General features: G+C 58.3%; 34 protein-coding genes and 6 pseudogenes. 13 read left to right on the top strand and 27 right to left on the bottom strand.

Translation table 11 applies throughout. The features are described 5' to 3' along the window. Nucleotides 1-110, top strand: a pseudogene (locus EOA78_RS36450) (IS630 family transposase); the annotation flags it as partial. 1,372 nt (nucleotides 111-1,482) lie between these two features. Here EOA78_RS36450 and EOA78_RS18240 read toward each other — a convergent pair. From EOA78_RS18240 to EOA78_RS18275, 8 genes and pseudogenes are all read right to left on the bottom strand, one after another. Next, a pseudogene (locus tag EOA78_RS18240) lies at nucleotides 1,483-2,791 on the bottom strand (CapA family protein). Between the two features lie 164 nt (nucleotides 2,792-2,955). Next, the gene (locus EOA78_RS18245) at nucleotides 2,956-4,539 is read right to left on the bottom strand and encodes an ABC transporter substrate-binding protein (protein ID WP_127316333.1); all 1,584 of its coding nucleotides are present in this window, start codon (nucleotides 4,537-4,539) and stop codon (nucleotides 2,956-2,958) included. Between the two features lie 485 nt (nucleotides 4,540-5,024). Then, on the bottom strand, nucleotides 5,025-5,384 hold the full coding sequence (locus EOA78_RS18250; protein WP_127316334.1) for a hypothetical protein: 360 nt from the start codon (nucleotides 5,382-5,384) through the stop codon (nucleotides 5,025-5,027). 434 nt (nucleotides 5,385-5,818) lie between these two features. Further along, nucleotides 5,819-7,486: an ABC transporter ATP-binding protein gene (locus EOA78_RS18255; protein WP_127316335.1), complete on the bottom strand. Its 1,668-nt coding sequence runs from the start codon at nucleotides 7,484-7,486 to the stop codon at nucleotides 5,819-5,821. Further along, on the bottom strand, nucleotides 7,486-8,310 hold the full coding sequence (locus tag EOA78_RS18260; protein ID WP_127316336.1) for an ABC transporter permease: 825 nt from the start codon (nucleotides 8,308-8,310) through the stop codon (nucleotides 7,486-7,488). Before EOA78_RS18260 ends, EOA78_RS18255 begins: the two co-directional genes overlap by 1 nt. Nucleotides 8,311-8,317: 7 nt before the next feature. Continuing rightward, on the bottom strand, nucleotides 8,318-9,277 hold the full coding sequence (locus EOA78_RS18265; RefSeq protein ID WP_127316362.1) for an ABC transporter permease: 960 nt from the start codon (nucleotides 9,275-9,277) through the stop codon (nucleotides 8,318-8,320). A gap of 11 nt (nucleotides 9,278-9,288) precedes the next feature. After that, on the bottom strand, nucleotides 9,289-10,872 hold the full coding sequence (locus tag EOA78_RS18270) for an ABC transporter substrate-binding protein (RefSeq protein ID WP_127316337.1): 1,584 nt from the start codon (nucleotides 10,870-10,872) through the stop codon (nucleotides 9,289-9,291). A 560-nt stretch (nucleotides 10,873-11,432) separates the two neighbouring features. Beyond that, nucleotides 11,433-12,401 (bottom strand): succinylglutamate desuccinylase/aspartoacylase family protein, encoded by a 969-nt coding sequence (locus EOA78_RS18275; RefSeq protein ID WP_245467764.1) that lies wholly within the window; start codon nucleotides 12,399-12,401, stop codon nucleotides 11,433-11,435. Here EOA78_RS18275 and EOA78_RS37105 point away from each other — a divergent pair. Next, a complete protein-coding gene (locus tag EOA78_RS37105; RefSeq protein ID WP_245477575.1) occupies nucleotides 12,384-12,836 on the top strand; it encodes a hypothetical protein in 453 nt (150 codons plus the stop codon). The genes EOA78_RS18275 and EOA78_RS37105 overlap by 18 nt on opposite strands. 159 nt (nucleotides 12,837-12,995) lie before the next feature. Next, nucleotides 12,996-14,165, top strand: coding sequence for an IS110 family transposase (locus EOA78_RS18280; RefSeq protein WP_245477577.1), 1,170 nt, complete (start codon nucleotides 12,996-12,998; stop codon nucleotides 14,163-14,165). A 275-nt stretch (nucleotides 14,166-14,440) separates the two neighbouring features. On the opposite strand, the gene istB is transcribed toward EOA78_RS18280, so the two are convergent. Together istB and istA (EOA78_RS37110) are read right to left on the bottom strand one after the other, a co-directional pair. Continuing rightward, nucleotides 14,441-15,187: an IS21-like element helper ATPase IstB gene (gene istB, locus EOA78_RS18285; RefSeq protein WP_127316339.1), complete on the bottom strand. Its 747-nt coding sequence runs from the start codon at nucleotides 15,185-15,187 to the stop codon at nucleotides 14,441-14,443. After that, nucleotides 15,120-16,611, bottom strand: a pseudogene (gene istA / locus EOA78_RS37110) (IS21 family transposase); the annotation flags it as partial. The gene istB and the pseudogene istA (EOA78_RS37110), both read right to left, overlap by 68 nt. A 165-nt stretch (nucleotides 16,612-16,776) precedes the next feature. On the opposite strand from istA (EOA78_RS37110), the pseudogene istA (EOA78_RS18300) reads away from it, so the two are divergent. Both istA (EOA78_RS18300) and EOA78_RS18305 read left to right on the top strand, forming a co-directional pair. After that, nucleotides 16,777-18,262: pseudogene (istA, locus tag EOA78_RS18300) on the top strand (IS21 family transposase). Next, nucleotides 18,259-18,813 (top strand): annotated as a pseudogene (locus EOA78_RS18305) (ATP-binding protein); the annotation flags it as partial. The pseudogenes istA (EOA78_RS18300) and EOA78_RS18305, both read left to right, overlap by 4 nt. 171 nt (nucleotides 18,814-18,984) lie before the next feature. Here EOA78_RS18305 and EOA78_RS18310 read toward each other — a convergent pair. The 6 genes from EOA78_RS18310 to EOA78_RS18335 form a co-directional block, all read right to left on the bottom strand. Further along, nucleotides 18,985-20,055: a serine/threonine-protein kinase gene (locus EOA78_RS18310; RefSeq protein ID WP_127316343.1), complete on the bottom strand. Its 1,071-nt coding sequence runs from the start codon at nucleotides 20,053-20,055 to the stop codon at nucleotides 18,985-18,987. Continuing rightward, on the bottom strand, nucleotides 20,052-21,119 hold the full coding sequence (locus EOA78_RS18315) for a serine/threonine-protein kinase (RefSeq protein WP_127316344.1): 1,068 nt from the start codon (nucleotides 21,117-21,119) through the stop codon (nucleotides 20,052-20,054). The genes EOA78_RS18310 and EOA78_RS18315 overlap by 4 nt, the downstream gene beginning before the upstream one ends. Further along, complete coding sequence (locus tag EOA78_RS18320; RefSeq protein ID WP_127316345.1) at nucleotides 21,116-21,979, bottom strand: hypothetical protein; 864 nt, start codon at nucleotides 21,977-21,979, stop codon at nucleotides 21,116-21,118. Before EOA78_RS18320 ends, EOA78_RS18315 begins: the two co-directional genes overlap by 4 nt. 559 nt (nucleotides 21,980-22,538) lie before the next feature. After that, nucleotides 22,539-23,933: an MmgE/PrpD family protein gene (locus EOA78_RS18325; protein WP_127316346.1), complete on the bottom strand. Its 1,395-nt coding sequence runs from the start codon at nucleotides 23,931-23,933 to the stop codon at nucleotides 22,539-22,541. A gap of 52 nt (nucleotides 23,934-23,985) precedes the next feature. Next, nucleotides 23,986-25,380 carry an MmgE/PrpD family protein gene (locus EOA78_RS18330; RefSeq protein ID WP_127316347.1) on the bottom strand — a complete coding sequence of 465 codons (1,395 nt, stop codon included), beginning with the start codon at nucleotides 25,378-25,380 and terminating at the stop codon, nucleotides 23,986-23,988. A gap of 816 nt (nucleotides 25,381-26,196) precedes the next feature. After that, the gene (locus EOA78_RS18335; protein ID WP_126057703.1) at nucleotides 26,197-26,658 is read right to left on the bottom strand and encodes an Lrp/AsnC family transcriptional regulator; all 462 of its coding nucleotides are present in this window, start codon (nucleotides 26,656-26,658) and stop codon (nucleotides 26,197-26,199) included. Nucleotides 26,659-26,942: 284 nt separating this feature from the next. On the opposite strand from EOA78_RS18335, the gene EOA78_RS18340 reads away from it, so the two are divergent. The 3 genes from EOA78_RS18340 (at nucleotide 26,943) to purF (ending at nucleotide 31,063) form a co-directional block, all read left to right on the top strand. After that, nucleotides 26,943-28,133 carry an aminotransferase class V-fold PLP-dependent enzyme gene (locus tag EOA78_RS18340; protein WP_245477579.1) on the top strand — a complete coding sequence of 397 codons (1,191 nt, stop codon included), beginning with the start codon at nucleotides 26,943-26,945 and terminating at the stop codon, nucleotides 28,131-28,133. Between the two features lie 38 nt (nucleotides 28,134-28,171). Further along, a complete protein-coding gene (locus tag EOA78_RS18345) occupies nucleotides 28,172-29,317 on the top strand; it encodes a M20 family metallopeptidase (protein ID WP_127316348.1) in 1,146 nt (381 codons plus the stop codon). Between the two features lie 276 nt (nucleotides 29,318-29,593). Continuing rightward, nucleotides 29,594-31,063 (top strand): amidophosphoribosyltransferase, encoded by a 1,470-nt coding sequence (gene purF, locus EOA78_RS18350; RefSeq protein WP_127316349.1) that lies wholly within the window; start codon nucleotides 29,594-29,596, stop codon nucleotides 31,061-31,063. Nucleotides 31,064-31,333: 270 nt separating this feature from the next. On the opposite strand, the gene EOA78_RS18355 is transcribed toward purF, so the two are convergent. The 6 genes from EOA78_RS18355 to EOA78_RS18380 form a co-directional block, all read right to left on the bottom strand. Beyond that, nucleotides 31,334-32,794: an aspartate ammonia-lyase gene (locus EOA78_RS18355; RefSeq protein WP_127316350.1), complete on the bottom strand. Its 1,461-nt coding sequence runs from the start codon at nucleotides 32,792-32,794 to the stop codon at nucleotides 31,334-31,336. Nucleotides 32,795-33,000: 206 nt separating this feature from the next. Further along, nucleotides 33,001-35,475, bottom strand: a complete 2,475-nt coding sequence (locus EOA78_RS18360; RefSeq protein WP_127316351.1) for an FAD-dependent oxidoreductase — start codon at nucleotides 35,473-35,475, stop codon at nucleotides 33,001-33,003. Between the two features lie 1,265 nt (nucleotides 35,476-36,740). Further along, entirely contained in the window at nucleotides 36,741-37,922 is a 1,182-nt protein-coding gene (locus EOA78_RS18365) for a Xaa-Pro peptidase family protein (protein WP_127316352.1), read from the bottom strand. 746 nt (nucleotides 37,923-38,668) lie between these two features. Then, nucleotides 38,669-39,568 (bottom strand): succinate--CoA ligase subunit alpha, encoded by a 900-nt coding sequence (gene sucD / locus EOA78_RS18370; RefSeq protein ID WP_127316353.1) that lies wholly within the window; start codon nucleotides 39,566-39,568, stop codon nucleotides 38,669-38,671. Nucleotides 39,569-39,580: 12 nt separating this feature from the next. Continuing rightward, nucleotides 39,581-40,765, bottom strand: a complete 1,185-nt coding sequence (locus EOA78_RS18375) for a malate--CoA ligase subunit beta (RefSeq protein ID WP_127316354.1) — start codon at nucleotides 40,763-40,765, stop codon at nucleotides 39,581-39,583. Between the two features lie 18 nt (nucleotides 40,766-40,783). Continuing rightward, on the bottom strand, nucleotides 40,784-41,746 hold the full coding sequence (locus EOA78_RS18380) for a CoA ester lyase (protein ID WP_126057685.1): 963 nt from the start codon (nucleotides 41,744-41,746) through the stop codon (nucleotides 40,784-40,786). A 661-nt stretch (nucleotides 41,747-42,407) separates the two neighbouring features. Here EOA78_RS18380 and EOA78_RS18385 point away from each other — a divergent pair. The 5 genes from EOA78_RS18385 to EOA78_RS18405 all read left to right on the top strand — a co-directional run bounded on the left by EOA78_RS18385 (nucleotide 42,408) and on the right by EOA78_RS18405 (nucleotide 48,186). Continuing rightward, the gene (locus EOA78_RS18385) at nucleotides 42,408-43,886 is read left to right on the top strand and encodes an NAD-dependent succinate-semialdehyde dehydrogenase (RefSeq protein ID WP_127316355.1); all 1,479 of its coding nucleotides are present in this window, start codon (nucleotides 42,408-42,410) and stop codon (nucleotides 43,884-43,886) included. Between the two features lie 12 nt (nucleotides 43,887-43,898). Continuing rightward, nucleotides 43,899-45,296: an aspartate aminotransferase family protein gene (locus EOA78_RS18390; protein ID WP_127316356.1), complete on the top strand. Its 1,398-nt coding sequence runs from the start codon at nucleotides 43,899-43,901 to the stop codon at nucleotides 45,294-45,296. A 248-nt stretch (nucleotides 45,297-45,544) separates the two neighbouring features. Then, nucleotides 45,545-46,618 carry a GlxA family transcriptional regulator gene (locus tag EOA78_RS18395; protein ID WP_127316357.1) on the top strand — a complete coding sequence of 358 codons (1,074 nt, stop codon included), beginning with the start codon at nucleotides 45,545-45,547 and terminating at the stop codon, nucleotides 46,616-46,618. Between the two features lie 141 nt (nucleotides 46,619-46,759). Continuing rightward, nucleotides 46,760-47,938: a M24 family metallopeptidase gene (locus EOA78_RS18400; RefSeq protein WP_127316358.1), complete on the top strand. Its 1,179-nt coding sequence runs from the start codon at nucleotides 46,760-46,762 to the stop codon at nucleotides 47,936-47,938. A gap of 32 nt (nucleotides 47,939-47,970) precedes the next feature. After that, the gene (locus tag EOA78_RS18405; RefSeq protein WP_127316359.1) at nucleotides 47,971-48,186 is read left to right on the top strand and encodes a hypothetical protein; all 216 of its coding nucleotides are present in this window, start codon (nucleotides 47,971-47,973) and stop codon (nucleotides 48,184-48,186) included. A gap of 317 nt (nucleotides 48,187-48,503) precedes the next feature. On the opposite strand, the pseudogene EOA78_RS18410 reads toward EOA78_RS18405, so the two are convergent. The 5 genes and pseudogenes from EOA78_RS18410 to EOA78_RS18430 form a co-directional block, all read right to left on the bottom strand. Further along, nucleotides 48,504-48,845 (bottom strand): annotated as a pseudogene (locus EOA78_RS18410) (helix-turn-helix domain-containing protein); the annotation flags it as partial. 474 nt (nucleotides 48,846-49,319) lie between these two features. Continuing rightward, nucleotides 49,320-50,132 carry an ectoine/hydroxyectoine ABC transporter ATP-binding protein EhuA gene (gene ehuA, locus EOA78_RS18415; protein ID WP_127316360.1) on the bottom strand — a complete coding sequence of 271 codons (813 nt, stop codon included), beginning with the start codon at nucleotides 50,130-50,132 and terminating at the stop codon, nucleotides 49,320-49,322. A 1-nt stretch (nucleotide 50,133) separates the two neighbouring features. Further along, nucleotides 50,134-50,802: an ectoine/hydroxyectoine ABC transporter permease subunit EhuD gene (ehuD, locus tag EOA78_RS18420; RefSeq protein ID WP_126057679.1), complete on the bottom strand. Its 669-nt coding sequence runs from the start codon at nucleotides 50,800-50,802 to the stop codon at nucleotides 50,134-50,136. Further along, a complete protein-coding gene (ehuC, locus tag EOA78_RS18425) occupies nucleotides 50,799-51,464 on the bottom strand; it encodes an ectoine/hydroxyectoine ABC transporter permease subunit EhuC (protein ID WP_126057678.1) in 666 nt (221 codons plus the stop codon). Before ehuC ends, ehuD begins: the two co-directional genes overlap by 4 nt. An 845-nt stretch (nucleotides 51,465-52,309) precedes the next feature. Next, the coding region (locus tag EOA78_RS18430; protein WP_127316361.1) for an aldehyde dehydrogenase family protein at nucleotides 52,310-52,456 on the bottom strand (147 nt) is incomplete at its 5' end.

Below are 52,456 nucleotides of genomic sequence, written 5' to 3' on the forward strand. Positions count from 1 at the left end.
CCGAGAGAACCATCAAGGCGTTGTGGGACACGGTCGGCGCGGTCGTCGACCTCTTCACCACAGCCGAATGTGCCAACTACTTCAAAGCCGCAGGATATGAACCGGATTAAACAGGACGCGCTCTAGTGCCGACAATGCGGCCTGGTTCTTTTATACCAACTGAATGGTGCACCAGCGGACTAGCCACCTTACGCAAATTGTTCCTCTATCAACGCAGGAAATCGGCGTTTTTCTTATCCCTACGCGCATAAAGCCTGCCGCCTCGCATATCAGCCGGCGGCGCTGAACCTGTGCACAACCTTCTCGGGGATGGCGAATCCGGTCCTTCGAAGCCGTTTCGCCACAGCCTGCCGCAGAAAGTGATCGATCCTGCGGAAAACACTGCCCCTCACTTGGGTCTGTCGAGATAGACGATCTCGGCCCGCGACTGAGGCTCATCGGCCCAACCTTCCGAGACCATCGCCCTCGCTCGTGCCCGACGCTCAATAGCTTTGCCCACGCGAGGATATGCATATCGGAAGGATAGTGCCGCAAGCCGAGCCGCGCTTATCATTGATGCTGACGAAGCGTGGCCGCATCGTTAGGATGGGACAACGGCGAGAGGTGAGGGCGACGCCGCTTCCGTCTTAATGGAGGTTGTAGGTCGAGCCGCCATACTCCGGAGTTGCTGATCCGGATTGTACAAGTAGGCACCCCATTGGCGGATAGGCTCGTAGTCGGCGCGTCGGCCCCGCCGCGCCAGTCATTGGCGTAGGCCTAATAGGTGACCATCGGAGCAAGAAATGCGATTGGCGCGAAAGGCCGCCGGCGCTTTGGGAGGGCGTAGAAGGGCAGCCAGTCTTCGCCGTCACGATGGTCAGGTGAAACGCATAGGCGCCGCTGGGCATCCTCCGGGACGGTTCAGGTGAAATCAGGCTGCCATTCGCTATCATCGAGATCGCCGGCGTGGAAATGTTTGGCGGCGTAAACGCGCGGTGCGTTGCGCCAGCATACTTCGCGCCCGCTCCATTCGCGCCGATTTCCCGGGCCTCGGGCCGATCGAAAGAACGACGGCGTGGGCTCCCGCTACCTCGGCAACAGGGCAGCCGAGGGATCGATCACGCCCGGCCGGACCAGCAGCGTCCAGGTGCAAGCCGCTCGCGGATCCCTTGCGCGCCTGGTCTCAATGGTGCCGTAAGAACCGAGTCTGACCTCCTGCCGGCGCCCACCAAGGCTCTGATCGAGAAGATGCGACAAGTCCTCGAAGCGCATCCCTGGTCTGTGAGGATTCGGGTCGGCGCTTATAACGCGCAGCAGACGGGCGCGATATGGACCGGCTCGCGTAGGCTCACATGCCCAACGAATGTCTCGCCCGGGCGATGAGAGAAGCGATCGAGATAGCCGAGTGATCGGGATTTCGGTTGCGCACATGATTTCCTGCCTGCTGTTATGCTGGACGGGCTGTCGCTCGGGTGATTTTAAGTGTTCAAAGCGTCATTGTGGTCATCGCAGCGAGTTGGGCCGCAATCTGATCACACCGATGTCGTTCTCGATGGCGATCTCGGTCCCAAATGGCCTCGAGAGTTTCTGTAGACGCTCCAGAATGGTCTTCGCTTGCTCCTGATTTACGAGCCGTGGGCCGCCACGATTGGCAAACCTCTTCGAGTGACCGAGTTCAATCGGGTATAGTCGCAATTCGGCAAGCTGGTTCTGCTCGAACCGGCTGGCGGCGATGACGCTTTCCCAAAAAACCGTGTCTGAATGGCCTGCCATTTCGGCAACCTTCACCTCGGCATCCGTGTCGACCCGAGGGTCCTTGGCGTAGTCGCCGAATATGTCAGCACCCGGGGGGTCCCGAGGTCGTCCTGGAAGAAGTTTTCGAGGCTATAGCAGATCGGGCGGCCCTTGAAGATCTCGATGCCTCTCAATTGATGAGGTCCGTGCCCAATATAAGCGTCTGCCCCGGCATCGATTAGCCTATGAGCAAACGATTGTTCGTAGTCAGGCGGCTCCTGGCTCCAGTTCCCAGGCTCGTGACCATGGTTCGTGACGATGCAAAAACCGGAGAACTGCTTGCCCCGGTGAACATTCGTAAAATGTCGGCGACATCGCGCGCGTCTGTTTCGAAGCTGTATCCGACCTTGTCGCCCGCTTTATATGCCGTTCCGGCGAGCACGACCTTATTGGGATCTTCGGAGACAGGGATGTCGGTAGGCAAGGCAGAACTTATCAGCCTTACATGCTTGAGCATTTCGGGCGAAACCACGATGCTTTGCACCAAACGAAGGGCGTTCAGTCCTGGTCTGCCTGGGGCTTCACCGGCGGGGTCGCCCGCACGGGCCATCGGCTTGAATGTTGAAGCACATGACAGCAACGCCACGCGACCGCGTGCGGTCTCGAAGAAGCGCGCGGCGCTGGCTTGTGCGAGATTCTCGCCCACCCCCTGCATGGGTGATCCCGTTTTGATCGAGCACTCGGCTGGTCTCGCGCATGCCTTCAACGCCCGAGTCAAGCGAATGGTTGTTTGCGCGACCCAGGATGTTGAATCCCATCGCCTTTAAATCTGGGCCAACCTCCGGCAGGCTGAGGAGATATGCACCGCCGTACTCAGCCTGAGGACTTCCACAGAACGATCTGATATCGAAGATGTTGACTTCCAGGTTGCCAAACGTGACGCCAGCATCATGAAGGATCTTGACGACGCCACCGAAGCCAGGATCCTGAGATTTGGTCACCGACGTGACAGCATGAGGTCGCCAACTGCTACCATCGTGAAGCCATCTGCAATGTTCGTCGCAATCGAACCGACCACATCATGCCCAGCTGCAAGTCGGCCTGATGACCAACGTGCTCGTTTTCATAGATGCTCCTAGTCTAGCTTCTTCCTGCCGCACTCGGCATGTGATGGCGAACAGGAAGAGTTGCCCAGCGCAACGCGCTGGGCAACTAGCCCATTACGCCGAGTTCACACTATGTTCACGCTTCGAGCCAGCATTGCCTGAAGGCGTAGCCGTCCATCAGCGAACCGACCCGTCCGATGTAGCCGCCAACATTATCGGAGATCGCGTCAATGGATTGGTTGAACATGGGCACGATCGTTCCGCCCTCATCGCGAACGATGATTGCCATTTCTCGATAAAGGTTCTCCCGCTTGTCCTGGTCGAGTTCGCCGAGCGCCTCGATCAGCAGCTTATCGAACTTCTTATTGAAAAAGTGCGTATCGTTCCAGGGCGCCGTCGATAGATAGGCAGTCGAGTACATCATGCCCTGCGTCGCTCGCGCGCCCCAATTGGAGGCGCAGAAGGGCTGCTTGTTCCAGACATCCGACCAGTAGCCGTCTCCGGGAAGGCGTTTGACTTCGATTTGGATGCCTGCTTTAGCGGCGCTCGCCTGAAAGAGCTGCGCGGCGTCCACGGCGCCGGAAAAGCCAGCGTCTGACGTCCGGAGCAGAATTGGACCGCTGTGGCCCGACTTCTGATAATGGAACTCGGCCTTTTCAGGATCAAAGGTGCGCTGCTCGATACCCTCGGGGAAGAGGGGTTGGGACGCATTAACCGGAATGTCGTTGCCGACCGTTCCGTAGCCGCGGAGGACCTTGTCAACCATTTCCTGACGATCCACCGCGAGTTTGAGCGCCATCCTGAGATCGTTGTTGTTGAAGGGCGCAGTGTCGCAGAACATATTGAAAACGTATTGGCCGGAACCCGCCAGGGCCTCGATCTTCAGGTTGGGCACGCGCTTGACGAGATCGACGACCTTGGGTTCGACACGGTTAATCATCTGCACTTGGCCGCCCTGCAGCGCAGAGGCGCGGGCGGTGGAGTCATTGATAACGACGATCTCGACCTGATCGGCGAAGCCTTCCTTGTCTGACCTCCAGAAATTAGCGAAGCGCTCGCCGCCGTGGCGCACGCCTGGCTGGTTGACGGACACCTTATAGGGACCTGCGCCGATGCCTTCTGCCGGATGGTCCTTGCCGCCGTTGGGCTGGATGACGAGATGATAATCTGACATCAGGTAAGGGAACTCGGCATTTGGGTTCTTTAGGGTGATGACGACGTCGCGGCCATCGGCCTTGAGGTTCTCAATGCCGGCCAAGATACCCATTGCGCCGGAATGCGAGTCGTTACTGGAGTGGCGTTCCAGCGTTGCCACAACGTCTTCCGCTGTCACGGTCTTGCCATTGTGGAACTCGACGTCCTGACGGATCTTGAAGGTCCACACTTTGGCGTCTTTGGATGAACCGATTTCCTCGGCGATTCGATGCTCCAGACCGCCGTCCGACGTCTGCGCCACAAGATACTCGCCCCAGCATTTTGCGAAGTATGACATAACCTCGATGATTGTCGCGGGATCTAGATTGTCCGTCGCTTCCCCGCCGTTGAGGCCAGCTTTCAAAATCCCGCCTCTTTTCGGCGTCTGTGCCAGCGCGGCGCCGGCAAGAAGCGAGTTGGCGAAGGTGGCACTGACGCCGAGGGCCGTTGCACGGCCGAGAAATTCACGCCGGCTCAACCGCCCCACAGCAACGCGTCCGCTTAGATAGTCGAGTTCCTGTAACATTAACATGCTCCCTATTTTTGTTTTGTTCCCTCAGGACCGAGAATGCGACTTTTGATGTGCGCATCGTCTCGCCGATTGTTTGATGCGGGCAGCTTTGTGTCAAATTCAGTGTGTGTATCGTCACCATCTAGCAGCGAGATGGGCGGGACAATGCCGCAAAAAGAACGACTCGGCTTGAAGCGTGCGGACCGTGTCCCCCTCCGCGAAATTTGGCAGTGATTATGCATGCGATGCTGCGAATGAACTGGCTGTCCCACCCCCACGGAGGAATGCCCGCCGCTGTGGGATCCTGCACACGCTCGCCTACGACAATTTCCTCAGGCCATTCAACCGATGCGTTTTCGACAAGTGGCTGAGTTCATCCCCCGAAGCGGGAAGCCCCGCATCTTTTTAGAGCTTTCTGGAAATTGTCTTGATGGTTAGGTCATCGGTCGGCCGCCGGCGTCGATCACTCCGGATCATAAAGGGTGAGCTGTCTGGGGCCTCTACCTCGGCTTGTCGAGGCCAGCCTTTCTGTCGAGGCAGTATGTCAGGATCGGCAGCAGCAAGCCGATCGGGTTGTTGAAGTCGAGTAGCCGCTTCCAGCTTTCGATGGTGAGATTGATGGCAGCATAGAACACGGTTGGGGGCGATGCCGCCGCTGGGCTTGGTGGCGGATGGAGCACAGATCTTGCGGTCTGTCGGTTGTGCCCTGGCGACTCACGTAAACACGGCGTAATCAGTTGCAGAGCCTTGGCCAGGACGTTGCGCGGCAACTCCTGAGCGGGCGCATCCAGTCTTGCGGATTCGGGAACTGCGGCTCGGTGATCGCTGCCGTTACGAACGAACCGATCCAGCGCCGACATAGTCCGCACCAGGGGCGGGGGTTGACAGCCATGGAAGTGCGGCACCCACATGCTTAGCTCAAGGGCCACCCACGCGCGATCCACACAGACGCAAGTCATCTAGACGGTTTCGATTCCCAGACATCGAGCCACCCGCCCCCTCCACGATCGCGCATCGATGTACCGATGACACAGCTGAGCAAGAAGCACTTGGGTGATTCCAAGCGGGGAGCAACCGTAGGTGCCGATCCGCCCGGTGGACTACGGCCGGGAAGCGATCCAAGACAGTGTGTCGTAACCGTCCTTGCGTCGTGCTCATGCAGGGCGAAATGCCCGCCAGATAAAAGAGTCCACGAAACACTGGCGTTGCAGACCTACTGAAAAGATTGCGACCTTGTCCTCTTATTTTTGGCCGCGGACCAACCCCGGAATTTGTAAAGCCTCGGTTTAGGTGGTCAATTCCCCGCACTCTCCATGCGGCGCCCGTCGATCGCATGCTCCAGCCACCCGACTTCCATTTCAGGCACGGAAGATAGCAGGAGGTCGGTATACGCGTCGAACGGCGGTGTTAGCACCTGCGTCTTCGAGCCGTAGCGGACCACCTCTCCGCGATACATCACCGCGATCGAATCCGCGATCGCCTTCACAGTCGCGAGGTCGTGCGTGATGAAAAGGTAGGCGACGTCCTCAATCTTCTGCAGACGAAGCAACAGTTTTAGGATTCCGTCTGCCACCAGCGGGTCGAGAGCGCTCGTCACCTCGTCGCAGATGATGAGCTTCGGCTTGGCCGCCAGCGCGCGGGCGATGCAGACTCTCTGCTTTTGCCCGCCTGAAAGCTCAGCCGGATACCGGTCGATGAAGCCCTTGCCCATCTCGATCTCGTCGAGCAGTTCGGCGGTTCGGGCATCGCGCTCCTTTCCTCGCATGCCAAAATAGAATTCGAGCGGCCGGCCGATAATGGTACGAACCGTCTGGCGCGGATTCATCGCCACGTCCGCCATTTGATAGATCATCTGCAATTCGCGCAAATCGTCCTTCGAGCGGTCGGCAAGCCTGGGCGTGAGCGTGCGGTCGGCGAAGGTGATGCTGCCGGCGATCGGCGGCAGCAAGCCCGTGATGACGCGGGCGAGTGTGGATTTTCCGGAGCCCGACTCGCCAACTACAGCGAGCGTTTGGCCGTGATGGACATTAACCGAGACGTCCTGAAGAACCTTCACAGCACCGCCGCCATAGGCAGCCGTGACGTGCTCGACAGAGAGCAGCGGCATCGGCGTAGGTCCCTTCTCCTCATGCTCGATCGAGCGCACCGAAACCAATGCCTTGGTGTAGTCCATGCGCGGTGCCTCGATGATCTGCCGAGTTTCGCCATGCTCCACCGTCCTACCATCCCGCAGCACCATGATCTCGTCCGAGACCTGGGCCACCACCGCAAGGTCGTGGGTGATGTAGAGCGCCGCGACGCCTGTGTCGCGGATAGCATCCTTGATGGCTGCCAGCACGTCGATTTGCGTCGTCACGTCGAGTGCTGTGGTAGGCTCGTCGAATACGATCAGGTCGGGTTCGGAGCACAACGCCATCGCAGTCATCACGCGCTGCAATTGGCCGCCAGACACCTGATGTGGATAGCGGAAGCCGATGCCTTTGGGATCGGGCAAGCGCAGTTTCGTGAACAGCGCCAGCGCGCGCTTCTCCGCCTCTGCCTTGGTGGCGACGCCGTGCAGAAGCGCTGCTTCCACCACTTGGTCCATGAGCCGGTGCGCCGGGTTGAAAGCGGCAGCAGCCGACTGCGCGACATAGCAGACCTCGCTCCCGCGCACCCTGCGTAAATCCCGGACGCCGCCCTTGAGGATGTCGCGGCCGTTCAGGAATACCTCGCCGCCGGTGATACGGACGCCGCCGCGGCCATAGCCCATTGCGGCAAGGCCGATGGTCGACTTTCCGGCGCCGGATTCACCGATCAGCCCCAGTACCTTGCCCCGCTTCAATAGCAGCGAGACTCCGTCCACGATGGTCACGTCGCGCGGCTTCTCGCCAGGAGAATAGACGGTCGCCTCGACCTTAAGATTGCGGATGTCGAGCAGAGCGCTGTTTTCGCGCCGCGGCTTTGCGTGCACCTTAACCATTATTCCCGTCCTCCCTTGAGGCTGGAGGTGCGGGTAAGCACCCAGTCGGCTACCAGGTTGACGGAGATTGACAGCATCGCGATCGCAGCGGCCGGGATGAGGGCGGCAGGTATCCCGAAGACAATGCCGTCCTTATTTTCTTTCACCATGCCGCCCCAATCGGCCTCCGGCGGTTGCACGCCGAGCCCGAGGAACGAGAGCGCCGAGAGGAACAGCACCGAAAAGATGAAACGCAGGCCGAGTTCCGCCACCAGCGGCGACAGCGCGTTGGGCAGGATCTCGCAGAAAATAATCCAGCCGAGACTCTCGCCGCGCAACTTAGCTGCTTCGACGAAGTCCATTGCGTTGATGTCGGCCGCAACGGCGCGCGAGAGGCGATAAACGCGTGTCGAACTCAGAACCCCCATGACGAGAATAAGCGTCACGTTATTCGAGGGCAGCACTGACAGCACGACGAGGCCGAATATCAGCGTCGGTATCGCCATCAAGAGGTCGACGAAGCGCGACATCAGCGTGTCGACCAGACCGCCAACGACCGCCGCCATGAAGCCGAGGATGGCGCCGAGCGAGAAAGACAAGGCGGTGGCCATGGCGGCGATGAAGATGGTGGTGCGGGCGCCATAGACCATGCGCGAGAGCAGGTCTCGCCCCAGATTGTCGGTCCCCAGCCAGTGCGTGGACGACATCGGCTCCCAGATGTCGCCGATGATCTGGCTCATTCCAAAAGGTGCAATCAGCGGGGCGAAAAGGGCGCAGAGGAGGAACAGCGCGGTGAGGATGAGGCCGATGCCGGCACTGACGGTGAGATTCTTTGAGTCGAACATAGCCGTCCTACTTCGGATGCCGCAGGCGCGGGTTGGCAAGGATCGCGCCGACGTCCGCGACGATGTTGAGCCCAATGTACACGGCAGCAAAGATGAGACCGACCGCTTGGACCACCGGCACGTCGCGCTTGACGACGTGGTCGACCAGATATTGCCCCATGCCCGGATAGACGAAGATCACCTCGACAACGACGACGCCTACCACGAGAAAGGCCAAGTTGAGCATGACGACGTTGATGATGGGCGCGATGGCGTTCGGGAGGGCGTGCTTGCGGATGATGTCGAAGGCGGAAAGGCCCTTAAGCTCAGCCGTCTCGATGTACGCCGATTGCATCACATTCAGGATGGCGGCACGCGTCATGCGCATCATGTGCGCCAGTACGACAAACACCAGAGCCGTTGCCGGCAGCACGATCGCCTTCAGCTTCTCCAGGAAAGGCATGCCGTCATAGACGGTCGAGATCGACGGGAACCACTGCAGCTTCACGGCAAGGAATAAAATAAGCAAATAGCCGATGAAGAATTCAGGCAGCGATGTTGAAGCCAGCGCAAAACCCGAAATGGTCTTATCGATAGGGCCATTGCGGTAGCGCACCGCCAGCAGCCCAAGGACGATGGCGAGTGGAACTGACACCACGGCAGCCCAGAAGGCGAGGAACAGCGTGTTCCACAGCCGTGGCATCAGGGTCGCCGTGATCTCCTGTCGCGTGGTGAGCGCGGTACCGAGATCGCCGGTCAAAACCCCGCCCAGCCAGTGGAAGTAGCGCACATAGGCAGGGTCGTTCAGCCCAAGCTCCCGGCGCAGATTGGCGACCGCCTCGGGCGTGGCCGCCTGACCGAGGATCGACTGCGCCACGTCGCCTGGAAGGATCTGGGTGCCCGCGAAGATCAGCACGGAGACGGCGAATAGGAGGAGAATGCCCAGCGCGACGCGCTGGGCAACCAGCCTCAGAACTGGCGAGCCCATAAGCACCATGTTCATGCTTCGAGCCAACACTGCGTCAAGGCGTAGCCGTTCATCAGCGAGTCGACCCGTCCGACGTATCCGCCAACCTGGTCGGAGATCGCATCGATGAACTGGTTGAACATCGGCACGATCGTCCCGCCCTCATCGCGAACGATGATGGCCATCTCGCGATAGAGGTTCTTGCGCTTGTCCTGGTCGAGTTCGCCGAGCGCTTCGCTGAGCAGCTTATCGAACCGTTCATTAGTGAAGTGCGTGTCGTTCCAGGGTGCCGTCGACCGGTAGGTGGTCGAGTACATCCACCCCTGCGTCGCGCGCCCCCTCCAGTTGGACGCGCAGAAGGGCTGCTTATTCCACACTTCCGACCAGTAGCCATCTCCCGGCTCGCGCTTGACCTCGACGGCGATGCCGGCCTTGGCCGCGCTCTGCTGGAAGAGCTGCGCTGCGTCCACAGCACCGGCAAAGGCAACATCGGAGGCCCTCAGCAGGATCGACCCGCTGTGGCCCGACTTCTGATAATGGAACTTGGCTTTATCCGGATCGAAGGCGCGCTGCTCAATACCCTCGGGGAAGAGCGGATAGGCTGCATTAATCGGGAAGTCGTTGCCGACGGTGCCGTAGCCGCGCAGGATCTTGTCGACCATCTCCTCCCGATCCACCGCGAGCTTGAGCGCCATCCTCAGATCATTGTTGTCGAAGGGAGGCGTGTCGCAGAACATGTTGAAAACATAGTGGCCGGGACCCGGCAGGGCCTCGACCTTCAGGTTGGGCGCGCGCTTGATGAGATCGATGACCTTGGTTTCGACCTTGTTGATCATATGCACCTGGCCGCCCTGCAGCGCGGAAACTCGGGCTGTGGTGTCATTGATGACAACGATCTCGACCTGGTCGGCGAAGCCCATCTTGTCGGACTGCCAGAAATTGGCGAAGCGCTCGCCGCCGTGGCGGACGCCGGGCTGGTTGACGGTTACCTTGTAGGGACCTGCGCTGATGCCTTCGGCCGGATTGTCCTTGCCACCGTTGGGCTGGATGACGAGATGATAGTCCGCCATGAGGTAGGGGAGCTCGGCGTTCGGCTCCTTGAGGGTGATGACGACGTCGCGGCCATCGGCCTTGAGGCTGTCGATGCCGGCCAAGATGCCCAGCGCGCCGGATTGCGATTTCTTGTTGGAATGGCGTTCCAGCGTCGCCACAACGTCTTCCGCGGTCACGGTCTTGCCATTGTGGAACTCGACGTCCTGACGAATCTTGAAGGTCCACACTTTGGCGTCTTTGGATGAGCCGATCTCCTCGGCAATGCGAGGCTCCAGTCCGCCGTCCGACGTGAGCGCCACGAGGTACTCGCCCCAGCATTTGCCGAAGTAGGACATCAATTCGATGAACTTCGCCGGGTCGAGGTTGTCCGTCGCCGCCCCGCCTACGATGCCGGCTTTCAGAATGCCGCCTTTTTTTGGCGTCTGCGCCATGGACGCGCCGGCAAGAAGAGAATTGGCGAAGGCAGCACTGACGCCGAGCGCCGTCGCACGGCCGAGAAATTCACGTCGGCTCAGCCGGCCCGCAGCTAAACCGCGGCTTAGATTGTCGAGTTCCTGCGACATTGATTAGCTCCTCTATGTTTGACTCTGTTCCCGGGTACAGAAAGTGCGGTTTTTTGTTTTGGTAATGATACATTTGCGTTTGCGCCGCTTTATGCAGAATCCTTCGGTGTTCCGGTACGGAAACTGCGTTTTCATGGTCTCAATGCAGAATTCCGGCGACCAAAGGGAGATCTGCTCTGTGGCATCAAGCTAAGGCGCGCGGTGGATGTTCGGACAGTGATTGGCGGGCCGAGGGCCGAGCTATTGCTCCCACGCAGCAAGCGCCGGCTGCTCCACGACGGAGCTAACCTGATAGGTTGCAGTTCAGATTGCGAGCAGGACTGGTCGGCGTGGCGAGGAGGGCGCTGATCGAGCAGGCCGTCTGACAAAGCCGAAGCCTCACGCGCTACGACAGGGGGGTGCCGGAGTCCTTGATAGCTTACCGATAAACGACGCTCGCCCGGCCGCCTCGCCGGCGTCGTGCATTGGGATCTGCAGGTACCCTGCACAATCGACTGCTGGCGCGGCTCAACGCACTTGGGCAATAGAGGTTGAGACGCTTTCATTGTCTCAGCGTTTGCTTACGGAAAAGGATCCCCAGTCTGCTGTTCGATGGGTGAATTGCCCGCAATCCAGGCGACAGTCCCGCCGGGAACTACGACCTGGCTGTAGAGATACCCGAAAATAACACCGGAGGCGCTTGCCTTCAAAGAACTCCGGTCGCCTGACGCAGGATCGAGAATTGTCCCAATCTCTTCGCCGGCCTGCACATGGTCACCGGGGGTCTTCGAGAAAATGACAATCCCAGGGGCACTGGCTCGCACGTAGTCAACGCAGTCGAGCGTCGTGTGGCACGTGACAACTTGCGACGGCGGCTGCGTCGCTCCCTCCAGAAGGCCAACTGCCTCCATGAAGCCAATCAACCCTCGCGCGTCTTCGATCGCAACATCGTCGCGAAGACCCTTTGACCCGCGATACTCGAGCGTGGCCGACAAGCACTCAGTTATCGAGACGTCCGGAAGAACTTCCTGTGCTGCGCGCCACGGCAGAAGGCATGCTGTAGGAAAATCTGTAAGCTCGGGAACGCCGCCGATCGTGGCCAAGCTGCCGATGTAGCGCGACAACAGGTCTGCGGCAGGATGGTCGGGATTGGAAACGTATGCATAAAGGACCGCTTCGTCGGCGCAATGAACGTCCAATACAAAATCGGCGTCAACAGCGAGCCTGAGAAGCACCTGCTTCAGGCTATCAAGCTCGTTTTTTGGAACGAGTGCGGAGACCGCCTTCAGCATTGCACGTTTGACAGCCTCCCCATTCATAGCGAGCCCCTCGCTTCGGAGAGCTGCGAATTGCGCCCCCAGCAGAGGGGTCAGGTCCGGAAAATTGCGGTTGAAATTACCCCCCAGCCCCAAGTCAGCCCGGCCAGCATGATACCCTTGGATTCTCTGAGATAAACCAATCGGATTGGCACATGGGACTATGATGATCTCTCCGTTCGGCTCACCCTCTCTTTCTTGGAGCAGTCTCACAAGATGGCTGAGGATCACCATCCCCGGGAGTTCGTCAGCATGGAGGCCCGCCTGCAAGTAAATTTTTGGGCCTGGGCGACCAACTCCGAAACGGTGGACGGTAACCTGACGCCGAGTACCGATCGACGAGGGGAAAAGGGCGATATCTTCTACAACAGAATGCATACCGATCTCGTTGTGTTGGCCGGAGGTGACCTGGGGAACCCCCGCGCATTGGCTGCAATGCCCTGCTTCATGCGAGCTAATGTGGCAAGAATATTTTACAGATGGCGTGCATCTAACTTCTATATTGCAAAAAAATTTTACTTGGCTGCCTCCCATCTCAAAGTAGCCATCTCTTCGCATTCTTCGCAGGGTGAACTGGTCCAGGGCGCTGCTCGAAGGCCCAATGTCAATGACCGTGGAATCGGGACCCCGCATTTTCGCGCAAAAGGGACCCCGGTTTTGGGGCGGTGAAGGGCACGCCGATGAGCGCCCGATCAGGCGGAGCTGGTCGGGGTTGCACAGCCTGATCGGGCGCGGCTGATTGGCTTTAGATTCCATGAGGGGTGAACCTGCGACCGGCGATCTGCAAGGGTGCAGCTTCACAGAAGCTGCTCACTCCAGGGGGTCATTGTGGTCACTACCCATTTTCAAACCGAAACGCCCACTGCAATTCGAACCGATCTCGGTGCGATTTTCGTCTCGTTGGAGTTGAGCCGGTCTACTTGGTTGGTCACATCACTGTCGCCGGGTGGCGGGGAAAGGATGTCGAACCATGCCGTGGCGGGCGGCAACGTCAGTGAATTGCTGGCTCGATTTACTCATCTCCAAGAGAAGGCTCGTTCGCGATCTGGACGGTTGTTCCCAATCGTGACGATCCAAGAGGAGGGCCTCGACGGCTTCTGGATTGATCGTGTGCTGGAAACCAACGGCATTGAAAGCTACGTGGTCGACGCTGCTTCGATTGCAGCGTCTCGCCGCCGGAAACGAGCAAAGACTGACAAGATCGACGGCGAGGCGCTCGTGCGCGCGCTACTCGCCTTCAAGCGTGGTGAACCTCGTGTCTGTGCCATGGTCAAGGCGCCAGGCCCGGAAGAAGAGGATCGGCGACGCATTTGCCGCGAACGTAGGGTGCTGATCGCGGAAAGGGTCGAGCACGTCAACCGCATCAAGGGGCTGCTCTTCGCGCAAGGCATCGGCGGCTATCAGCCACTGAGAAAAGATCGTCGCAGACAACTGGAAGACCTTCGAACTGGCGGCCGAGTGCTGCCGCCACATCTCAGGGCCCAGATTTGCCGTGTACTCGATCGGCTGGAACTGCTGCTCGATCACCTTGCAGTCGTTGAGCGTGAGCGTGATGCCTTGGTGGAAAGGGTTGAATGCGAAGCCAAAGCCCCGGAACCGGCAACAATGCTATGTGCAATCAAAGGCGTCGGCCCGGAGGTAGCTGCAGTCCTTTGGACCGAAGGCTTGTGTCGGCAATTTGATAATCGTCGACAGGTCGCGGCATACGCCGGCCTGGCGCCGACGCCTTGGCAGAGCGGAACCATCGATCGAGAACAAGGCGTGTCGAAAGCAGGCAACCCGCGGCTGCGAACAACAATGATTCAGTTGGCCTGGCTGTGGCTCCGCAACCAACCGTCATCTGCCTTGAGCAGATGGTTTATTGATCGCGTCCAGTCGAATGGCGGGCGGCACAAGAAAAGCACGATCGTTGCGCTGGCCCGAAAGCTGCTGGTCGCTCTCTGGAAATATGTCACCTTCGGCATTGTCATCGACGGCGCAGTGCTGAAGTCGGCCTAAGCTCTCACGGAGACACAATCGCGTAATCTTCCAGGACTGATCAATCCTGCCGGATCCAGGTGGGCGAACCGGCTCAAAGTCTGGCTTCAGATGCCGTGCTTTAGAATGGTCCCGTCCTCCTGAGCCTTTTGCCGCAACGCAAGCGGAATGATGGTGCAGCCGCAAGTACGGCGACCGTATGTGCGTTTGAACCGGCCGAGGAGAGCCGCGTCATGCGAAAGGCTCAGACCATGGAATCTGACGACCGGGAAGGAAACAATCCATGTCTTGACGCGCTAATCCTCATGTGAGCTTTGAGAGCGGCTCTTGAAGCGCCAGGAGTCGTTTCCGGTCTCGACGATCTCGCAATGATGCGTAAGGCGATCGAGCAGCGCGGTGGTTATCTTGGCATCACCGAAGACGCTCGGCCATTCGCCGAAGGCAAGATTGGTGGTGATGATGACGCTGGTGCGCTCGTAGAGCTTGGAGACGAGATGGAAGAGCAACTGCCCGCCGGCCTGGGCGAAGGGAAGATAGCCGAGTTCATCGAACACGACGAAGTCGAGCCGAGTGAGATGGTCGGCGATACGTCCCTGTCGGCCGGCACGGGTCTCGGTCTCGAGCCTGTTGACCAGGTCGACGACATTGAAGAAGCGCCCGCGTGCACCGTTGCGGATCAGTGCCCGGGCAATGGCGATCGCCAGATGCGACTTGCCCGTGCCGGTGCCGCCGACCAGGACGACGTTGCGCTGATCGGCAACGAAGGCGCCGCCGGCGAGATCACGGATCAGACTCTCGTTGACTGGCGTCCCGGTGAAGTCGAAGTCGTCGATGTCTTTCGCCAGCGGCAGCTTGGCGACGGTGAGCTGGTATTTGATGGAGCGCGCCTGCTTCTCCGATATCTCAGCCTGCAGCAGATCGCCGACGATCCTCGGCGGCTCGTGCTGCCGCTTGATGGCGACGCCCATGATCTCGTCATAGGCCGATCGCATCCCGTAGAGCTTCAGCGCTCCCATCAGTTCCAGCACTTCGGTGCGTTCCATGGCTGTTTGTCCTCCTGAGACTGTCATAGCGGGCGCAGTCGGCGATCGGCTCGTGAGCCAGCTTCAGCGCCTGTGGAATGGAAAGGATCGTGCCCGGCGCCGGATCGCGGCTGCGGGCCAGGATGTTGAGGATCACCGCCGCCGATGAGACACCATGATCGAGGGCTTCCTGACAGGCGCTCTCGACCGCGCTCAATCCGTCGGTCAGAACGCAGGTGAGGATCGACACCATCTGCCGGTCGCCGTCATCGGCAGCGTTGAGCTTGCGGCGCACCTTCTCCATGGCTGACGGCAGAACCCAGGCCCGGAACGGCGCGCCGTTGCGTAGTCCGCCAGGCTTGCGGGCCAGAACCGGCACGTAGTGCCAGGGATCGTAGACGACCTCGTTGCGGCCAAAGGAGCGAACGTGTTCTCCCACGACCACGCCATCCTGGCGGATGACGATGCGGTCGGCATAAGCATGGATCTAGACGGGCCGACCGACGGCACTCGACAGCACCGAGTATTTGTTGTTGTCGAAGCGCACCGTGCAGGTCTTCGACACCGACGCGGGAATGCAATGGTAGCCGTCGAAGCGACCCGCATAGGGAATGAAGCTGGCGCGTTCTTCTTCGAGTACGTCCCAGATCGTGCGCTCACCCTGTTCGGGATGCCGACGCGCCTTGGCATTAGGCAACGCATTTGTCGGCCAGCCAGCCGTTGAGATCCTCCAACGTCTTGAAGCGCAGCCTCGGTGTGAAGAAGCGCTCGCGCACCAGCCCGACCTGGTTCTCGAGTTGCCCCTTCTCCCAGCCGGCCGCCGGTGTGCAGGCCTCCGGCTCGACAAGGTAATGCCCGCACATCTGCGCAAAGCGGCGGTTGTAGCGGCGATCCCTGCCGATGAAGCGTCCACCGCCGTCTTCATGTTGTCGTAGATGCCGCGCGTGCAGGCGCCACGGAAAAAGGCGAACGCCCGGTCATGCGCGTCGAACACCATCTCCTGCGTCTGGCGCGGATAGGCCCTCACGAAGAACATGCGGCTGTGGCAGAGCCGCATGTGCGCGACCTTCACTGTCACCGTCACGCCGTCGAGCAGGACGATCTCGGTGACTCCAGTCGAACTGGTAGGCCTCGCCAGGTGCAAAACTAAGCGGAATGTAGGCCTCGGCCGCGGCGCTGCCGCGTTGCTCATCCCAGTCCTGCGCATGCCGCCACACCGAACTGTAGCTGCCGTCATAGCCGAGGCCGCGAAGCTCCTCGAAGATCCGGATCAGCGTCAGCCGCTCACGCTGCGGTTTGGCCGCGTTTGCCGACAGCAGCAGATCCAGCTTCTCACGCCAGGCTCCCATCCGGGGATAAGGCTGATGCTTGCGCTCCTAGCGGAACTCCGTCTCGCTCGAACGCAGGACCTTGCGCACCACCTTCCGGGAGATTCCCAGTTCCCGGCGTGCGGCAATCAAAGTGAGAGCGCAGCGTCAATCAGGATGAGAATGCCGCCGGCGGCGTTCCTTTCGGAGCGTGTCTGGTGTTCGCGGCCGACCGGGTATGCCGGTGGTTTTTCCGTTTGGAGGAATCACTTTGTGCCCGGCCGCCACGTAACCGATCACCAGATGAGGCTTTTCATGAAGTTCCGGCAGACCCATACGACGGCCGTCGCGGCGGCGAAGGCGTCGATCAGCACGGCCACGGCCTATCGCATCGAGAAGGATTCGAGGCTGCCCTCGCAGAGGAAGGTTCCGCGACAACGGCGCCGCCCCGATCCGCTCGCCGACATTTTTGAGGCCGAGATCGTTCCGCTGCTGCGGACCGCGCCCGGCATCCGACCGGTCGCCATCTTCGAGGAGATGCTGCGGCGTCATCCCGAGCTGGGCAACGCCATTCGCCGCACGATCGAGCGTCGCGTCCGATCCTGGCGCGCTGTCCATGGCGAGGAACAGGAAGTCATCTTCCGGCAAGCGCACGAACCCGGCCGCCTCGGCCTGTCGGATTTCACCGATATGGGCAGCGCTGGCGTCACCATCGCCGGACAGCCGCTCGATCACCGTCTCTACCATTTCCGACTCGCCTATTCCGGCTTCGAGCATGCCCATGTCGTGCTCGGCGGCGAGAGCTTCGTTGCGCTCGCTGAAGGCCCTGCAGAACGCACTCTGGTTGCTCGGCGGGGTACCGCGCGAGCACCGCAGCGACAGCCTGTCGGCGGCGTTCCGCAACCTGGACAAGGATGCCCGCGCGGACCTGACGCATCGCTACGAGGAACTGTGCGGCCATTACGGCATGACGGCGACCCGCAACAATGCCGGCATCGCGCACGAGAATGGCTCCATCGAAGGTTCTCACGGCCATCTCAAGCGGGCGATCAACGATGCATTGCTGATGAGGGGATCGAGCGATTTCGACGATCTGGCCGTCTATCGCTGCTTCGTCGACGAGATCGTCAGCCGCGTCAACGCCCGCAATTCCAAGCGCATCGACATCGAGCGCACCGAACTCCAGGAACTGCCTGTCCGGCGCACGTCCGACTATGAGGAGGTCTCTGTGCGGGTCACGTCGGCGGGCGGCTTTACGCTGCGCAAGGTGTTCTACACCGTGCCTTCACGCCTGATCGGCCACCGGCTCAGGGTGCGCCTGTTCGACGATCGGCTGGATATCTTCATCGGCGGCACGCAGCTCATGACCCTGCCGCGCGGGCGGGCCTCGCCGTCCGGCAAGCACGACCAGGTCGTCAATTACCGGCACGTCATCCATTCGCTGCGCCGCAAGCCGATGGCGCTGTTGAACTTGGTCTACCGCGACCAGCTCTTTCCGCGCGAGGCCTATCGGCGAACCTTCGACATGCTCATGGATCGGCTGCCGGAGCGGCAGGCTTGCCGCATCATGGTGGATCTTCTCGCCATTGCGCACGAGCGCGGCTGCGAGAGGTAACTGGCCGATCAGCTGGACGCATCGCTGCAGGCGCGCCGATTGCCCGACATGGCGGCCTTGCGGGAACGGTTCGCGCCCGATCCGTCCCGGCTGCCGAATGTCGTCGTGCGCCTTGCTCCGCTCAACGCCTATGAAGCCCTGGTCGGGGCCAGCCTGACGGGAGACGCGGCATGAAGACCAACAACGCCGTCGATGCCGCAAGGCTGAGCCTGCTCCTCAACGAGCTGCGCCTGCCGGCCATCAAGGTCATGTGGCCCCAGTTCGCCGAACAGGCCGACAAGGAAGGTTGGCACGCCGCCCGCTTTCTCGCCGCGATCACCGAGCACGAACTGGCCGAACGCGATCGACGCCGCATTGAGCGGCATCTCGCCGAAGCCCGCCTGCTGCCGGGAAAGACCCTCGATGCTTTCGAGTTCGAGGCGGTGCCGATGATCTCAAAGGCGCAGGTGATGGCGATCACCGCCGGCGACAGCTGGCTCGAGAAGGGAGCGAACCTGCTTCTGTTCGGCCCGCCCGGTGGCGGAAAGAGCCATCTCGCCTCGGCCATCGGCCTCGCCCTTATCGAGAACGGCTGGCGGGTCATGTTCACCCGCACCACTGATCTCGTCCAGAAGCTTCAGGTCGCGCGCCGCGAACTCGGCCTCGAAGCCGCCATCAACCGACTCGACCGCTTCCACCTGCTGATCCTCGACGACCTCGCCTATGTCACCAAGGACCAGGCCGAATGGTTACTCTGTACCAGCAGGCGGGTTGCGAAAGACAATAGCGGGCTACCTCTGCCTTCTCCTCTTCTGATACTGCGATAATGCCATACGGAGCTGATCCGTCTGATGCGACAGCCAATTGGCTAGACAACACTACCAACGTGCCATCGACGATTGGGAAAACCAGGAAAGCTACGAAAATAGTGCCTTAACAATCGGAAAAGCCCGATCCCAGGGCTGACCGGAATCGCGCCCAAACCACACCCGCGAGCCGACACTCACCGACCCCGATCCGTAAAAGCATTTTGGGTGCCACATCAAGACGGAACCTTTCTCATCTAAGATGCGACCCGTTACGCCCGGTATTTGGCTCACCGTGCCAAAGCTATAGGTTGTCGTTCCGTAACACAGAACTTCGCAGAGCCCAACTAGCTGCTCCGCTGTTGGGCGTTTGGTAATGTCCTTATCTAAGCACTGCAGAATGATGTCATACAGCTGACCGCCAAGTGTCTTGAACTGTGCACCGTTTAACAGGCTAGGTTTTTTGGGCGGAACGGCATCAACAATCTTCGGAATTGATTTCAGGCCAGTTCCAAAGGGTAACTCGCCAGAAAGAAGCTCGTAGATTATGGCCGCAATCGCCCACACGTCGGAGGATTTCTTCGCCACCCTGAAATCATTGATCGCCTCTGGTGACATATACGGTATGGCGCCGAGAACAGTCTTCGAGGATGTTGCGCCGCCGACCTCCGCCCATTGCCCGATCTCCTCCTCAGCCATCTTAGCAATACCAAAGTCTGTGATTTTCACGTCGTGAAACAATGCACCTCCAACGACCATGATGTTGCTAGGCTTCAAATCGCGATGGACCACGTCAGCCGCATGCGAAGCGGCCAGACCTTTCGCTAATTGATGCAAAACACGAGCACAAGTAGAAGGGGGCAAATACGGAAGATTGCCAGCCATCACAGCAAATAGGTCGGTATCTGGAATCAACTCCTCTACAAGATACGGCCTGCCGCCTTCCTCAAAGTAATCAAGTGTCTTTGCTACGTTTTGATGATTGACCCGCGCACTGACTACAGCCGACTGCTTAAATCGCTTCACCCCAGCGTCGTCTTTCGGTGTTTTCAACGCAACATCTCGCTCAAACAGAATGTCGAAAGCGACATAAACGTGCTGCATTCCCCCTGCACCAATCCAATGCTTGGGTACATAGCGCTCTGCCAGCGGTGGCGTACCTGTTGAAATCGGCCCCTTCAATTCATGACCTCCGGATGGGATATGTCCGCAGTAATCGACGTTCGCCCACGCAGTGAAGGATCGCCCAGTACAATGACAGATGATCCTTGCAGAACGTACCCCATCATCATCTGTTTATTGTTATGGCGCACATGACCCGAGAACGCAGTGACTACAAAATCGAACCCGTTATAACTTATCGTAACCGCGTCCGATCCAGAGCTTAATTTCACCTGTTTCTTGGCACCATCCACCACATGATCCGTTCCGTTATGTGTGAGAAGCATGCGATGCTTCCCGTAGAGCAACTGCTTTCCAAGCGCTGTTTTTAGGTCGGCTGCGGACGGTCTAGAAGATGGATTACTACTGAGGCAACGGTTGAGCAGCACGGTGGTACCAACAGAAAGCTTCAACGGTATGTTATCGAAATTCGTTGGGACCGCCGGGACAGTTGGAGGCGTACAACCAAGTTCTGGAGGAAGGTTGCCCCCGTTGAAAAGCCACAGAGCGGTTGCACCAAATGCGAAAACGTCAACTGAGGCATTAAAGTTATGATTTCCGTTTTTATCCAGTTTAAAAACCTCAGGGGCAGTATAAAACTGAGTGTAATACAACTGTTTTGTCTTTGCGTCTGCCTTCATCTTGGCTAATCCAAAATCGAGTATCTTCAACACCCCGGAATTATCGATCTTCATGTTATCCGGTTTGATATCTCGATGAACGCGGTTAGCTAAATGGATGTCATTGATCCCGGAGATAATCGAATAAAGGAGTCCAAGAGCTTTCGATTCGCTTGTTGCGGGATCGAGGGGCTTCAACGGAGATCCTTCAATGAATTCCTCCACAAATCCGACTATATCGGACCCGTCTCTCAAAACGTCTAAGACCTGCACCACATATTTCGACCGTATGTCTGCTAGTGCTGACAGTTCGTCCATTAACCGGTGCTTTTCGATACCAGCCTTTAGCGACTTGACGACCACCTTACGCTGGAGATTCTCATCGCGACAGACCAACGTGTCTGACATTCCCCCGCCCGACAAAGTCTGTATCACCACGGCGTAGCGACTTGGAAGATTGATCATGATTCTTCGCTATCCTGGCTTCCGAATTCAATGTTAAGCTGAGGCTTAGCAATTACTACTTCATCCTTAGTTTTAGCAATGTTGCTTTCGGCTTTTTTGTTCGGCTTCTGCCGGACACGTGGGGTTTTCTTCTGCTTTGGAGCTATCGTTGCCGGGGGTTTGTCTATGGGCAACTCTAACCCCGACGACGCGGGTGTTTGGGGGCCATCCAACCATATCTCAAGCTTATCGCTTTGCCCCCAAAGCGTCAGTTCGACCCCTTCACCAAACTTAGGCGTCCAGCCAACCTCAGAACCCACTATCGAGACTGCTGTAGAGTTGTCCTCAACGCCAATAGCTTCTGCCACATATATGACTTTGCGAACGAGTTCAGTGGGACTGAGAGAGTGCTTTGCTATCCCGTCGAGTGTCTTTCTTCCGATGCTGTGTGCGCCATCAGATGTCAAAAGATAGGTCGACCTCATGCCATTTGGGAGGCGAAAAACATGTGGTTCGATAGTTGCGCCAATGCCGACAAACTGAAGTAGTCTATTGTCGAGAATGTCTTCATTGGCACCGCTAGGAGGGCGCAACTGTCCTCCAATCGTATCATCTCGGGTGATCAAGCTAAGCCCGTCAGATCCGCTGCATTCATAGAGGCGACTGTCTCCCACATGAACCGCCCAGGCGTCTCTCGTGCCGGTCGCTACGATGGCAGTAAGGGTGGTCCCCCCACTGCCTCTAAAGCGCCGGTAGACCTCGAGATTCGCCGCAGAGACCGCCTCATAAAGCTTTTTTTCGATAGGGTGCCGCGAGGCCGTGGCGAACTGGCCGATGAAATTGCTCGCGGCGCACGCCGCTGCCTCCCCTCCTGCAGCCATCCCCCCCATTCCATCGCAAACAAGAGCGATAAGAAATTTCTGACCAGATGGCATTGAGACTGTCGCTACGGCTGCACGGTCTTGATTATCTTGGCGAACAGGCCCTTGTAGCGTGCCTATAGCTAAGCCAGCACTTGATTGCGTACTTCTTCCGGGGAGCTCTCTCGACAGGAAGAACTCTATGCGTTCTATCAGTCCCGTTCTCACAACTGCTCCAATTTGGCGCGGGATTCCATTTCTCGTAGCTAGTATCCCACAAGGACGGCGCCCTACAACTGTAACCGCGCGGGGCAGTGACTTTTTGAGCTGGAATCCGCGCACCAAAGGGACGTCGGCCGGATTGGTGACTTTCCTAGGGCGAGCATTTGGATGACTGACACTCAAATGCGCTGACATATTGCCGTCTTTGCGGGACACAGATGCGCGCGCATGAGGTACACAACTGAAGAATGCGATACGTGGCGGATGGTCATCCAAAATACTGAAATCGTTTGAGGAATTCCGCTCAATGCGCGGTTCGATTTCGCCGCTTTGCCCGGCCCACGGAGTACGTAGGTCTTCAGTCTGCGACGAGAGCTGACATGAGAACTCTTAAATCCGATAACCGGTCCATCTGCTCAATCGCCGCAAGCGCGCGGGCGGTGTTGGCGGGACTCAGCACGGATCTTGCGCAGTCCTCGAACTTGGACACAAACTCATCCCCCGCCATCGGGTTCTCCGGATGGCCGCGCATGTATTGCACCGTCTTATCTATCACCCGCCCGTCCTCAAGCGAGATTTCAACCCGGGCGGCAGCGCAGAAGCTTCTCGGGTTGGGGCTGGTTAGTTCGGGATCGAAGTCGATGTTTGAAATGTTGATCAGCCGCTGGATGACTGGATCATCGACTACTTCTTGAGAGAATTCGGCGAGAGATACGCGCCCCCGAGCCAGCGCAACCGCGGAACAAAACTCCATACTGAACTTGCCCTCCATAGGCGCTTGAGGGGCATGGTACGCCAGGTCACCACCCACTCCCGGAGCAAGCACGCATCGAATGGACCTTACGTGTTCAGGTTGGATGTTATGGCGATTGCGTAATTCGAGAATAGCATCGATGGCCGAATGGGTATCGAGGCAGGAGGGATACTTTTTGAAAACAATACCTGGCTCTCGGATATCAAATGGATTGCCGAGGAGCGAAGCGACGTCGGTGGAACGCCCGCCCTGCGATATGTACGTGTTAAGAAAGCCGTTTGTGCCTTCGAGCGCATTGGGACTTGCGGTGGCCCCTGCCGCAGCTAAAAGCGCCGCCTCCAGGCCGTCCCTCGCTGCAAAACCGCAATGCATTGGCTTTACCATCGAGCCGATATTCGCACGAATACCGGCTACACGGGAGGCGGCAATGCCGATGGCGGTAGCTGTATGTTCAGCGTCGAGTCCGAGTATCTTCGCGGCTCCGGCGGCAGCGCCAAACACGCCGAGTGCTGCGGTGGCGTGCCAACCGGACTGATAAAGCTCGTAACCAGAAGCACGGCCGAGCTTTGTCATCACTTCAATGGCAGCGGCATATGCGAGAAGGACATCTCGGCCCGAACGATCTGTCAGTTCACCAGCCGCCAAAATCGCCGGCAGTGCGGGCGCAGTAGGGTGCCCGCACATCGGGTCGCTTACGTCGTCGAAATCGCAAGCGTGTGCCATTACACCGTTGGCGAGGGCCGCGCCGAGCGCGGAGCTTTGAACGGAATGAGCAAGAACTGTTGCTTTTTTATCCTCACCGGCTCCGGGCACTATGGTGTCCAGCACCATTCGGGTTACCGGCTCCCTTGCACCCGCAATCACGCAGGCCAAGCAGTCCATGATCCCGAATTTCAGAGTAGTAAGATCGGTTGGCGACAGCGCGCCAAATTCCAGACCGCTGACAAACCTTCCTATCGCCATAGACAGAGAGGCAGCACCGTTAACATTCGAGTTCATAAGGATTGCCTATTTCGATATCAGCTCGTCTCAGTGATTAGATTCGCCGGAACTACCTGCCGCCCACTAACAGCTCGAATAGCGGTGCCAACGTGGGCTGCTTATCGAGGTGGTTGATGAAGTCGCCGATCGATCCGAGTTGTTTCTCGGAAAACGGGACCATGGACATTTCCGCACAAGCTTTTAATTTCCGCACACCATCAGCGAGCGAAGCCGGATTTTCCGGGTGTCCGAATGCCTTGTCGACTCGGATGAAATGCTCCGCTCCGCCTTTTAGCCTCACTTTGACCGTCACCGGCGAGTTGGAATAAAGGCCGTGCGTGCGTTCGATGTCCGGATCAACTTCAATTTTAGTGAGCGCCATGATCCGGCGAACGGCCTGATCCCCAAGCGCATCAGGAAGGAAATCGCGAATTGCAACTTCGCCGCGCTGGGCCGCGACAGCTGTGGCGTACGGCAGGCTGAAACGCGCTACGACTGGATCCTTCGGATCCCATTTTTGATCGCGTGGCTGGACTACAAAATCCTCAGCGAGACGATTCAATCCGAGCTCGATTGAGACAATATCCTCGCCAGTAAATTTGTACCTCTGCCGCAATTGCAGAAGGCCGTCGATCGCAGGATGTACGCATTTACAGGCAGGCCACGGCTTGAAGCTGATGGAAGCGTTCACATACTCATTCCCGAGTTTGTCCATAAGCAAATCAAGATCGTAGGCGGGTTCGAAGGCCTTGTAAAAGCCGTACCTCCCAAAGAACGGATCCCGCGGTCCGTTGAAGCCCACCATTGCTGATAGTGCTGACTCCAGTCCAGCACGTGCCCGCAACCCCTGCTGCAGCGAGACTGTGTGAGCAGCCTCTTCGTACATTTGCAATTCTCCAGCAGCGTGCGCGTAAGCGATCCCGAACGCATTGCGGGTTTTTACTTCATCAAGCCTCAGCAACTTGGCACTGACTGCGGATGCGCCCCAGACCGCGACCATATTGTCGCGTCCTGTTTCTATGGCGTTGGTCGTGACGCTGCGGGCAAGGCGCACGTGCAAATCGATGGCCGTCGCGACTGCGCAGAGCAATTCGCTCCCGGTAATGGAAGGGTCGCGTTCGGCGAGTGCTAACGCCGGCGGCACGTCATAGGCGCTTGCGTGGCAACCGTTGATACAGAGCTCATATGTCTCATCAAAATCAAGGGCTCTGGCCGTCGTCGCATTGACCAGGGCCGCCAAGCTGGCGGGCAGCTTCTCACCGGAGATCCAAACCGTACATTCTGGCCTGCCGCCAGACAACGCGCCCAAGTCGCGAGAGAAGCGGGCGATAGGATCATTCGATCCGCCAATGGCGCACGCGATTGTGTCAAGGATTGAAAGCTTCGCACGTTCTATCGCTTGCTCAGGTATCGCCTCCAGATTGGAATTGAGAACATGCCTAATGAGTTGCGTTGTAACGTCCATTGCCATACCTCCAAGCGATCTGGATCGAGAGCCCTAGCGCGAGCCGTCGATCGGCGGCCTCGACACCGGCAGATGAGAGACGATCTCGTGTCGATCCATCCCCACAACAAAGCCGAAGCAGTCAGCGCTGTTTAGATGTAGGGCCGATAAGGACGCGATTTGCATAAATCATGCCTGTTTCGAGCAGGAAAGCTGCGTTTTTCTACCGTGTCGCGCGCAACCCGGATTACTGAGGTGTAGAAGATTGCCGAACGCCAGCGGACACCCGGCTTTTCGTTCCAAGTGCGCCTAGTGCTGCCCCAAGAAGATACGCGACCTTGCTGCAGGGGCATGGCCAAAAGCGCAGCGTTCATCCAATATTTCGTCGGGCTACCCCGGCATTGCTAGTGCTCAGCGTTTGCATGTTTTGTTCTGAGCACCCGCGGCTCAAGGAAGATCAATAGGGACGTCTCACAGCCGCGAATACGTGGTGGTGGACCCCGGCCAACATCATGCTGATGCAGTTCTCAAGCAGGCGGCGCCAGCGCTGATCGGCAGCGGAGACATCCGATCGCAGGGCATCGCCCCGGACGATGTTCGCAGGTGGGGCACTGATCCCGGCGCAGTTTGAAAGCCTACAAGTGTAGCCGACAAAAGCGGAGTCATCGATGCAGCGGCCCACAGGCGAGCTTGCGGTCAGGCTGATGAGGGCGTCGAGATAAAGACGCCTAGCCGCCCTAAATCGCATATCTCCGGACCAACAGCGATGGCTACCAAGTTGATGCGCTTAAGACCGTAAAGTGCCGGCGTAAACCTGGATGCGGGCGCATACTGCCGTTATTCTTCAATAGGCAGAGCCAAGGATGCCTTGATCCGATCCATTACGACCATCGTCTTGACTGCTTTGATATCAGACTCATGAAAAAATCGGCGGGTAAATGCCTCATACTCGGCCATGTCTTGGACAGAGATTAAGAGAACGAAATCGGCTTCACCCGTTACATAGTACGCACTCATGATCTCAGGCGTGCGCCGGACCGCTTGCTTGAACCGATCAATTATATCTACCCGCTCACGCTCGAGACTGATCGACGCCAGCATGAGCATGGGACGACCCACGGCTTGTGGCGAGACTATGGCAACGTCAGCCTCGATCACACCTTCATCACGCAGTCGCTTCAGTCGCCGCTGACAAGCGGTCGCAGAAAGGCCCGCAAGTTCGCCCAGTTCGGCTGTCGTCAGGCGATTGTCGCGCTGCACTGCGTTGAGAAGCTTACGATCAACTCGATCCAGGTCCATTTGATGATCACTGCAAAAAAGTGAGATTTGCGCAGAAAAACTGCTTGGCTCACCCGATATTAGCCTGAGTTCCACAAGGATCAAGCCATAAAATGATCCGATCAGCGAAAAGGCAATTGCCTCCCGGTGGTGACCCTCTTGTCCTTATAAGTTCGGCCGAATGTATGATCGTCCGCAAAGTAGCTCGACGACTTCTGAATCAAGGCATTTTCGTTGCCCACAACTGCAGAAATGGGCGTCCTGAGTAGGTTTTGCGCTCTTTACCCATGAACACGGACCTGATGATGAGCATGACAAGCCATTTTCTTCCTTTGGACGTCCTCCGGCAGGAATTTCCAGCCACCCAAAGCGCCATTTACATGGATGTTGCAAATCAGGGGCTCATATCCAGAACCACCCGTACGTCCATGGATCAGCACCTTGATAATCGACTAAACGGCTTGAATGACGAAGAAGGAATGATGCAGCTTGTCGAGCAAACACGCTCCAGATTTGCTCAATTTATTGGGGCCGAAAAGGACGAAATCGCTGTTACGAAGAATGCATCGGAAGGCATTAACATAATCGGAAACGCGATTCCTTGGAAGCCCGGAGACAATGTTGTCCTGTGCCGCCAATTGGAGCACGCAAATAACATCCTTCCTTGGCTGCAAGTCAGGGACAAGCACGGAGTTGAGCTGCGGATTGTAGAATCTGATAACGGCGCAATCCCGTGCGACGCTACTATCGATCAAATCGACTCGCGCACCCGTATCGTTACAGTATCGACTGTCACAATGGTGCCAGGTTTCAAGACAGTGATGGAGCCGATAGCCGAGGCCTGCAAGCGTCTTGGCGCCTTTCTTTTGGCCGACGCCTCCCAATCAGTTGGCATCCTCCATACCGATGTCAAACTGCTTGGCGTCGACGGTTTGGTGGCTTCATCTTACAAGGGGTTGATGGGCCTCTATGGGTTGGGATTTCTATATTGCCGCCGGGAATGGGCGGATCGCCTAAGCCCTGCCTACCTCGCCCGCTTTAGTGTCGATTTGGGCGACGCACCAGAGTCGGCTCCAATATTCGATTCGGTAAAATTGCGCGCCGGCGCGCCCCGTTTTGAGATTGGCCATTTCAATTTTCCCGGCGTCATAGCGGTCCACGCATCCATCGGACAGCTGATGGAAATCGGCACGCCCGCCATTGAACAAAGCGTTACATCGGTTGCAAGGCGACTGGCGTCGGGCCTCCTAGACCTCGGGCTCCCGGTCTGCGGCGGAACGCCAGGGGATCACACCGGAAGTATTGTTGCTCTCGGAGATCCAGCACCTAGTTCGGGAAAAGCCGATAGCCGCATTCAGTCGCTGCACGAGCATTTATTGAAAAACCAGGTGATCGTCTCAGCACGCCGGGGAATGCTGCGCTTCTCGCTACATTTATACAACACAGCAGACGAGGCTGACCGAGTTGTCGGCCTGGCAAAGAACTGGCTGGCATAGCCGCAAGCTTGCGTTCTCAAGGAGGGATAGGAGTATTCATGTCGTCCATCAGCACACAAACGGTAGAGCTTCTCAAACAACTCATAAAAATTGAGAGCATCAACCCTTCAGCGTCGGCAAAGGGGAGCGGTGAACAAAAGGTCGCTGAGTTCCTCGAGGCCTTTTGCCGAGAGCGTAATCTGCCCTTTGAGTATCAGGAAGTCACCGACGGCCGCGCCAACTTCTTCACCTGGGTTCCTGGGCAGGAGCCCGACAAGCGTGTCCTGTTCATATCCCACATGGACACGGTGCCGGTTGATAATTGGGAGGCAGATCCTTTTTCGCCGGACGAACGGGATGGTCGGATTTATGGGCGAGGAAGTTGTGACGATAAGGGCCCGCTCGCGGCAATGCTCATGGCTCTTAGCACCCTGGGGGACCGTAAGCCACGATACACGATTGTCCTAGGTGCAAGCGTCGACGAAGAATACCGAAAGAAGGGGGCGCGAAAAATCGCTCAATCAGGTGTATCCTACGAGGCCGCAGTGGTCGGTGAGCCTACTGACTTGGAGCTTGTCGTTGCACATAAAGGATCGGTCCGCTGGCAGGTTGAAGTGGAGGGTGTGCCCGCTCACAGCTCCAAGCCCCATCTCGGAGTGAACGCGATCACAGGAATGGCCAAGGTTATCTTGGCGCTCGACAAGATTAATGAGACTTTATCCCAACGCGTGCACCCCCTGGTCAGCCCCCCGACCCTCACGATCACGCTCATCGAAGGGGGTGCGGAATTGGCGACGGTACCGCCATCCTGCCGGGTGTGGATCGACCGGCGGCTCATACCGGGAGAGCGACCGGCGGACGCGCTCCAGGAGGTAGAAAACATCCTGGAGGGCCTGCGCCAGGGTCCCGATAAGATCAAGGTGCGCTCGCTGCTACCCGCTCTGGAAGATCCAGCTCCCCCGAGTGCGGAAGCCACAAAAATCGCCGCGGTGGCGGCAAAGGCCTGTGCTGAAGTTGCCGGAACGGGCCAGCACCGCGGAGTTCCATATGGGACGGATGCGAGTCAGCTGTCGTTGGGAGGTATTCCCTGCGTTATTCTGGGACCTGGGAGTATTGATCAGGCCCATACTGCCAATGAGTACGTGGAGATTGATCAATTGGCCAAAGCGGTCGACATCTACCAGAAGATCATGCTGACCTACTAGCGACCACTGGCACAATCACGCAAGAATAGGATCCCGCGATGACTTCGGCTTCGCGGGACCAAGTGCCTTACGGTAGATTTCAAGCCCTACCAAGCTACTTACAGTTGATCCCGCCGTTGCCGGATGATCATCTCTGACCTCGATGCGGCAAGAGGCTGGCGCATTGGGACGGATATCGGCTGGGGGCTTCGCAGCCGACAGCCGCGGCCTCATGGTCCGATCCAGGCGAAGACGACAGCTTACCTGATCTTGGGCTTCCCATAATGACCATGACAAATGTTTGAGGCAGATAAACTCTTCTCTGCGGAGGCCGATGATCATTTTCATGATGAATGCGGCATATTCGGTGTCTTTGGCCCCTTGGATGCGGCCACTATCGTAACCCTCGGCTTGCATGCCCTGCAGCACCGGGGCCCGGAGGCGGCGGGCATTGTCTCCTATGACGGCACGCAGTTCCACGTCGAACGTCATGTCGGCCTGATCGGCGACACCTTTACCAAGCAGCCGGTCCTCGACCGGCTGAAGGGCACGCGCGCCATCGGCCACACCCGCTACGCCACCGCGGGCGGACCCGGGCTGAGCAACGTACAGCCTTTCTTCGCCGAGTTGGCCGACGGCGGCTTTGCCATCGCCCACAACGGCAACATCACCAATGCGATGACGCTGCAGCGTACGCTGCAGAAGCAGGGTTCGATCTTCTCGTCGACCTCCGACACCGAAACGATCCTGCATCTCATCGCAACCAGCAGCGGGAAGGACGTCATTTCGCGCTTCATAGATGCGGTTCGCCAACTGGAGGGCGCATTCTCATTGGTAGCGCTCTCCCCCACAAAAATGATCGGCTGCCGCGACGCGCTCGGGATCCGGCCGCTGGTACTAGGCGAACTTGACGGCGCCTGGATCCTGGCCTCAGAGACCTGCGCGCTCGACATCATCGGTGCGCGCTTTGTTCGAGACCTCAAGCCTGGCGAGATGGTCATCGTCACCGCTGAGGGAGTGGAGAGCCTGTTCCCGTTCGAAACGCAGAAACCGCGGTTCTGCATTTTCGAGTATGTCTATTTCTCTCGTCCGGATTCGTCGATCGAGGGCCGCAACGTCTATGAAGTGCGGAAGAAGATTGGCGCCGAGCTCGCCATCGAGAACCCGGTCGATGCCGATATCGTAGTGCCTGTGCCCGACGGCGGCACGCCGGCCGCGATCGGCTTCGCCCAAGCCGCCGGCCTGCCCTTCGAGCTCGGCATCATCCGCAACCACTATGTAGGCCGCACCTTCATCCAGCCGACGGATTCCATCCGCCACATGGGCGTCAAGCTGAAGCACAATGCCAATCGCCGGATGATCGAGGATAAGCGGATCGTGCTGGTCGACGATTCCGTAGTGCGAGGCACAACCAGCCAGAAGATCGTACAGTTGCTGCGCGATGCCGGCGCGAAGGAAGTTCATATGCGCGTTGCTTCGCCGCCGACACGCTCCTCATGCTTCTACGGCGTCGACACGCCCGAGACGGCGAAACTTTTAGCGTCGCGCATGTCGATCGAGGAAATGGCCAAATTTATCCGTGTCGATTCGCTTGGCTTCCTGTCGATCGACGGGCTTTATCGAGCTCTCGGCGAAACGGCCCGTGAGAACAAACAGCCTCAATTCTGCGACGCCTGCTTCACTGCCGAGTATCCGACCCGCCTACCCGACCAAAAGGCGCTGACAACCGTCCGGGCTCTGTCGGCTTTCGCCGCAGGCGGACAGTGAATCTGGCTAGCCAGTTGGAGCGGCTTCGTGGTCGGTATGAACCGCGAAGCACTGCTGCTCGGAAGGTGAATGGTGGTCAGCCAAAGGGCAACCTGGCCTGGTAACGTTGAACTCGGCCGGAACCATTCTGCGGGTCTGCGGGCTTACTGCGGAAGAGTCCTTCGACCGCACCACCTCTGAGCGATCCCTGGTCCGTGTATGTTCGAACACGGCGCGCCGACAGATGCAGCGTCGGTGTCCGGGCACAGCGCCGCTGCGCAGATCAGTCGATCAATCTTCGGCCCGCTGTTGTGAAGCCGGTCGCGATGGCATGGGGCGGGTCAAAAGGTGCGGATCGGCGGCCTGTGCGATGAGCTCCTCCGAAAGGTCCAGCTGCTCGGCCAGGACTTCGCGGATCGTTTTACCGGAGGACAAGACTAACTTTGCAAGCTCCGCCGCCCGATCATACCCGATCGCGGGCGTCAGAGCTGTTGCCACGGCGGTGCTGGCTTCGAGATGTCTGCGGCAAGTCTCTGCATTGGCGGTAATGCCCACGACGCACTTCGTGCGCAGAACATCGACGGCATTGGTCAGAAGCTCAAGCGAGTGCAGTAAATTGTAGGCGATCACCGGCTCCATCACGTTCAGCTGCAGCTGTCCCGCTTCGGAGGCGAGTGTGATCGTGAGATCGTAACCGATGATCTGAAAGGCGACCTGATTGACCACCTCCGGTACTACAGGATTGACCTTTCCGGGCATGATCGAGGAGCCGGGCTGAAGCGCTGGCAAATTGATTTCGTTCAGTCCCCCACGTGGGCCGCTGGAAAGCAGCCGCAGATCATTGCATATCTTCGAGAGTTTCGTGGCCGTCCGCTTCAGCATTCCCGAGAAGAGCACGAAGGCACCGGTATCCCAGCAGGCTTCGATCAGATTTCCGGCCGGGACGACGGGCAGGCCGGAAATCGCGCGCAACTCGGCGACTGCTGCCGCCTGGTAGTCGGGGTTCGTATTGATGCCGGTGCCAATCGCCGTGCCACCGAGATTGATTTCATGGAAGAAATCGCCAATCTCACCGAGACGGGCCACATCTTCCCGCAGTGTGGTCGCGAAAGCCTGAAACTCCTGGCCAAGCGTCATCGGAACTGCGTCTTGCAACTGCGTGCGGCCCAGTTTGATCACGTCCGAAAAGTTTTCCGCCTTGCCCTCCAACTCACTCGCGAGTTGCTCCAAAGCTCGTTGCAATGCGCCGCGTGAAAGAAGGATCGCAAGACGGATCGCTGTAGGATAAACATCGTTTGTCGATTGAGCGAAGTTGACGTCGTTATTGGGATGCAGTTGGTCATATTGTCCGCGTGGCAGTCCCATGATTTCCAGGCCGCGGTTGGCGATCACTTCATTGATGTTCATGTTGGTCGAGGTGCCTGCGCCGCCTTGAAACACATCGAGCGGGAAATGGCTGAGATGCCTGCCGGCCGCGATTTCTTCGCAGACCTGGCAGATGACATCGGCCTTTTGCTTGTCCAGATCGCCGAGCGCCGCGTTGGCGCGTGCCGCTGCCATTTTCACGTAGGCAAGCGACTTGATGAAGTTCGGAAAATGGCTGATCCGGATACCAGAAATCGGGAAGTTAGCGATGCCCCGAGCCGTTTGCGGGCCATAATAGGCATCGACCGGGATGCTTACAGGGCCAAGCGGATCTTTCTCGATGCGCTCTATTTCTGGAGCCTTCGTCACCACGATTACCTCAGTCATTGCGCTGGCGCAGTTGGCTCGGAGGCGCACGTCAGTTGGAAGCCTCCAACTCGGAGCTCATCGAAGCCTCGTCATAGCTCCGCGGGCCGAGCGGTCCAATAGGCCACAAGGAAAGTGGGCCTCCGGGCTTCGAAGTAGTTGCGGAGCGGATCCCTCCGGGGGACAGAAGAGAACCAGCTCGCTCCGCCTCCATGGTGGCGCACGCCCTATTGTTTAGCCCGATCGCCGTTTGGATCGAAAAACGCCCGGAGCGACGCGTCGCATTCATAGAGTTTGCCGGCGATCTCGATTTCCCATCGACTGTTTTCAATCAGGTCCTTCGTGACACCAGCGGGGTGGTTTACATATCCCATTCCGATTGACGTTCCGATCGTAAAGCTCTTCACGCCGGACGAAATATATCCGACAATCCTCCCGTCACAGCGGATAAGCTCTTCATGAAAGAGGACAGGCTTCGGATCGCGAAGCTTGAATGATACCAGTCGTTTTTTAAGCGGTCCGGAATTTTTCTGGGACGTCAACGCGTCTTTTCCTATAAAGCCGCCTTCTTTATTCCAGTCCACTGTAAATCCTAACCCCGCTTCAAGCAACGTATCAACTGGTGTTAGATCGAGCTGGTATTCTCGGTAGGCGCGCTCGGACCGCAGATGTTCAAGCGCGTGGTACCCTGCAGCCTTGAGGCCATACGCCTGGCCGGCCTCCCAAACAACATCAAACACGTGCTGTGCCATCTCGGTTGGAATATGAAGCTCCCAGCCAAGTTCTCCGACATAAGTCAGCCTGTTGGCTATCACACGAGCATATCCGATATCGATTTCCTGACTGGTAGCGAATGGGAACGCCGAATTCGCCAGATCTGTGTCGGTTACCTTCGATAGGATCTCGCGCGATCGCGGGCCTTGCAATGACAAGACCGCGTACCCAGACGTGAGATCGGTGACCGTGACATTCCATTCGTCAGTAATGTGTTTTGTTATCCAGGCCTTATCTCGAGGATGGACGGTCGCTGACGAGATGATTAGGAACTCTGTCTGCGACAATCGGTTTACAGTGATGTCCGTCTCTATCCCGCCCTTTTCATTGAGCATGTGGGTGTATACCAGCTTTCCCACAGGTACATCCACGTTGCCGGCGCAAAGCCACTGTAGGAAACGGCACGCATCGCGACCCTGAACCAAGTGTTTGCCGAAAGAGCTTTGGTCCAACAAGATGGCATTGTTGCGGGCAGCCTTGCACTCCTGACTGGTATATTTGAACCAGTTCGGCTCGTCGTAGGAGTAGACGTTTGTAGTCGATTCCCCCTCCCCCGCGAACCACATGGGACGCTCCCATCCCATTCCTTCGCCAAAGCTAGCTCCAAGCCTCGCCCACCGGTCGTGAAGAGCGCTTTTGCGGACACCTCGGGAGGTCTCAGACTGGTAAGCCGGCCAGTGCATCCTATAGTGAAGACCCAACACTTCGGCTGTGCGATCGTGCAAATATCGTTTATTGATCTGGAAGGGATGGAAACGGGCGACATCCACGAAGCTGATATCCATCTGAGGCTCACCGGCAATGATCCACTCTGCCAGAGCTCGTCCGGCTCCCGCGCCGTATTCAATGCCCTCTGAATTATAACCTGTCGAAACGAAAAGATTTTTCGATCCAGGAACTTCACCAATCATGAACAGAAGGTCAGGGGTGAAACTTTCAGGACCATTGAAAAACTTTGCAATGCCGCAGTTCGCAAGATCAGGAACAATCTCTATCGCTTTGGTCATCGGTAGCTCAAAGTGATCCCAGTCTTCAGGAAGCTCGATGTACGCCGTTTCCTTCGGAAGCTTCCCCATCGGCAAAGGTTTTCCCCAAGGCTCGAAGGCACCAACCAAGAGCTTTCCTGTATCTTCCTTCAGATACACATGCCCGTCGGTGTCGCGTAGCACTGGCAAGGTGGGCGTCACAAAATCCATGGCTTCGGTCACCACATAAAAGTGCTCTGCAGCGTATATCGGAATTCGTGCACCTAACTTCGACGCAAGTTCTCTGGTCCAAAGCCCACACGCAAGCACGAGAATTTCAGCTTCAACAACTCCGTCGTTAGTCCGAACTTGGTAGCGTCCGTCTGCGGTACGCCAGAGGTCTGTGACTTCTGCGTTTTCGGAAATTTTTACGCCGTTCTTTTTGGCGCCAAGAGCTAACGCCATGCATGTGTCGACAGGATTGGTTTGGCCGTCACCAGGGATAAAGACTGCGCCTTCGATGATTGACGCGTTGAGCGCTGGATAGAGTTTTTTCGCCTCGCTAGGCGAGATCATGTTGGCCTCAAGGCCAAAACTTTTGGCGATCGAGGCGTTGCGTGCAGTTTCGTATAGGCGTTCCTTGGTTCTGGCGACCCCAAGCGTGCCATTTCGCTTGAATCCGGTAGCTTGGCCAGTCTCGGCCTCCAGCGCGGAGTAAAGTTCAGCATTGTATTTTGCGATCTCCGTCAGTGCGTGTGTCCCACGCGTCTGCATGATCAAACCCGCAGCGTGCCAAGTTGTACCGGACGTAAGACTGTTGCGCTCCAAGAGTGCGACGTCCTTCTTACCGTTCCTTGCAAGGTGAAAGGCAACACTTGCTCCCGCGATCCCTCCACCAACTATGAGGATCTCGTGGTGGCGAGTCGCTGTTTCACGAGGACGGAAAGGCGGATTCGTAATCATATGTATCCTTGTTCGGTTTCACTCGGAACTGGCAGCGGCAAGGTGTTTCGACGAGTTCGGCCATCTTGAGCTTATGCGGGCCGCTTCCGCGCCATTTCCGGCCTTATGATCATGAGTCAGTCATTTTCCAGCAGACTAAGGGGCGAAGCTCGCGTAGATCGCGCTAATTGAGCCGCAAAAGCGGTGTCGTTCTGCGTATTCTTCGGTTGGGCGCTGAATTATTGCGCGGGAGAACGGGCGGCGCTGATGAAGTCAGGGTTGGTCCGATTGCGAACACTTCCAAAGCGTGTCCGAGCACCCAGATGGTAAACTGCGCCATCTCTCAGACAGCGGCCCTTGACCCAAGGCTGGGTCGCGCGCCTACACGAGCTCAGGCGATGGCCGCGTCCTTCGCGGCTGGTCCCTCGATAGCGCTGCGGCTAGCGAGTGGATTGCGGCTGCATCATGTAGGTTGCCGACACAAACCGCTCGAGGAAACCATCGACAGCCAACAAAATGATGAACCTGGGCATGCCCGGAGAGAAGACCCCAACCCCCATATCCTGCGCGACGTGGTCGCCTTTGCCCCCGAGCGGCCGAGGAAGCTGAAGGCGAACGCCGCGCTCACCGACCGCCCCCCGGCGAAAAGAACCCGCGCTTGCCCAGTGCCACGGCCGTCCCGAGCGCGACTGTGAGACGCGCGTCGGCACCCTCGAGCTTGCGCATCCCAAGCTGCGGAGGGCTCCTAATTCCCTCTTAAAGACGCTGACCGCAGTCGTGCGGGAGGTTGGCGGGAACGACTAATAGCGGCCGCTGCTGACCAGATCCGGTGAAGTCTCCAGCGCCATCACGGCTGCCGCGCGAAGCTGCATAGTACCAAAGATCGGCTCACCGGCTAGATCAAGCGGAAGACAATGGTCGGCGGCTTCTTCTCCAAGGAGATGCCATAGTCCGCCTCGCAGGTGCGCTGCTCCTGCTCATGGCGATGAAGAGCTTGTTAGGCCAGATGAGCGATGATCCGCTTATGGGCCTGCCGGCTGTGGGCTGATACGCCGGCTGCATGCCAGAGCGCGCGGCGACCAAGTCCTCAGCTACACCCTTCCGTGGGCACGATCTCGCGTCGATTGCGAAAGATCTGTGGCATTGAATGGGTCATGAGTGGCCGGAATACTGATAGTTGCCCGGCAGGTAAACTCAGCGCTCTTCCGGGTAAGATGAAGAGTTAACGGATTGGGAAGCGAAGCACTTCGGCCACCTTCCCAATCCGGCTGCCTAAAAGCTTTCAGCTAGTCTACGACTATCAACTCTCGTGCGACGTCGGCTAGCCGCTCGCCACCCTTTTCGGTAACAACAAACGACTCCGAGATTGCGGCTCCGAAGGCAGGAGGCCTCACTCCTGATTGGAAATGGAAGCACATGCCAGCCTGGAGCACGGTCTTTTCGCCGGCGCGAATGCTCACAGTACGCTCGCCCCAGTCTGGCGGAAAATTCATGCCGATTGAGTAGCCGGAACGGCCTTTTTTGACGTACCCGTGGCGGTTCAGAACGCTCAGCCAAACGGTGTTCAGTTCGTCGACGATTACACCCGGCTTTGCCATTTCTAGAACAGCGTCGCCACCTTCGATGATGGCATTGGCGAGGTGTTGGGCCTCCTTAGGTGGCTTTCCCATGTAGACCGTACGCGTCAGAGGCGCGTGATAATGGCGCCTGGCCGCTCCAATCTCCAGGAGAACCAGCCCCGACTCTGGCAGGGGCTTGTCCGACCATGTGAGGTGTGGAGCGTTCGTCTTCTCGTCAACCTGTATCAATGGACAGAGGCTTGTATAATCACCGTACTTTCCATCAACGCCTCTTGTCTGATCAGCATAAATCTGAGCGACGATTTCGTATTCAGGAACTCCTGGCTTCAGATTGTTGATCGCCTGGCGCATGGTGTGGCTGACAATCCGACCCGCTTCCCTCATGTAGACAAGTTCGGCGTCGGATTTGACGAGTCGGGCCCAATTAACGAGGCCGCGGCTGTCAGAGAACTTTGCATTTGGAAGGCCGTTGACAAGGTGCTGATGCGCACGCGCTGTATAAAAATGCGCATCGAGCTCGACCCCTATGCGATCAGATCCCCAACCGCGGGATTTTATAATTTCGCTAACTTCGTCGTAGGGATGCAGCTCCACATGATGAAGTCGGTCGTCGGAAAAATTGATAATGTTGTCAGCAGGCAAGTCCGTCGTGGCACGAGCGCCGTTCACGTCGACCAGCCGCCCTATCCAAATCGGCGTGTCCGATTTTAGGTGCAATAGAACCACTTGTGGCGTATAGAAGGACCAGGCGTCATAGCCGGTCAGCCAGCACATATTTGCGGGGTCTTGGCAGATTAGCAGGTCGAATCCTGCTTCCTCCATCCGTCTCTTCACGTCTTGGATACGGCGTCGATACTCCGCCGGCTGAAAGGGTTTCTCAAAGTCCATTTGTAGTCGTCCTCTGCACCTAGGTTGGCTGACCGGACCAAGCATTCATGCCCAATCCGTGCTGGTTCCCAACCTAGCATGCTTCAGAGGCCTGCTTCGCGCGGACCTCTTCGTCCAATCGCAGAAAACCTGCGTTATTTGCGCTCCATGCGCAGCTTCACCTCCCCTTGTGAAAAGGCTCGGCGCATCTCCGGGGTGGGCTGCGGCCTTTTGTTGAAGCCAAATAGCCGGACAACGGTGGAAATGTGACCTGCCGCTTGATCCACGGAAGAGCGACGCCGAGGGGGGCTCTTCTGGAAAACACTGCAGGACGGCCAGGCTGGCGTCATTCAGATCAGATGGACCACCTGGGACGGCCCACGGCCGTGCAAATATCCTGCCCGAAGGGCGTCGTGAAACCGTCTAGGCAAATTGGCGTCGCGCATGGCCCCTTTTAGGGCATTGGCGGCGGAGACAATCCCCGATTTTAGCAGCCCAAGACCGAGCTACTACGCCACCCCATGCCACAGCCCGCTTAGCATGACAGGTAGCGGTGACGTGCTGACCCACAACGACGTGGTTTCATTCATCCACTGTTCAATCTGCTAAAGACGCCCCGCAACTTGGCTTTCGCAAGACGCGGGCCGGGACATCATTTGTCCGAAACGCCGCCGAAAGTCGCGCTGATTTGCAAGCTTCGTCGTCTTGGACACAATGCGACCAAGCGGCTCCTTTTACCCGGTCCTCAAATTGACCGGCATGTTGCTCTATGCGGCCTTCGTCCGATCGGCCATTACGCCGGCCACGACCTCGCCGAACGAAGCCGGCGTCGGCACGATGATGACGCCGGCTTCCTTGAGGATCTCGACCTTCTCTTGAGCCGACTCGCCGAAGGCGGAGATGATTGCGCCGGCATGGCCCATGCGGCGGCCCTTCGGCGCGGAAAGGCCGGCGATGTAGGCGATCAGCGGCTTCTTCATGTTGTCGCGCGCCCAGAGTGCGGCTTCCGCTTCCTGCGAACCGCCGATTTCGCCGATCATCACCACGGCGTCCGTACCGTCATCGTTTTCGAACAGTTCGAGGATGTCGCGGAAGGACGAGCCGTTGATCGGATCGCCGCCGATGCCGACGCTGGTCGAGACCCCGATGCCCATCGCCTTCATCTGCGACGCCGCCTCGTAGCCCAGGGTTCCGGAGCGCCCAACAATGCCGACACGCCCGGGCAGGTAGATCGACCCCGGCATGATGCCCATCAGAGCCTGGCCGGGCGTGATGATGCCGGCGCAATTGGGTCCGATCAGCCGCAGCCGGTCTTCGTAGCGGTAGCGGCGCATGTAGCGCTTCACCCGCATCATGTCCTGCGACGGGATGCCGTCGGTGATGCAGACGCAGAATCTGATGCCGGCGTCTGCCGCTTCCATGATCGAATCCGCAGCGAAAGGCGGCGGCACGAAGACGATGCTCGCCTCGGCGCGGGTCTCGCGCGCCGCGTCCTTGACGGTGTTGAACACCGGCAGGCCGAGATGTGTCTGGCCGCCCTTACCGGGTGTGACGCCGCCGACCACATTAGTGCCGTAACGCTTCATGTCCTCGGCGTGAAAACTGCCGATCTTGCCGGTAAATCCCTGTACGATTACGCGGGTGTCCCGGTTAAGCAGAATTGCCATTCTTTCCTCCCCTCAGCCTGCTTTTTTCAGTGACACCGCGCGCCAGGCGGCGACGGCTTTTTCGGCGGCTTCGGCCAGTGTGTCGGCCACGACCACCGCCTCGCCGGAATCGGCCAGGATGCGGCGCCCTTCTTCGACCTTGGTGCCGGCCAACCGCACCACCAACGGCACGTTGACGCCGACTTCGCGGATTGCTTTGACAACGCCCTCGGCGACCCAGTCACAGCGATTGATGCCGGCGAAGATGTTGACGAGGATGGTCTCGACATTCTTGTCACCAAGTACGGCGCGGAACGATTTCGCCACCCGCTCGGGCGAGGCGCCGCCGCCGATGTCGAGGAAGTTGGCCGGTTCGCCGCCGGCGATCTTGATCATGTCCATTGTCGCCATGGCGAGACCGGCGCCATTGATGATGCAGCCGATATTGCCGTCGAGGGCGACATAGGACAGGCCACGGTCGCTGGCAAAGGTTTCGCGCGGATCCTCCTGCGACTTGTCGCGCAGTTCGGAAATTTGGGGACGACGAAACAGCGCGTTCTCATCGAACGACATCTTGGCGTCCAGTGCCATCAGATTACCGTCACGCGTGACGACCAGCGGATTGATCTCTAGCATCGAGGCGTCGTAGTCGCGAAACACGCGGTAGCAACCAAGCAGGGTTTCGGTCGCCTTGCCAATGAGGTTGTTTTCGAAACCAAGCCCGAAGGCGATCTCGCGCGCCTGATAGTGCTGCATTCCCGCGCCAGGATCGACAGTCGCGCGAATGATTGAATCTGGCTGCTTTTCGGCGATCTCTTCGATCTCCATGCCGCCGGACGCAGACGCGACGATCATCACCCGCTCGGCTTTACGGTCGAGAACAAAGGCGAGATAGATTTCCTGGCCAATGTCGACGGTCTCTTCGACATAGAGCCGCGACACCAACTTGCCGCGCGGCCCCGTCTGATGCGTCACCAGCTTCCTGCCCAGCATCGCCTCGGCCGCATCGGACACTTCCTGGTCGGACGAGCAGATGCGGATGCCGCCGGCCTTGCCGCGCGCACCGGAATGGATCTGCGCCTTGACCACCCATTTGCCGCCGCCGATCTCGCTGGCACGGTATGTTGCCTGCTCCGGACTGTAGGCCAGCCCGCCGCGCGGCACATGCACGCCATGACGGGCAAGCAGTTCCTTGGCCTGGTATTCGTGGATGTCCATCATGTCCTCCCGGTATTTTTACTGCGCCGCCAGATGCGCCTGGCCGGCGCGCTCGATCGCCTCGTTAACCGCCAATACGTTCCTGGCCATGCGCTCCGACGCGGCGTCGATCATCTTGCCGTCGAGGGCTGCCGCTCCCTTGCCCTGCGCCTCGGCCTCTTTCAGCACTTCGAGGATGCGCCTGGCGCGGGTGACCTCTTTTTCCGGTGGCGAGAAGACGTCGTTGGCGAGCGCGATCTGCGAGGGATGGATCGCCCATTTGCCTTCGATGCCAAGTGCTGCGGCGCGCCTTGCGGCTCCCTTGTAGCCTTCGGGATCGGAGAAATCGCCGAACGGTCCGTCAATGGCGCGCAGGCCGTAGGCGCGGCAGGCGACCGTCATGCGCGACAAAGCGAAATGCCACTGGTCACCGGGATAATCGGGGTTGAGGCCGCCGATGTTGACGGTGCGCGCCTTGTTGCTGGCGGCATAGTCGGCAACGCCGAAATGCATGGCTTCCAGCCGGCCCGGCGTGGCGGCGATCGCCTCGACATTGGCCATGCCGAGCGCGGTCTCGATCAGCGCTTCTAGACCGACACGGGTCTTGAAACCTTTAGCCATCTCGATCTGGTTGACCATGGCCTCGACCATGTAGAGATCCGCTGGAACGCCCACCTTCGGCACCAGGATGGTGTCCAGGCGGTCGCCCGCTTGTTCCATGACGTCGACCACGTCGCGATACATGTAATGGGTATCGAGGCCGTTGATGCGCACCGAGACGGTCTTGCCCTTGGCGCGCCAGTCGATGTCGTTGAGCGCCTGGATAATGTTTTTGCGGGCGCGTTCCTTGTCAGGCGGGGCGACCGCATCCTCGATGTCGAGGAATACGAAGTCGGCGGCGCTGTTCGCCGCCTTGTCGATCATCTCCGGACTGGAGCCGGGAACGGCCAACTCGCTGCGCTGCAGCCTCAGTTTCTTCAGGTGGTTGATCGTGTGGCTCATCGTGGGCTCCCCAGCATCGGGCTGTTGCTTTTCCAAGTCCTTTTGTGTTCTTCACAGGCTAGCACGCCTTGGACGCTGGGGTTCTGCTGCCCAGCCGGTGATGCCGCACAAGATCTGCATATTTGCGGCCGCTTGCGCAGCAAATCCTCTTCCCTGGTTCTTTCGTCGCCTGGGAAGCGGTTGCCACCCATTGGGAGCGCAGCAGAAATATTTTCGGCAAGAAGATTTTCGATTTAGTGTGATTTTTGGGATTTTCCCCAATCTGTTTTCACAAACCGCAGTGGCGATCTAAGCACAAGATCTCCCCACCAGGTCACCGATCTTACAATCAACTTCCCCACCTTTCGAAGCCCATTACAATCCTGAGGTATACTGCGAAGCCGAAGTGTCAGCCCCGCAAAAGGTCCGCCTAGCGTGGCCAACTGCAACTTACCGTTCGCCGCCCCTCCAGGCTGAGTGTGATCGTGGATGGCCACAGATGACAATGTCATCTTTCCTTGCTGAACCTTGCCCATAAGCCGACAGAGATCCAACGGCGAAAAACCTCAGTCCCATGCCCTTATTCGCAGGAGAACGCCTTGGTGGCCCTCGATCGCGCTGCCAATCGACGCAGTTGCACGGCTATTTTGCCGGAAATGAACGGTCGATTGTGAGGTTAGTAATGAAAGGTACAGCAACTGCCGCGTTAAAGGAGCTCAAAAGGCAGGACCTCCTTCAAAAGTGCGCCTATGTGAATGGAGCTTGGCTCTCCAAGGCTGAGACGATCTTGGTGGTTGACCCGGCTACTGGCCAGGACTTGGCTCACGTGGCTGCCTGTGAGGTGTCTGATGTAGATGACGCGGTCAGCTTCGCGAGGACTGCGTTTGAACATTGGCGCAATGTTCTTCCTTGGGAAAGGGGCGCATGTCTGCGGAGATGGGCCGCCGGTATTCGCGAGAATGCGGAAGACCTTTCCACCATCATGACCGCTGAACAAGGCAAACCATTAACCGAGGCGCACGGTGAAATTTTATATGCCGCCAGCTTTCTTGACTGGTTTGCGGCAGAGGGTGAGCGAGCATATGGCGAGACCATTCCGAGCCATCTTGCGGGCAGCCGGCTCTCCGTGCAGATGCAGCCGGTCGGAGTGACGGTCGCTATCACGCCTTGGAACTTTCCGTCGGCGATGATCACCAGGAAAGCAGGAGCCGCCTTGGCTGCGGGCTGCACGATGATTGTGAAGCCAGCCCCGGAAACGCCCTTGTCCGCTCTGGCGCTTGCCCGCCTTGCCGAGGAGGCAGGAATCCCGGCTGGCGTGTTTCAGGTGATCACGGGAGAGGCTGCCCCACTCGCAAAACGGCTATTGGATCATAGAGATGTGCGGGCATTCTCCTTCACGGGCTCGACGGAGGTCGGTCGGATCCTGCTCGAGCAGTCGGCAAAAACCGTGAAGAAGGCTTCGCTTGAGCTGGGCGGCAATGCTCCTTTTATAATTTTCGATGATGCCCCCATGGAGACAGCCGTAGCTGGATGCATAGCAGCCAAATTTGCCACATCCGGTCAGGACTGCCTGGCAGCCAATAGGATCTATGTTCAACGAGGCAACTATGAGCGCTTCGTGGAAGAATTCGCGAAGGCCACCGGTAAACTGAAAGTCGGACACGGATTCGAACCCGGCGTCGATATTGGCCCAATGACCAGACCATCCGTCGCCGAAAAGTGCAGACGGCAGGTGTCCGAAGCTCTTTGCTCCGGGGCTCGCATCGTTGTTGGCGGACAGGATAGTCTTCTCGGGGGCAACTTCGTTACCCCGACTGTTCTCGCCGATGTCACGGACGACATGCTGGTGGCGAAGGAAGAGACCTTTGGGCCGGTGGCGGCAGTCCTTCCGTTCGATGAGGAGGCGGAAGTGCTTGCACGAGCCAACAACTCGGAAATGGGCCTTGCGGCTTACGTTTACACAAGAGATCTGAATCGCGCCATGCGGCTAACCGATCAGTTGGAATACGGCATGGTCGCCGTTAACACCCCGAAATTCACCGGCGCTCCCATACCCTTTGGCGGATGGAAACAATCCGGGCTCGGCCGCGAGGGCTCAAGGCATGGTCTCGCCGAATATCTGGAAGCCAAATACGTGTGCATCGGTAATACGGCAAACTGAAGGGACAGACGCATGAGTATCAACATCAAGGACATCAGCGAGAAGGATAGAAATGCTGTCCTGCATCCTTTCACACAGCTCAAGGATTTTGCCACCGGCAAGCTCGGCGAGCCGACCATCGTTGAGACAGGCAAAGGCATCCGCATTCAAGATGCGCATGGCAACCAGCTGATCGACGGATTCGCCGGCCTTTATTGCGTCAATGTCGGTTACGGCCGCACCGAGGTCGCCGAAGCGATTTCCCGCCAGGCTTTCCGTCTGGCCTACTATCATTCCTACGCCGCCCACACGACCGACGAGCTCGCAATCCTTTCCGATCGCCTCGTGAAGATGGCGCCGGGCAAGATGAGCAAGGTGTTCTACGGCATGTCCGGCTCGGACGCCAACGAGACGCAGGCCAAGCTCGTCTGGTATTATAATAATCTCCGCGGTAAGCCGACCAAGAAGAAGATCATCTCGCGTGAACGCGGCTATCACGGCTGCAGCGTCGTGTCCGGCTCGATGACCGGCATGAGCTTTTATCACGACCACATGGACCTGCCGCTTCCGCAGATTGTTCACACCGGTGTTCCGCATCATTACTGGGGTGCAACCCCGGGCGAGACCGAACTGGAATTTTCAGCGCGGCGCGGCGAGGAACTTGATCAGCTGATCGAGCGGCTGGGGCCAGACAACGTGGGGGGCTTCATCGGCGAGCCGGTGCTCGGCACCGGCGGCATCACGCCTCCGCCGGAAGGGTACTGGCAAGCAATCCAGGCCGTGCTCAGGAAGCACGACGTGCTGCTCATTGCTGATGAAGTTATAACCGGCTTTGGCCGTACTGGCTCCATGTTCGGCTCGCAGCACTACGGCATGGAGCCAGACCTCATCACGATCGCAAAAGGTCTGACTTCGGCCTATTTCCCGCTTTCCGCGGCAATTGTCGGTGAAAAAGTCTACAAGGTCCTGGAGGACGGGGCAGACAAGGTCGGGGCATTCTCGCACGGATATACATATTCAGGCCATCCGATCGGGGCTGCCGCGGCCAACGCGGTCCTCGACATCGTCGAGAAAGAAGACCTTCCCGGCAATGCCCGTGACGTCGGCGCGTTCTTCCAGGCGCAGTTGCAGGAGAAGTTCGCGCAGTTGCCGATCGTCGGCGAAGTGCGCGGCGTCGGTCTAATGGCTGCAATCGAATTCGTTGCCGATCGCGGCAAGAAGAAACGTTTCGATCCGTCGCTGAAGGTCGGTGCACGCATTTCGAAGGCAGCACGCGACCGCGGCCTGATCGTCCGCGCCATGCCGCATGGTGACATCCTCGGCTTCGCTCCGCCTTTGGTGACAACCAAGTCTGAAGTGGAAGAGATCATTGGCATCGCTGAGAGTGCAGTGCGCTTCGTTATGGATGAGCTCACGAGAGAGGGAGCTTAGCGTCTGAGGCGGGCGACAGCCGAACCTGCGGCGCCAGACGCCCTGATGTCTGCCTTAGGCAGGTTCAGCCTCCTGAGCGGTTCACCGGTGGCGACGCTAGCGAAGATCAATGGACACTTAGCGGGAGAATCCTCGGCACCCGAATGTGGTGGCTCAGCGCCAATCCAAATGCCAAAGCCGGTCGCGCAGTTTTGCACATGGCCGTTTCACGAACGAGAGATCAGGCTAGCAGAAAAGGAACTCCCGGGATGCTAGACTCGCAGTCGACCTGCCGAAATTTTTGCTTTTACCTCCTCCCTGCCTTTTCGCTCCAGGCGTTCTCGTCGGCAGTAGAGGCGCTAAGGCTCGCCAACGAAGTGTTGGGGCGGGACGTGTATAGCTGGCAGGTCGTTTCGGACGACGGGGGGCCTGTGGTCTCAAGTTGCGGGTTGTTGGTATGCGCTGCATCGTCGTTGTCGTTCGAACGTGAAAGAACTCGTCGATCAATCTCAGCACCGACCGTCGTCGTCGTCGGCGGCCGTAGTGCTCCTAGCGCGCACAAACAGCTTGAAGCCTGGTTACGAGAGTGCAGAAACCACCGCAGTTGTCTCGTAGGCATAAGTAGCGGAACGATTGCGCTTGCTCGTGCCGGTGTTGCAGAAGGGCGGCGTTGCGCGGTTCACTGGGAACAATTTCCTATATTCTCTGAGCGCTTTCTGGGTGTGTCAGCCACTCAAACCGCCTTTGAGCGGGATGGAGACCTGTACACCTGCGCCGGGGGAGACGCTCCCTTCGACATGTTCCTAGATTTGATTGACGGTCACCATGGGACGATAGTGGTCAATCGTATTTGTGAAAAAGCTATCGCGTGCAGGACCCGTTCAGCGGGTGACCGCCAACGTTTGCCACTCCATTCACGAGTGCAACTAAATCATCGGGCGGTCATCAAGATAATCGAGGAGATGGAGGCAAACCTTACGGAGCCACTGCTATTGGACGAACTTGTGGGATCAGCCGGTCTTTCCCGACGTCAAATCGAGCGGCTGTTTAGGAGAGAACTGGGATGTTCTCCAAGCCGTTATTACTTGGATCTTCGCCTGGAACGGGCGCATCTGCTGCTCATCAGTTCCCGCCTGCCGGTCGTCGAGATAGCGATGGCTTGCGGCTTCATCTCCGCATCGCACTTCTCAAAAGCGTACCGAGACGCCTACGGGTGCGCGCCGCATCAATCACGACTGCCAGTTCACCAACGAAAAAAAACGCGGTCGAGCGCGCCGGAAGAAAATAGAATCAGAAAAATCGACCGGAGGCTAAGTTACGAACGAGTGCCTAACTGCCACTAGCAGAGCGTTGTTCTGTGAAGATCGGTTATGGCGCTGGTGTTGGTGATGGGCTCACGTCGATGAGCTCGTGTCGATTGTCAGGTTCGAAAACCGGGCTCGCTCTGGGTCGACCCGGGCGCGATAGAAGAGGATTTTCTCAACATGATACCATTGCCATTCCACCCCGACGAATACCGCAGCAGGCTTTCCGCTATTCGCGCGGAAATGGCGCGCCGCAACCTCGATCTTCTCATCGTCAACGACGTCGCCAACCAGCATTACATCACCGGCTATGACGGCTGGTCGTTTTACACGCCGCAGATGGTCCTGGTCCCGCTCGCCGACGAGGAGCCGGTCTGGATCGGTCGCGCCATGGATGCCGCCGGCGGGTTGCTGACGGCCTGGATGAAGCCGGAGAACGTCGTCGGTTTTCCCGAAGATCATGTCCAGCGCACCGACCGTCATCCGATGGACTGGATTGCCGCCTGGATCGACAGGAAGGACTGGGGGCGCGGCAATATCGGCATCGAGCTTGAGGCCTACTACTATTCGCCAAAGGCGCATGCGCGCCTGACAGCGGGCCTGCCAAACGCAGTGTTCCACGACGCCGACCTGATGGTGAACTGGATCCGCAGCGTCAAATCGGAAGCCGAGATCGGCTACCTACGCAAAGCCTCGCGTCTTGCCGAGGCGGCGGTCACCGCGGCATATGAGGTGATAGCGCCAGGCGTTCGCGAGTGCGACGCCATCGCCAAAATCCAAGCCGCTCAGGTAGCTGGATCGCCGGATTTCGCCGGCGACATCACCGCCCTGCCACCGACAATACTGGGGGGCGAAAATGCATCGGCGCCGCATATCATGTGGAGCGATCGTCACTTTGGCCACAACGAAACCGTCGCGCTCGAGCTGGCCGGCGTTGTTCGTCGCTATGCCGCCGGTCTGGCGCGGACGCTTCAGCTGGGCGCCATGCCAGCCAAGGTCGGCGACACCGGCAAGGCCGTGCTCGAAGGCATGGAGGCCGTGCTTTCGACCATCAGGCCTGGCGTCTTGGCGGAGGACATCGAGGCGAGCTGGCGCAAGGTCATCCAGAGCTACGGCCTGAAGAAGGAATCCCGCATTGGCTATTCGATCGGCGCGGCCTATCCGCCAGACTGGGGCGAGCACACGATTAGCCTGCGCCAAGGGGATAAGACAATCCTGAAGCCAGGCAATGTCCTTCATTCGATCCTCGGCATGTGGATGGACGGCTGGGGGATCGAAGTGAGCGAAACCATCCTCGTCACCGCTGACGGCTGCCAGACTCTGACCAGCTTCCCGCGAGAGATCTATGTCAAACACTGAACGGCAATGATGGATCCCGCGCTGGAACGCCGATGATCGAACGGCGCCAACTCCATCGCAATTCGGCAACCGTCGAGCAAAAAGAGCGATGCGCCGGCCTTCGAAATCAGTGTTCGAAGAAGCCGGTTCAGCGGCATGAGGCAGAGGCCCGCTTCGGTATTGCCGTCGAAGCCGTCGCGGCTGCCGGTACCGGCCTTTGGCGTACGTTCAGCTTCTTGCAGCGTGCCCGCGCGCGACGACTGGCGTAGCGGCGGGTTCGATCAACGTGGGAAGGGCGACGCCCAGGTTCTGGCAACCGACGCTAGACGTTTGATCCAGGTTTTGATGCGGCTTGTCCTCCGAATCCGGGATGCGCTATGTGCCGGGTTCTTCATGGGAGCGCCACGACGACAGCGGTGTTCCGTCGAGCGATACAGCATGAAAGAGCCTGAAAGCGTTATCAAGCTCACCCATCATCGAGAAGAATGACTCTGCATCAGGTCCCGGCATAACCCAATCAAGTATGCAGGGTCTGCTCGGGCTCGGCTTTCGGGTCGCCACGCAAAATTGGCACGGAGCTTGTCCACCTTTGGAAGCTTAGCCCCTCACGCCGCAGGAATTGCCAAACGGTGTCATGTGAGACCTTCACACCATGTGCCTCAAGCTCGGCTTTCAACTGATGCAGTGTCAAATGCGGGGCCTTGTCGATTCGCTCCTGAATGAAATCCCGGTGAGGTTCCAGAACGCGCTTTCGGTGGCCACCCATCTTGCGAGGCTCGATAGAACCGCTCATTCGGTAGCGCTGCGACCATTTAACGGCGGAAGAAACTGCAATCCCAAAACGAGCCGCGACCGACCGGCAGCTCTCGCCAGCTTCAATCGCAAGTACGATGCGCTCGCGCAGGCTCTTGGAGAGGGGTGCTGTCATTCAAGCTTCAGTCCTGGTTAATCTTGATAATGCGAACCTAGGCAAGAACTGAACCCGGTACGTTTCACTGCTCTGAGATTCTATGTCAAATTCAGTTTGCCGATCGGATTCATCTTACGACAAGATGGTCTCGCTATCAGATGCACTTAGAACGTCAGACCCCTAAGGCGTCTGCGCCGTAGCAAGCTCTGAAGTGGAGGCATGCTGGCCTCCATGAGACCAATCTTTGCCCAGCAATAAAATGGGCGGAGTTGGACAGCAGCGGTCCTTTCGCGACGGATGTCGCGCAAAGCGCCAGTTGCCAGACTGACTGGCCATCGCCTTCGGGTAACGAGAGGAACTGCGCCTCGATCCATCAAAGCCTCTAGGCCAATACTTCGCTGACCGGTCGGGACGGGACTGAACGCTCCATGACCGTAGTCCCTCAGCGGGTCAAGGCCATGCAATCGGGGACGAAGACTCAATGCGGATCTTTCAAACCGCTTCCTTGACGGCAGAGAGGAACTGCTTGGTGCGGTCGCGCTGTGGGCTGGTGAACAATATTTGCGGGGGCGCCTGCTCCTCTATCGAGCCGCCATAAAAGAAGCACACGCGGTCAGAGATGTCGCGAGCAAAGCCCATCTGATGCGTGACCATGATCATGGTTAGATTGTGCTCGGCGACTAGCTTTCGAATGACATGTGTCACCTCGCCGATGACTTCGGGGTCGAGGGCGGAAGTGACTTCGTCGAAAAGCATCACCTTGGGCCGCATCGCCAACGCGCGGGCTATGGCGACGCGCTGTTGTTGTCCTCCTGATAGACGGGAAGGATGCTGGTCGCGCTTGTCGATCATACCCACCATTTTCAGGAGCTCTTCGGATCGCTCAAGCGCCTCTTTCCTCGAAAGCCCCAGTACCTGGACTGGGCCTTCCATGCAGTTCTGGATCGCGGTCATATGCGGAAACAGGTTGAAGTGCTGGAAACACATCCCGATCGAGGAGCGAATCTTCCGCTGGTATCGCTCGTCTGCCGGCACAAGGATCCCATCGCGGGGCATGTGTGTCAGCGGCTTGCCGTCGACGTATATCACGCCGCCATTGATAGTTTCGAGTGTCATAAGGGCTCGCAACACCGTGGTCTTCCCGGACCCTGAGGGTCCTATAATGGTAACCATCTCTCCTTCGGCCACGTCAAAATCGAGGTGGCTGATGACGTTGAGCCTTCCATAGCTCTTGCTGACGTTCATGAACCGGACCATGGGGCGGTCATTCTCCGGCAGTTCAAGGGGATAGTCGGTATTGCTCATTTTACAGTCCTAGTCTCAGCCGCAGCCGTCGTTCGAACATCCTGACGAGTCCGGCCGTCGGAAGCGAGATCAAGAGGAAAATCAGGCCAACCAAAGTAAAAGGTTCCAAATACCTGTAGTTCTCGGACCCTAACGCGTTGGCCGTGTGCATTAGCTCCATGACACCAATCACCGACAGCATGGGCGTGTCCTTGAGGATGCCCACCAGGTAGTTGCCGAGGCCTGGCACCGCAGGCGCAAGCGCCTGCGGGATGATGATGCGTACATAGGTGACGCGGGGGGACATGTTCAGCGCACGGCACACTTCCCATTGCCCGGGAGCCACGGAATTGAGGCCTGCGCGGTAAACCTCTGAGAGATAGGCCGAATAGTGCAGACCGATCGCAAAGATGCCGGATACCCAGGGCGACAGGAAAATCCCGAACTGGGGTCCGACGTAGAAAACAAAGAAAATCTGCAGGACCAAGGGCGTGGACCGGATGAATTCAATCAGCTCCCTGACGACAAATGTCAGTGCGGGCCACTTTGTGCGTTGTGCAAGAGCGAGCAGCAGGCCGCCGACCAGAGCGATTGCATACCCGACCCCGGCCGCAATCAACGTGTTGAGGGTTGCCCACAGCAACTGTGGCAGGATCTCCCACGTAAAATCCCAGCGCCAGTTGAATGTCATGCCCTTCCAAGCCTCCGGGCAACCAAGCGTTCGGCCCAGCGCATCATCGGGGTTATGAGGAACCTGGCAAGGATGTAGTAGATAATCAAAGCTGTTCCAAACGCCTGCGCCGACAGATAGGTCGAGGCGTTGATCTGGCGTGTCTGGAACATGAGATCGGCGACCGAGATGAGGGAGACCAGGGCGGTTCCCTTGAGAAGCTCGATCAGGAGATTACCCCACGGCGGAAGCATGATCGCCAGCGCTTGCGGCAGTATGATCCTGCGCATCCTCACGCCCTGCGGCATCGACAGCGCGGTTCCCGCTTCCCATTGTCCGCGCGGAACTGACTCTATGGCGCCGCGCACAATCTCGGCGCCATAGGCACCGATATTGAGGCCGACGGATATGTAGCCGGCGGTGAAGTTCGGAAGCGTTATACCAAACAGCGGCAACACGAAGAAAATCCAATATAGCTGCACCAGCAGCGACGTTCCGCGGAACACTTCAATGTAAATCACCGAAGCGCCGCGGACCAGCGGGTTTCTCGAAATCTTTCCAAGTCCTGCCACATGGGCGACCAAGATCGCAATGAGAGCAGCGAGCAGGAACTGCGTGCATGTGACCAGCGTTCCCTGCAGTAGAACGGGCTTAAATTGTTGGAGAAACTCCAAAATTGACATTCACCATCCTCTTTACGCATCGGAACTAAGGCCTAGTCCCGAATGCCACCGTCAGTGGAGGGCGCTAGCTCTGCGGTCCTGTTTCTTGGGCATAGGGTCGAATCTCAGAGCTCACATGACCCGACAAATGTCCTTCCATAACCCTCCGTCTGGCCGTTAAGGTAGCACGCTTCCAAGACCGATTTTGGCTCGTATAGCTCTTGCCACGCAGGAAATCTGCGTTCTTTTTGGTATTGGCGCATAATCTGATCGAGGAAAGACCTGTTCCGTTATGGGGGCAGCGCCAGGGGGAGACAACCCCGGCGGGAAGCCGTACCCAGCAACTCGGCATCCGCCACATTGCAATGACCTGGCTGGCGCCGTCCGGCGGCGACCCCTCCCCGGAATACCAGAAATCGCGTGATCTCACATGCGCAGAAGGCATCAGGGTGGCGAGGTGCAGTGCGCGACATAGCAGAGCTGCGGGTCCTCATGCGGAACGTGCTGGCCCTTCCGGCAAGAGCTGACGCCGCATCGCTGGAGCTTTAACGCAAGCGTTCGCCAACGACGCCAAGGCCGTCCGTAAGGCAGCGCGGTACCCGTTCGAGGTCGTCCGAATCTTCGCGAAGGATGTCCGAGAAATTCTGCTCGAAAAGAGGGAGTGGCGGTGCCGCGGGCCAGACATATGACCTGAACCGCAATAAGTTGAGCAATTTTTCAATCCTGAACTGGCAGCCGTGGCCCTCTGATCAGCCCATCGCGTCCGGCGCTACGTTCGCGCAACGAAAAAGCTTGGCAAATGCCGGCGTCTCGGCCGCCACACCCAACGTGTGGCGGATGGCGAACAACTGCTGGCGACAACTAGGTCAAGTGGAGCTGTTGCGGACGCTGTTGCCCGAACCAGACAAGGGTTGTGAGATCCGGATGCCAATATTTCTGGTCTGCACGTAGCCATCAAGGGCTTCCTGACCCTTTTCCCTACCGTAGCCAGACTTCTTCACTCCACCGAACGG

The organism is Mesorhizobium sp. M5C.F.Cr.IN.023.01.1.1, assembly GCF_003997585.1.
GTDB classification, from domain to species: domain Bacteria; phylum Pseudomonadota; class Alphaproteobacteria; order Rhizobiales; family Rhizobiaceae; genus Mesorhizobium; species Mesorhizobium wenxiniae.

Bases quoted from the DNA above. Each gene is read 5' to 3' on its own strand.
- EOA78_RS18245 (WP_127316333.1), bottom strand. From the start codon at position 4,539: ATGTTACAGGAACTCGACTATCTAAGCGGACGCGTTGCTGTGGGGCGG.
- EOA78_RS18250 (WP_127316334.1), bottom strand. From the start codon at position 5,384: ATGTCGGCGCTGGATCGGTTCGTTCGTAACGGCAGCGATCACCGAGCC.
- EOA78_RS18255 (WP_127316335.1), bottom strand. From the start codon at position 7,486: ATGGTTAAGGTGCACGCAAAGCCGCGGCGCGAAAACAGCGCTCTGCTC.
- EOA78_RS18260 (WP_127316336.1), bottom strand. From the start codon at position 8,310: ATGTTCGACTCAAAGAATCTCACCGTCAGTGCCGGCATCGGCCTCATC.
- EOA78_RS18265 (WP_127316362.1), bottom strand. From the start codon at position 9,277: ATGGGCTCGCCAGTTCTGAGGCTGGTTGCCCAGCGCGTCGCGCTGGGC.
- EOA78_RS18270 (WP_127316337.1), bottom strand. From the start codon at position 10,872: ATGTCGCAGGAACTCGACAATCTAAGCCGCGGTTTAGCTGCGGGCCGG.
- EOA78_RS37105 (WP_245477575.1), top strand. From the start codon at position 12,384: ATGGCTGAGGATCACCATCCCCGGGAGTTCGTCAGCATGGAGGCCCGC.
- EOA78_RS18275 (WP_245467764.1), bottom strand. From the start codon at position 12,401: ATGGTGATCCTCAGCCATCTTGTGAGACTGCTCCAAGAAAGAGAGGGT.
- istB (WP_127316339.1), bottom strand. From the start codon at position 15,187: ATGGAACGCACCGAAGTGCTGGAACTGATGGGAGCGCTGAAGCTCTAC.
- EOA78_RS18315 (WP_127316344.1), bottom strand. From the start codon at position 21,119: ATGATCAATCTTCCAAGTCGCTACGCCGTGGTGATACAGACTTTGTCG.
- EOA78_RS18320 (WP_127316345.1), bottom strand. From the start codon at position 21,979: ATGGCTGCAGGAGGGGAGGCAGCGGCGTGCGCCGCGAGCAATTTCATC.
- EOA78_RS18325 (WP_127316346.1), bottom strand. From the start codon at position 23,933: ATGAACTCGAATGTTAACGGTGCTGCCTCTCTGTCTATGGCGATAGGA.
- EOA78_RS18330 (WP_127316347.1), bottom strand. From the start codon at position 25,380: ATGGACGTTACAACGCAACTCATTAGGCATGTTCTCAATTCCAATCTG.
- EOA78_RS18335 (WP_126057703.1), bottom strand. From the start codon at position 26,658: ATGGACCTGGATCGAGTTGATCGTAAGCTTCTCAACGCAGTGCAGCGC.
- EOA78_RS18340 (WP_245477579.1), top strand. From the start codon at position 26,943: ATGAGCATGACAAGCCATTTTCTTCCTTTGGACGTCCTCCGGCAGGAA.
- EOA78_RS18345 (WP_127316348.1), top strand. From the start codon at position 28,172: ATGTCGTCCATCAGCACACAAACGGTAGAGCTTCTCAAACAACTCATA.
- purF (WP_127316349.1), top strand. From the start codon at position 29,594: ATGTTTGAGGCAGATAAACTCTTCTCTGCGGAGGCCGATGATCATTTT.
- EOA78_RS18355 (WP_127316350.1), bottom strand. From the start codon at position 32,794: ATGACTGAGGTAATCGTGGTGACGAAGGCTCCAGAAATAGAGCGCATC.
- EOA78_RS18360 (WP_127316351.1), bottom strand. From the start codon at position 35,475: ATGATTACGAATCCGCCTTTCCGTCCTCGTGAAACAGCGACTCGCCAC.
- EOA78_RS18365 (WP_127316352.1), bottom strand. From the start codon at position 37,922: ATGGACTTTGAGAAACCCTTTCAGCCGGCGGAGTATCGACGCCGTATC.
- sucD (WP_127316353.1), bottom strand. From the start codon at position 39,568: ATGGCAATTCTGCTTAACCGGGACACCCGCGTAATCGTACAGGGATTT.
- EOA78_RS18375 (WP_127316354.1), bottom strand. From the start codon at position 40,765: ATGGACATCCACGAATACCAGGCCAAGGAACTGCTTGCCCGTCATGGC.
- EOA78_RS18380 (WP_126057685.1), bottom strand. From the start codon at position 41,746: ATGAGCCACACGATCAACCACCTGAAGAAACTGAGGCTGCAGCGCAGC.
- EOA78_RS18385 (WP_127316355.1), top strand. From the start codon at position 42,408: ATGAAAGGTACAGCAACTGCCGCGTTAAAGGAGCTCAAAAGGCAGGAC.
- EOA78_RS18390 (WP_127316356.1), top strand. From the start codon at position 43,899: ATGAGTATCAACATCAAGGACATCAGCGAGAAGGATAGAAATGCTGTC.
- EOA78_RS18395 (WP_127316357.1), top strand. From the start codon at position 45,545: ATGCTAGACTCGCAGTCGACCTGCCGAAATTTTTGCTTTTACCTCCTC.
- EOA78_RS18400 (WP_127316358.1), top strand. From the start codon at position 46,760: ATGATACCATTGCCATTCCACCCCGACGAATACCGCAGCAGGCTTTCC.
- EOA78_RS18405 (WP_127316359.1), top strand. From the start codon at position 47,971: ATGATCGAACGGCGCCAACTCCATCGCAATTCGGCAACCGTCGAGCAA.
- ehuA (WP_127316360.1), bottom strand. From the start codon at position 50,132: ATGAGCAATACCGACTATCCCCTTGAACTGCCGGAGAATGACCGCCCC.
- ehuD (WP_126057679.1), bottom strand. From the start codon at position 50,802: ATGACATTCAACTGGCGCTGGGATTTTACGTGGGAGATCCTGCCACAG.
- ehuC (WP_126057678.1), bottom strand. From the start codon at position 51,464: ATGTCAATTTTGGAGTTTCTCCAACAATTTAAGCCCGTTCTACTGCAG.